The sequence below is a fragment of the Bacteroides sp. genome (assembly GCF_030151085.1).
Taxonomy (GTDB): Bacteria; Bacteroidota; Bacteroidia; order Bacteroidales; family Bacteroidaceae; genus Bacteroides.
Genome location: NZ_JASLER010000001.1, coordinates 1 through 57,671, shown reverse-complemented (window position 1 = coordinate 57,671; position 57,671 = coordinate 1). Strand labels below are relative to the sequence as shown.

The 57,671-nt window shown below is 42.7% G+C and carries 28 protein-coding genes and 1 pseudogene (1 of these 29 running past the window's edge); 9 read left to right on the top strand and 20 right to left on the bottom strand.

Annotated features, from left to right (window positions below; translation table 11 throughout):
* The 8 genes from Q1W14_RS00145 to Q1W14_RS00110 form a co-directional block, all read left to right on the top strand.
* Nucleotides 1-849, top strand: partial view of a GH92 family glycosyl hydrolase gene (locus Q1W14_RS00145; protein WP_300698081.1) — the 3' end only. It extends 1,296 nt beyond the left edge of the window; the window shows 849 of its 2,145 coding nt (coding positions 1,297-2,145); its start codon lies beyond the left edge, outside the window; it ends in the stop codon at nt 847-849.
* A 14-nt stretch (nt 850-863) separates the two neighbouring features.
* The gene (locus tag Q1W14_RS00140; RefSeq protein ID WP_300698079.1) at nt 864-4,247 is read left to right on the top strand and encodes a glycoside hydrolase family 38 C-terminal domain-containing protein; all 3,384 of its coding nucleotides are present in this window, start codon (nt 864-866) and stop codon (nt 4,245-4,247) included.
* Between the two features lie 56 nt (nt 4,248-4,303).
* Nucleotides 4,304-6,466 carry a glycoside hydrolase family 3 C-terminal domain-containing protein gene (locus Q1W14_RS00135; protein ID WP_300698078.1) on the top strand — a complete coding sequence of 721 codons (2,163 nt, stop codon included), beginning with the start codon at nt 4,304-4,306 and terminating at the stop codon, nt 6,464-6,466.
* A 259-nt stretch (nt 6,467-6,725) separates the two neighbouring features.
* Entirely contained in the window at nt 6,726-7,415 is a 690-nt protein-coding gene (locus tag Q1W14_RS00130; RefSeq protein WP_300698077.1) for an SGNH/GDSL hydrolase family protein, read from the top strand.
* A 23-nt stretch (nt 7,416-7,438) separates the two neighbouring features.
* Nucleotides 7,439-10,198, top strand: coding sequence for a GH92 family glycosyl hydrolase (locus Q1W14_RS00125; protein ID WP_300698075.1), 2,760 nt, complete (start codon nt 7,439-7,441; stop codon nt 10,196-10,198).
* Nucleotides 10,199-10,332: 134 nt separating this feature from the next.
* Nucleotides 10,333-11,175, top strand: coding sequence for an endonuclease/exonuclease/phosphatase family protein (locus Q1W14_RS00120; protein ID WP_300698073.1), 843 nt, complete (start codon nt 10,333-10,335; stop codon nt 11,173-11,175).
* A gap of 78 nt (nt 11,176-11,253) precedes the next feature.
* Nucleotides 11,254-13,278 carry a DUF6259 domain-containing protein gene (locus Q1W14_RS00115; protein WP_300698072.1) on the top strand — a complete coding sequence of 675 codons (2,025 nt, stop codon included), beginning with the start codon at nt 11,254-11,256 and terminating at the stop codon, nt 13,276-13,278.
* An 18-nt stretch (nt 13,279-13,296) separates the two neighbouring features.
* Entirely contained in the window at nt 13,297-15,387 is a 2,091-nt protein-coding gene (locus Q1W14_RS00110; RefSeq protein ID WP_300698070.1) for a DUF6259 domain-containing protein, read from the top strand.
* Between the two features lie 145 nt (nt 15,388-15,532).
* Here the strand turns inward: Q1W14_RS00110 and Q1W14_RS00105 are convergent, their stop codons facing one another.
* From Q1W14_RS00105 to Q1W14_RS00020, 18 genes are all read right to left on the bottom strand, one after another.
* Nucleotides 15,533-17,632: a S9 family peptidase gene (locus Q1W14_RS00105; RefSeq protein WP_300698068.1), complete on the bottom strand. Its 2,100-nt coding sequence runs from the start codon at nt 17,630-17,632 to the stop codon at nt 15,533-15,535.
* 37 nt (nt 17,633-17,669) lie between these two features.
* On the bottom strand, nt 17,670-21,692 hold the full coding sequence (locus tag Q1W14_RS00100) for a glycoside hydrolase family 2 TIM barrel-domain containing protein (protein ID WP_300698066.1): 4,023 nt from the start codon (nt 21,690-21,692) through the stop codon (nt 17,670-17,672).
* A 154-nt stretch (nt 21,693-21,846) separates the two neighbouring features.
* Complete coding sequence (locus Q1W14_RS00095) at nt 21,847-23,262, bottom strand: glycoside hydrolase family 30 protein (RefSeq protein ID WP_300698064.1); 1,416 nt, start codon at nt 23,260-23,262, stop codon at nt 21,847-21,849.
* An 8-nt stretch (nt 23,263-23,270) separates the two neighbouring features.
* Nucleotides 23,271-24,254, bottom strand: a complete 984-nt coding sequence (locus tag Q1W14_RS00090; protein WP_300698062.1) for a family 43 glycosylhydrolase — start codon at nt 24,252-24,254, stop codon at nt 23,271-23,273.
* Nucleotides 24,255-24,295: 41 nt separating this feature from the next.
* The gene (locus Q1W14_RS00085; RefSeq protein WP_300698060.1) at nt 24,296-26,860 is read right to left on the bottom strand and encodes a beta-glucosidase; all 2,565 of its coding nucleotides are present in this window, start codon (nt 26,858-26,860) and stop codon (nt 24,296-24,298) included.
* Between the two features lie 32 nt (nt 26,861-26,892).
* A complete protein-coding gene (locus tag Q1W14_RS00080) occupies nt 26,893-29,151 on the bottom strand; it encodes a GH92 family glycosyl hydrolase (protein ID WP_300698058.1) in 2,259 nt (752 codons plus the stop codon).
* A gap of 137 nt (nt 29,152-29,288) precedes the next feature.
* A complete protein-coding gene (locus tag Q1W14_RS00075; RefSeq protein WP_300698057.1) occupies nt 29,289-30,917 on the bottom strand; it encodes a family 43 glycosylhydrolase in 1,629 nt (542 codons plus the stop codon).
* A gap of 6 nt (nt 30,918-30,923) precedes the next feature.
* On the bottom strand, nt 30,924-31,880 hold the full coding sequence (locus tag Q1W14_RS00070) for a family 43 glycosylhydrolase (RefSeq protein ID WP_300698055.1): 957 nt from the start codon (nt 31,878-31,880) through the stop codon (nt 30,924-30,926).
* Between the two features lie 800 nt (nt 31,881-32,680).
* A complete protein-coding gene (locus Q1W14_RS00065; RefSeq protein ID WP_300698053.1) occupies nt 32,681-33,940 on the bottom strand; it encodes a glycoside hydrolase family 71/99-like protein in 1,260 nt (419 codons plus the stop codon).
* A gap of 36 nt (nt 33,941-33,976) precedes the next feature.
* Nucleotides 33,977-35,218 carry a hypothetical protein gene (locus Q1W14_RS00060; protein WP_300698051.1) on the bottom strand — a complete coding sequence of 414 codons (1,242 nt, stop codon included), beginning with the start codon at nt 35,216-35,218 and terminating at the stop codon, nt 33,977-33,979.
* A gap of 120 nt (nt 35,219-35,338) precedes the next feature.
* Nucleotides 35,339-36,859: a glycoside hydrolase family 71/99-like protein gene (locus tag Q1W14_RS00055; protein ID WP_300698049.1), complete on the bottom strand. Its 1,521-nt coding sequence runs from the start codon at nt 36,857-36,859 to the stop codon at nt 35,339-35,341.
* 93 nt (nt 36,860-36,952) lie between these two features.
* Entirely contained in the window at nt 36,953-37,678 is a 726-nt protein-coding gene (locus tag Q1W14_RS00050) for a DUF3823 domain-containing protein (RefSeq protein WP_300698047.1), read from the bottom strand.
* Nucleotides 37,679-37,707: 29 nt separating this feature from the next.
* On the bottom strand, nt 37,708-39,693 hold the full coding sequence (locus tag Q1W14_RS00045; protein WP_300698045.1) for a RagB/SusD family nutrient uptake outer membrane protein: 1,986 nt from the start codon (nt 39,691-39,693) through the stop codon (nt 37,708-37,710).
* A gap of 17 nt (nt 39,694-39,710) precedes the next feature.
* Nucleotides 39,711-42,842, bottom strand: coding sequence for a TonB-dependent receptor (locus tag Q1W14_RS00040; RefSeq protein WP_366945712.1), 3,132 nt, complete (start codon nt 42,840-42,842; stop codon nt 39,711-39,713).
* 157 nt (nt 42,843-42,999) lie between these two features.
* On the bottom strand, nt 43,000-44,781 hold the full coding sequence (locus tag Q1W14_RS00035) for a hypothetical protein (RefSeq protein ID WP_300698041.1): 1,782 nt from the start codon (nt 44,779-44,781) through the stop codon (nt 43,000-43,002).
* 426 nt (nt 44,782-45,207) lie between these two features.
* Nucleotides 45,208-46,917, bottom strand: a complete 1,710-nt coding sequence (locus tag Q1W14_RS00030; RefSeq protein ID WP_300698039.1) for a family 43 glycosylhydrolase — start codon at nt 46,915-46,917, stop codon at nt 45,208-45,210.
* A 23-nt stretch (nt 46,918-46,940) separates the two neighbouring features.
* A complete protein-coding gene (locus tag Q1W14_RS00025; RefSeq protein WP_300698142.1) occupies nt 46,941-49,805 on the bottom strand; it encodes a glycoside hydrolase family 3 C-terminal domain-containing protein in 2,865 nt (954 codons plus the stop codon).
* 204 nt (nt 49,806-50,009) lie between these two features.
* Nucleotides 50,010-52,217, bottom strand: a complete 2,208-nt coding sequence (locus Q1W14_RS00020; RefSeq protein ID WP_300698037.1) for a glycoside hydrolase family 3 C-terminal domain-containing protein — start codon at nt 52,215-52,217, stop codon at nt 50,010-50,012.
* 182 nt (nt 52,218-52,399) lie between these two features.
* Between Q1W14_RS00020 and Q1W14_RS00015 the strand changes: the two genes are divergently transcribed.
* Nucleotides 52,400-54,982, top strand: a complete 2,583-nt coding sequence (locus tag Q1W14_RS00015; RefSeq protein ID WP_300698035.1) for a hypothetical protein — start codon at nt 52,400-52,402, stop codon at nt 54,980-54,982.
* Here Q1W14_RS00015 and Q1W14_RS00010 read toward each other — a convergent pair.
* Nucleotides 54,976-57,180: a GH92 family glycosyl hydrolase gene (locus Q1W14_RS00010; protein WP_300698140.1), complete on the bottom strand. Its 2,205-nt coding sequence runs from the start codon at nt 57,178-57,180 to the stop codon at nt 54,976-54,978. The genes Q1W14_RS00015 and Q1W14_RS00010 overlap by 7 nt on opposite strands.
* Nucleotides 57,180-57,671, bottom strand: a pseudogene (locus Q1W14_RS00005) (xylosidase); the annotation flags it as partial. The gene Q1W14_RS00010 and the pseudogene Q1W14_RS00005, both read right to left, overlap by 1 nt.

Here is a 57,671-nt window from a genome sequence, read left to right as displayed (position 1 = left end):
ACCCATTCGCAAAATGTAGTAGTGAGACCTGGATTGGAAAACTATTTGTCGAAAGGAATAGAGAATGCATCTTTATGTCTGGAGTATACTTCTACCGACTATGCAATAGGTCAGTTTGCCCTTCAGGCCATCAAGAATGAAAAAGATGCCAGTTATTTTATCAATCGTGCAGGCAACTGGAAGAATTTATATGACCCTTCAACCAGATGGCTCAGGTCAAGACATAATCATGACATGAGTTGGAAAAACCCCGATGATGATTGGAGAGAAGCAACTAAAGAGAATTATTTTTGGATGGTTCCCTACGATTTAGAAACCCTCATTGACACTATCGGAGGAAAAAATGCAGCATCCAGAAGGTTAGATTCTTTGTTTGTGAAACTAGATGCCGGCTATGATGACCATTATTATGCAGCTGGCAATGAACCGGATTTCCAGGTACCCTGGATATATAATTGGACGAACAAACCATATAAAACATCCGAGGTAATTCATCGAATTTTCAATGAAATCTATTCCAGCAAACCTAATGGATTACCTGGAAATGATGATTGTGGAGCAATGGGAGCATGGTATGTCTTTGCTTCCATAGGATTATATCCAATGATTCCAGGAGTTGCCGGTTTTTCAATAAACGCTCCTCAGTTTGAGGAAATAACAATACAGCTACCCAAAGACAAACTGGTAATTAAAGGTGGAGATTCTAAGAAAACATATATAAAAGAATTAAAGATTAATGGGAATAAATACAGTTCCTCCTGGATTGACTGGAGTAAGTTGTCAAAAGGGGCAGAGCTGGAATATTGTGTAGATAGTAAACCCAATAAAAAATGGGGATGTGTAAAATGATAAACATATAAATTATGAAGAATATTATAACCGCACTAGCTTTTCTTATTATTTCAGTGTTTTCCTGCTATTTATCAGCTCAAAGTATACCAATTAAGAGAAACGATTTGGTTATTCAAGGTTATCTGAATAAAATCGCAGGAAATGATATTTCATTTCATTCTCATTTGCCCAATGTAAATGATGCCATTATAGTAAGAACGTTAAGTGGCAACCAAAGTATAGAATGGGAAAGTGAAAAGCTTCCGAATGTTATTAAGAATAATTTTATTAATATTATCTGGACTTCCGGAATTTCAGGATTAATGCATGGAAAAATAGCCGCACCTATAACACTGTATGCCAATGGCAAAAAAGTAGTAACATTTAATACGGGTGGAGCCAAATCCTGGGATCTGAAAGGAAGTAAAGGAAGCTCTCTTGCTTTTCGAGAACATTTGAAAGACGGAAGTGATGACCGGTTCGGTTACATGTACCTTCGTCTGCCGAAGGAGTTTGTAACTCCGGGAAAATCTATCAGATTAAAACTCGTTGCTGAAAACTATAATACAGATAGCTGGACCATGGTTTTCAAAAACCAAATGAAATCATCCGAGATATCTGTAACATGCCAGCCTGCGATTCAGAAAAAGGATGGAAAGCAGCTACTAAGCATTTCATATTATAACTTTGGAGCTCCGCAAACAGCTCTTATTAAATTCAACGGTAATAGTTATAAAAGGGAAGTTGAATTCGGTCAGAATAATATAGAGATTCCTATAGTACCGGTTTTAGCTAAAGAGACTTTACCTATGGAAATTGCATTAGCGGATGAAGTCTATAAGAAAGATGTAAAATTAATCCCGGCACGTAAATGGGAAGCTAATTTTATGCAGATTACGCATACAGATATAGGATATACCCGCCCACAGACGGATATATTAGCGGAGCATGTGCGTTTCCTCGATTATGTACTGGACTATTGTGATGCTACTGATAGTTATCCTGATGCAGCTAAATTTCGTTGGACTTGTGAAGGAGCCTGGGCTGTAAAGGAATTCTTACGTTCACGTCCCAAATCCCAAATTGACAGATTTATCAAACGTGTAAAAGAAGGTCGCATAGAATTGACAGCCATGTATTTCAACTTTGATGAGCTACCTGATGAACAGACTTTAGCAGCTTCACTAGATCCATTGAAGGAATTCAAGAAACTCGGTCTGGAAGATATACAGGTTGCCACCCAAAATGATGTGAATGGTATTGGCTGGTGCTTCAACGAATACTTCCCGGAAATTGGAGTTAAATACTTAACTATGGGAGTCAACTTGCATAAAGCCATAGCTCCCTTCGAAATGCCTACTTATTTCTGGTGGACTTCACCTTCTGGAAAAAAAATGTTAGCTTATTATGGAGAACACTATATGCATGGTAATGGGCTTGGAGTTAACGGTACTGATTTCGAAGCTTTTGAAAACAAGTTATTAGGCTATTTACGGGGATTGGAACAAAGAGATTTCAAATATGACATCATGGGATGCGAGTTCTTAGGAATTGGGGGAGATAATTCGGCACCTTCCAAAGCAGCCTGTGAAATTGTGAAGCAATGGAATGAGAAGTATGAATGGCCCAAAGTGAGACTCTCTCTATACAAAGACTACATGGGCAAGATTGAAGATAGATACGGAAAAGATATTCCTGCCATTAGAGGAGCGTGGCCCGACTGGTGGACTGATGGATTTGGCTCAGGAGCTTTTGAATCTGCTGCATCAAGAACCACTCAAAGTGAAATGATTGCAACCCAAAATGCGCTGTCGATAACAAAATTATTGGGGGCAAAGTTTCCCGAACGAGTTTATAGTGAGGTTGAGGAAGTAAATGATTGCCTAATGTTCTATGGTGAACATACTTACGGTTTCGATGCCAGCATTTGGAAGCCTTTCTGTCGCGAGACTATGGAACAACGTTTCCTAAAAGCATCCTATACTTGGGAAGGTTTTCGCCGGGGACGTTTATTGGGTGAAACAGCTTTAGGCTTCCTGAAAGAATCTATTTCGAAAGCAGAAAAACCTTCAATCATGGTCTTCAACCCACTTTCATGGTCACGTACCGGAATTGCCAAGACATACATAGACTTTTCAATTCTACCGTTAGATAAAGACTTTACTATTACGGACGAAAACGGAAAAGAAATTAAAGCACAAATGGTAACCAGAAAACATGACGGTGCTTATTGGAATCTTTGGGTAGAGAATATACCTTCGTTTGGATACAAACAATATTTCATTGAAACACATGACCGAAAAGATGTTTCAGCTAAAAATAATTTTAATGGCAATTTCAATAGTATTTCCAACGAATGGTATGAACTTAAGATCAATGAAAAGCGCGGAACTCTGGAGTCAATCTTTGATAAAGAATTAAGCAAAAATATTCTTGAAGAAAGCTCCGAATGGAAATTTGGTGACTTAATACATGAGAAGTTAGACAGTCGTTTTCTTGATAAAAAAGTAATGGAAGGGCATACACGTAAGGTTCCTGCCAATATGAAATTTACAGGATATTCTCACGGGGAATTATGGGATACATATTCATTTGCCGGACATTCGGAAGCCGGTATTGGCGACGGTGATAATATGAATGTAGAATTCAGGGTCTATAATTGTGCCAAAAGGATAGATGTACATTTTGGTTTGACTAAGAAATTAGATACAAACCCCGAAGCAGTATATGTAGCCTTTCCTTTCTCACTGCCTGATGCCAAGATCTATTTTGATGTTCCCGGAGGCGTAATTGAGGCTGGAGTAGACCAAATACAAGGAACTTCAAATGACTGGAGTACAATCCAAACATTTGCAGCTGTCAGAAATGAAGATTCTCAAATCATCATCGGTACTCCCGAGGTGCCTTTGATGCAACTGGGAAATATTAATACGGGGCGCTTTAAGAAAGAGGCTGTACCTGAATCCAATCAAATATTCTCATACGTTATGAATAACTATTGGACTACTAATTTCAATGCAGACCAGCATGGAGAATTTCAATGGAATTATTTCATTACTTCCATGCCTGGCAATTCATTGGAAAAGGCAACTAAATTTGCATGGGAAAACAGAGTTCCTTGTATTGCCAGAACATTACCAGCAGGCAAAAGCAATGGAAAAGCAAAGTTCAGTGATAGTTTTCTATCCATAAATCCGCAAAATGTACTGGTTGTGAACATGAAACCTCTACCTGACGAAAATGCCATATTGCTACACCTTAGAGAGGTAGATGGAAAAGAAGCACACATCAGTTTGCAATCTAAGATATTGAAAGATATTCGTCTGATACCCTCCAATGTATTAGGTGAAGAAGTAACAACCGGTACTTTGGATATAAAACCATGGGAAACCAAGTTCGTGAAACTATCCTGGTAATTATGCACTGTTACAATTACAAACAAAAAAACAGTAATAACTAATAGAAAAAACAAATGAAGCATTATGTAAGAAAAATAGTCCTACTTGCTGTAACTGCTATTCCTATGGCACTCTGGTCTCAAAATATACCCGTATACAGAGATGCATCAAAGCCCATTGAAGAGCGTATCAATGATGCTTTGTCTCGTATGACTTTAGAGGAAAAAGTAGGATTGATTCATGCTGACAGAAGTTACGGTTCGGCCGGAGTACCCAGATTGGGTATTCCGGAAAACAATCTGACAGACGGACCATCAGGATTGCGTCCGGAAATGGTATGGCAAACATGGATTCATGCTGGTATGTCCAGTGATTCGTGTACAGCATTTCCTGCCATTGTGTGTCTTGCCGCAACCTGGAATCCCGACATGGGACATTTATTTGGAAAAAGTCTCAGTGAAGAAGCCTTATACAGAGACAAGAACATGCTTCTCGGTCCTGCCGTGAATATCTTCCGGACTCCAATGAATGGCCGTAACTTCGAATACATGGGCGAAGACCCGTATCTGGCATCCAAGATGGGAGTCTCCTACATTAAAGGTGTACAAGGGAATCATGTATCAGCGTGTGTAAAACACTTTGCCGTTAATAATCAGGAAACTAAGCGTACTACAATCAATACAATTGTTGACGAACGTACTTTGCATGAGATTTATTTTCCTGCTTTCAAAGCTGCCGTACAAGAAGGTGGAGTGTGGGCTATCATGGGAGCTTACAATAAATTCGAAGGACAATATTGTTGCCACAACTCTTATCTTTTGAATGATGTACTGCGCAATAAGTGGGGATTTGACGGAGTGGTAGTTTCCGATTTCGGTGGTACTCACGATACTCAGGAAGCTATTGATAATGGCTTGGACATGGAGTTCGGTACAGATCTTGGTTCAATAGAAGCATATCAGAACTACCGTCTCGCCAAACCTTATCTGAAACTACTAAGGGAAAATAAAACAAGTGTAGAAGTTCTGAATGAAAAAGTCAGACGAGTATTGCGCATGATGTATCGAACCAATATGTCAGAAGGACGTCCTTGGGGAACTCTTGCTTCGGAAGAGCATGCAATGGCTTCACGTAGAATTGCCGAAGAAGGAATTGTTCTTTTGAAAAACAACAAGAATATTCTACCACTGAATATAGAATCTTTGAAGAATATACTTGTGGTTGGTGAGAACGCCACGAAAATGATGAGTCGTGATGGTGGTTCTTCGGAAGCCAAATCAAAATACGAAGTAGTCCCTCTTGAAGGTATTCGCAAGTATGTTGCCGGTCGGGCAAAGGTCGAATACCAACCTGGATACTCATCGGTTGCATCAGAGTCAGTAAACGATAGTTTACATGCCGAAGCAGTGAAAGCAGCCAAGAGTGCAGACATTATAGTATATGTAGGCGGTATGAACAAAAGCCTTTATCAAGATTGTGAAGGAGTGGACAGACAATCTTACAATATTCCGTATAATCAGGATGCCTTGATAGCTGCTCTATCATCAGAAAATCCGGCTTTCGTTGCAGTAATGATATGCGGTAATGCATATGCTATGCCTTGGGCTGAGAAGGTGCCTGCAATTGTTCAAGCATGGTATGGTGGTACAGAGGCTGGTAATGCGATAGCTTCCGTTTTGTTCGGAGAAACCAATCCGTCGGGTAAACTGCCATTCTCCTTTCCTGTGAAAATAGAAGATAATGCAGCACATACATTCGGTGCATATCCAGGTGACGGTGAAACAGTAGAGTATAAAGAAGGTATCTTTGTTGGATACAGATGGTTCGAAAAAAAGAAGATAAAACCTTTATTTGCTTTCGGACATGGTCTCAGCTATACATCCTTCAATTATGGAAAGATTACGCTTGATAAAAAAGCAATGAAAAGCGCCGATAACCTGACTGTTACAATTCCTATTACCAACATTGGGAAAAGAGAGGGAGCAGAAGTCGTGCAAATGTACATTATGGACAAGGAGTCGTCTCTGCCTCGTCCGGTCAAGGAACTTAAAGGCTTCAAGAAAATGAAGATTGCTCCGGGAGAAACGGTTAGTGTTGACTTTACCATCGGAAAAGACGCTTTGAGCTTTTATGATCCTGCACGCCACGAGTGGGTTGCAGAGCCTGGCAAGTTCCAAGTTCTTATTGGAGCGGCTTCTGACGACATAAAAGCGACAGCAACTTTCTCTTTGGAGTAACCGGGAACGCATATATGTATTGATTTTTCTTAAAAGGAACAAGTCATTATTATGATATTCCAAATCCCCGTCAGAATACCTTCACAGAGGGGTAATTATTTTTAGTAAATTTGTTCCGGAGATTTAGTAAATCGTCACCGAAGATTTAGTAAATCTCCGACCAATTTTTAGTAAAAAGCAATAGCACCTTTTAAGGAACCAAAGAAATAGGACTAAAATTGTATAGAATATTCATATAACTGAACCTATAAATTCACTAATGAAGGCAACTATTAAATATCTCGCTACAGCAATCTTTTTGTTGATGACGGTAATGACTACATCAGCTCAAGACAAAGTTATCAAGAGGCTTGCGAGCGGTGAGAATCAAAAAATCGTTGTATATGGCACAAGTCTTTCCGCATCCAAGGAAGGATGGGCGGCAATGTTGGAAGATAGTTTGAGCGCACTCTATCTCGGGAAAGCAGAAGTCATCAATAGTGCACAAGCTGCCATGTGGTCTTCCTGGGGAGTAGAGAACCTGCGCGAAAGAGTTCTGGAACAGAAGCCCGATATGGTAATTATCGAGTTTGCGATGAATGACGCTTATCTACCCTATTCCACTTCTGTAGAAGCGGCAAGATTAAATCTCGAATACATGGTGTTCAGGATTCGGGAGTTACATCCAAGCTGTTCCATCTATATCCAAGTAATGAACATGCCTATAGCGGAACACAAGACACAAAGACCGGACATCGAACTCTACTATAATTTATATCGGAAAGAAGCTAAAAAACTTAAGGTTAAACTGATAGACCATTATGAATACTGGGTACCATTACTAAAAAAGGGTGAAAAGGAATTTCGCAGACATGTGCCGGACGGTATTCATCCGAACATTACCGCACAAAGAGAACTTGTGCTACCACACATATTGAAAGCTCTCGGAGTTATAAACGTAAAACACTAAATAATAATAATCTAATTAACAACATGAAAAGACTTCTCATAGTATTACTATGCAGCACTTGGGTATCGTTTACCGCGTTTGCAGGCACAGGCAATATCGCCACCCTAGCAACAGCTTCTTCGTCAAGAGATGCAGCAAGCGGTGCCGAGAAAGCAATCGACGGACTTATACATCTTGATAATGCAGGAGAGTGGGCATCAGGGGCAATCATGCCCTACTGGCAACAGTTGCCTTTCCCGTGGCTACAACTCGACTGGAAAGAAGAGGTTACTATCTCGAAAATTATTCTGTATGATCGTCCTAACAAAGATGCTCATATGGCTGGTGGAGATTTATACTTCAGCGATGGCAGCAGAATCGGAGTAGTTGGAATTCCCAATGACGGCACTCCAAAAGTGGTAGAATTCGAACCCAAGAAAGTTCGTTGGGTGAAGTTCGCCGCCAACGATGCCATTGGTTCCTATATTGGTCTTTCGGAGATCGAGGTTTATCCGCCTGCCGAAGCATGCAAAGATTTCGTTTCCCAAGTAAATCCATTTATCGAGACAACCAAAGGACGATATTTCTTCTTCATTACAGGTAATCAGCCTTTTGGAATGATTGGAGCAGCTCCCATGACCCGTAACCGCAATCAGTTTGGTGGTGGCTATAATTACAACTCAACAGAAGTGCTCGGATTTCCTCAGATTCACTGTTGGGTACTTGCCGGACTTACGCTTATGCCTACTACAGGAAATGTAAACCCGACTCTCGGAGAGGAAAACTGGAAATCGACCTTCCTACACGAAGAAGAGATAGCACAACCCGGATATCACAGAATGTACCTGAAGGACTACGGCATCTGGGTGGAACAAACCGCCACAGACCGGACCGGCATGTACCAGCTTACCTATACAAAAGACTCTGATGCGGATATACTCGTGAACCTCGGTGGCTACATTGCTTCTACCACCATGCGTAATGCATCTGTAAAGAGAGTCTCCAACAACGAAATAGAAGGAAGTTTCGATACTTACGGCCGGCATTGGGGAGGCCCGGAGAATGTAAAAATCCACTTCGTAGTACGCTTCGACAAGGATTTCGAAAGACTGGACGGATGGCGTGATAAAGAACGTTTCCGTGGAATAGACACACTCAGAGGTTCATCGGCCATCACCAGACGATTCCCGACAGAAGAGCTCAGTTACCTGGACTCACCCACATCCGGCGTATCGGCACACTACAAAGTTAAAACCGGAGAGAAGATTCGCATCCGTACAGCCATATCTTTTGTCAGTGCAGCCAATGCACGAGAAAATCTGGAGAACGATGCCACCACATGGGATTTCGACCAAGTAAAAAAAACCTCTCAGAATGAGTGGAACGAATGGCTGGGACGCATTGAAGTCAAAGGGGGAACACAAGACCAGCGTACCAAGTTTTATACAGATTTATGGCACGTACTGCTTGGCAGACACAAAATAGACGACGTAAACGGAGAATATCCCGATTTGACTGAAGGAGAAAGATATTATTCTTTTACCCGTAACATCCATCCGAAAACACGCACGCTTCCACGCGGAGAAGACGGAAAGGTATTGCACCACATGTACAATTCCGATGCTTTTTGGCTTACCCAATGGAATCTTAATATATTGTGGGGTTTAGGATGGCCCGAAATGATGGACGAAATGTCTGCTTCGCTCATTCGTTATGCTGACAATGGCGGACTCATCCCACGCGGACCTTGTGCCGGAGGATATACTTATATCATGTCCGGATGTCCTGCCACTCCCTTAATTGTATCTACCTACAATAAAGGTCTGATGAAGAAATGCGACCCGATGCATGCCTTCAAAACAATGCAGCGCAACCACATGCCGGGCGGCATGATGGGTATTGGGGATTATTATCTTGATAATGGTTATCAGCCGGGGAATGCCGGTATGACTATAGAGTCTAATTTTCAGGATTGGGCTTTGTCTCAAATGGCAGTTCGCCTTGGACTTAGCAACGAAACCGAGTATTTCCGTTCTCGCTCCAACGGATGGGAGAAACTATATCATCCCACACAGCAATTAATCTTCCCTAAAAATGACAAGGGAGAATGGATTCACGAAGACCCACTGAAAGGAGATGGCTATATAGAAGCGAATGCATGGCAGGCCAGCTTTGGTATTTCACATGCTCTGCCCAAATTATCAGAAATGATGGGAGGTGAGAATGAATTCTGCAATAAGCTGAATCATGCTTTTGAGCAGGCTGCTCCACAGGATTTTGTATTCGGTTATGGTACGGGATATGTAAGTTATGCCAATCAGCCGGGATGTTCAAATGCTCATGCATTCAACTGGGGAGGCAAGCCGTGGCTCAGCCAGTATTGGGTACGCAGGGTCAATGAACAGGCATACGGTGCAACTACACCGGATAGAGGTTATGGTGGACATGATGAAGACCAAGGGCAGATGGGTGGTGTCAGTGCACTGATGTCTTTAGGTTTATTCAGTGTTCGAGGTACAGCTTCTGCTAAGCCTATATACGAAATAACGTCACCGGTTTTCGATGAAATCATCATCCACTTAGACAAACGTTATTATCCTGCCAGCCAGTCCGACAAATTTGTAATTCGGACTTATAATAACTCTGAACAGAATATGTATATAAACAAAGCAAGCCTCAACGGGAAAGCCCTTAATACATTCTGGTTCTCGCACGAAGCATTCGCCAATGGAGGAGAACTAAACTTATGGATGAGTCCGAAGCCTAATACTAAATGGGGAAATAAAGGCTTACCGACAGAGTAACTATACCTCTATAGTATATATTCACTAAATACATTCGAGAGTTAAAGAATCTATTTTATAGAGACTTTAACTTCCGAATTGTAAGTAGTTTCTTTGTTACGGAATTAGTAATATCAGGTAATACAAATCAATATATGAAAACAAAACTTTTTTTAATCAGTGCCATGTGCCTATTTGTATTGACAGCCTTGGCGCAAAAAAAGACTTTTCCAACAGTTGCAATGTCTTTCAATATCCGCTTCGACAATCCGGGAGACAGTGCCAATACTTGGAAGTTTAGGGCAGATAACGTAGCCCTACTAATAAATTATTATACTCCTGATTTGCTTGGATTACAAGAAGTAATGAAAAACCAGTTGAGTGATTTAAAGAAGCGTCTCCCACAATATTCCTCTGTTGGAGTAGCACGAGTTGACGGCAAAGAGAAGGGAGAATTCAATCCTATCTTCTTCAACACCAATCGATACAAGCTATTAAAACACGGGGATTTTGGGCTAAGCGAATCACCTGATAAATTTGGGATAAAAGGATGGGATTCCGCTTTCGAACGTATTGTTACATGGGCAATACTAAAAGACATGTCAAACGGAGAAAAAATAGCTGTTTTCAATACACATTTTGACCATGTAGGACAGGTATCTCGCCGAGAGAGTGCTAAACTATTACTCGCCAAAGTGAAAGAAATTGCAGATTCACTTCCTCTAGTCATTACAGGTGACTTCAATCTCACTCCCGACTCCGAGCCTTTCAGTATACTGACCGACGGTACATTAAAAGCTACTTGTCTGGATTCTCCTATCAAATATGGTCCTTCAGGATCATTCCATGGTTTTGGACGTGTTCCTGAAAAAGAACGTTCTCTAATAGACTTCATTTTCGTGAACGAACTTATTCAAGTAAAAAAATACAGAGTTATTGCCGATCAACCGGAAAACGGATATTATTCAGATCATAATCCTATCTTGGTAACATACTAACAGCAGTGCAGGCTTGACAATAAGATTGCTGTGCAAATTAAACCACCTTATTAGAAACTAATAAACAGAATTACTTTTATGAGAAAAAGAGCTCTATTAGCTTGTTCACTTCTATTTTGCCTATCCGCCTTTTCCGGTCAGAAAAACAAACACATAGTCCTGGAAAACAAACACATCGCGGTGGTCTTTGATGCGGAAAGTGGTGCACTGATGCGGATGACTGACAAGAATTCAGGATGGGAGATTATGAGGCGCGAAGTTCTGGGACAATCGTTTGAAGTGCTGATGCCGCTGGAAGGTCCCCAAATGACTGATGCCGACTGTAGGTTCAATGTGATAAAAGGTATTAAGCAAAGTAATCCCATTATTCAGCAGGACGATAACAGGATTACGTTTACCTGGCGCGGCATGAAATCCGAACATATGGATAAAGAGGCGGATATAACCTTCAAAGGGGTAGTCAGCCTGACAGGCAAGGGACTGGAATTTTCAGGCAGTCTGGTCAATAAAAGCGAATATCCTATAGAATACGTATCCTGGCCGTGTATTGGAGAAATTACCGTGCCCGACAAAACACAACCACTACATCATAGCACACGTAGCGATGTACGGGAACTATTCCCCCACTTCTTCAACCAGCATGGTTATTGGGGAGTAGATTATCCTACATCCACGTATGTTCTTCCCGAGAAATTCTTCTTGCAAGTCAATGACCGTGAAAGAGGCTTCATGGCTTATACACGCCAGTTGCCGAAGTATATGCTTATTACTTCTTTCGAACTGATTCCCGGATTTGAAGTCAGAGGCGAGAATCCTTATACCGACGAGATGGATGGTGAAATGGTGCGTATCCAGTTCAAGGCCAATCATGTGGTTTATAACAGACCGGGTGAATCTTCAATGCTCGATCCGCTGGAGTTTGTCACCTACAAGGGAGGCTGGACCAAAGGAGTGGATATCTATAAAAACGACCGCGTAAAACAGGCTAGCAAAGCGAAAAGGAAAACCCCGGAATGGCTCGCAAGTCCTTTGACCTGGAGAAAAGCAAGCATCAGCAGTGGTGTGGATTTACTTCGTTATGCAGAGGAGAGTGCCAAACTAGGCGTTGATGTACTTCTGGTGAATGGCTGGTTCAGAGGTGTGGACGGACATATTGTTGAAGTTCCCGGTTTGGAAGAAGCTATTGCCAAATGCCACAAACTGGGCTTACGTGTAGTGCTTGAAACCAATTGGACTAGCGTTGACAGACATGCGAAAGGCTACAACGAAAATCTGAGAAAGTACGTGATGACCGATCCGTTCAACATGCCATATAACTATAACAACATGTGTCCCAATGCTCCTGCCATCCAGGACTGGATAAAAAAGGAATGGCTCAAGCTTCCTGCCCTGCATGCCGCCGACGGTTATATGAACAATGACCATAACCACAACAACAAAACTTTCATGTGTTTCGACAGGAACCACAACCACCGCTTCGGTGAACCGACCATTAACGGCATGATGAAAATAGACAGCGAAATGACTGAAGCTCTTGCCGCTAATGGCGATAAGGTAGCTATGGGACGGGGTTTCATTGAATATCAGAACGACATTTATGACGGATGCCAGGTTAGTGTCAATGATGATTTCTATGCCCGTCATCGTTTTATGAACCCTGCTACTCCTATGGTGAGCCGCGTAGAAGTCAGAAATGCACGTAGAGAAATGAACAAGGCATTACTCAACCGAATGAATATTGTCTATGATTTGAATTTCTTCAGTAATCGGCTTTCAGACTATCCGCACATAACAGAGTATGGCAGACAGATAAAAGCATTACGCAACCGTTATTCCGACTATATCTGGACTGCTACATTCGATGAGTGCAACGGAGCGACTGTCAATGGCGCATATGTGGAATACGCTGTTTTTATTGCCCGCAACGGCAAGCGTGCAGTCATAGTGACAAATATAAGCAATGATTGGGATTCCAAAGTAAGCGTTGCCCTGGATAATAGTACCTCTTTGGTATATGCCACTCCTGAATCATTGAAAAGCCAAACTTTTAACGGAACAGTGGAACTGGCCCCCCTTTCCGTTGCAATTATAATGGAAAAATAGAATAATCGCTGAAAATAGATGAAGAGAATACCTATAATATTATCAATGCTGCTCCTCAGCATAGGACTGGGAGCACAGCAGAAGTATCTGCTGGAAAATGAGAATATGCAAGCCGAAGTAGATCTTAACCGGGGTGCTTTAACGGGTTTGCAAAGCAAGATGACCGGTTGGAATGTGATGGAAGACGAAAAGGCGTCTTGCTCCTTCGAAGCAAATATCAAGCTTGCCAACGGTACTTTCCGTATAATTAATGCCTCTTCCCAGGAGCCACCGGAGGTAACGATACAGGGAAATGAACTTACTTTTATCTGGAAGACCCTAAAAGTGGGCGGTGAACAACTCAACGTGAAGATCGTGGGAACAATCACTATGACACCGGACGGACTGGTTTATGGCGGACGGATTGATAACAATTCCAATGCCACCATCGAACAACTATCCTGGCCTTTCCTGGGTGAAGTAACCCTTCCTGCCGATACCGAAAGAATGCTCTTCCAATATATGAACTACACCAAGTTCAATACTGAAGAACTCTATCCCAGAGAAGCTGGAAAGGGATGGAGCAATATGCCAGAACACTCGTTTACCTTGATTCATAACATGAAACAAGGTTTGTACATATCGAGTATGGATCATAAGCTGGACGAGTATATCCGTTGTGAATACGAAACAGTTCCTACGCCGGAGTATGCTGCGTATATCGGTTCAGCTACATCAAAGAAAGGATATGGAGAACGTAAACTGATGAGAATCCGTCTCAGGGCAGCCAGAATGTTGTATCTGCCGGGATATTCGAACAAGGAACTTGTTCCTTTCATCATGACACCTTACGTAGGTACTTGGCACAATGGCGTTGACATCTACAAGAAATGGCGTAGTACCTGGTTTGTACCCCCTCACAGAGCGGAGTGGCTGAAGCATGTGAACTCATGGCAGCAGCTCCAGATTAATTCTTCAGAATCGAACACCAACTTCAAGATTAAAGATCTGGGCAAGTATGTGGACGAATGCAAACGGTACGGTGTGGATGCCATCCAACTTACGGGATGGACTATGGGCGGCCAGGACAGAGGACTTCCTGTACACAGTCTTGATCCCCGTTTAGGCACAGTCGAAGAGTTTAAGAAAGCGATTGTCGATGCTGGAAGAAAAGGAGTGAAGATTCTTCTTTTCACGAAATTCACCTGGGCTGACCTTACTACAGACTACCATGAACAATACTTGCCCAATCTGGCATGGAATGCAGAGCGTGATACCTGTATCCATCCGGGTTACAACTACAACACATACACCCAACTTGAAGGCATGAATACCCGTAGATTCGGTATCTTCTGCATGATGGACGAAAACCTCCGTAAGAAGTTGCATACGGAATTCCAGAAATGTCTTGACCTAGGTGCACCCGGTATGGTTTATGACGAGAATCAGCATCATGCCGGAGCAATGCTCTGCTTCAATCCCAATCATGGACATAAAGTCCCCGGATTCGTATATAAGGGTGCTGACCTTCTGGGGCGCGAGTTCTACGAAATGTGCCAAAAAACTAATCCTGACTTCCTGATGACTGGCGAAGGCCCGTATGACCTACAAACGCAGTACTACAGTACATATACTCGTGCCGATTACCACCATGAGCCGGTATTACGTTATATAGACTCCGAAGTGCCGGTTGCTTGCGCGGTCATTGACCACAATGACAAGAACCATGTAAATATGTGCGCAGCGATGAAGTACTCGATGAGTTACGAAGTGAGGAACTTCAAGGGAAGTTTAAGTGAGTTCCCCCGTGTGATGGAATACGGACAAAAGGTTGACAAGCTGAGAAAACGCTATTCCGACTTTTTGTGGGATGCCGAATACCAAGATGTGCTGGGTGCTAAAGTTAAAGGAGATAATATCCGGTATACCGTTTTCCGTAACAACAAGACTGGTAAGAAGGCGGTAGTGGCATACAATGTAGATAGTCGGAAGGCGAATACGGCAACTATATCTTTGGATAACTCCAACTCTCCATTAATTATGGTTTCGCCGGAAAGGCAATCGCCAGTCAAGTTTAAGGGACAAGTGGAAATCGGACCTCAGTCTATGGTTGTAATTATGGAGAAATAGCCTAAACTTAGAGACATACAATTAAAACATCACAGTCTCATTCCAATGCCATTCTAGTTTTTTGGTTCTTCGTCACTTACTCCTCTAAGTGACGAAGAACCAAAACTATAATTTTCTGAATATCTTAAAACGACTTCTTACAAACTTACCATTCCGGAGCTTTCTGCCCCAACAGACTCTCCACAAAGAAATCATGTATCTTATGCATCTCGAACGTCCCACCCAGACTGTGACCTTTACCGGGCAGATAGAGTTGGTCGAAGTTCTTATTAGCTTTCATCAGTTCACTCACTACCTGCAAAGTCGATGCAGGGTCAACATTATCGTCCAGCTCGCCATTTATCAGTAGTAGTTTGCCTTTCAGTCGCCAAGCATTGTCTACATTGGAAGAGGCGCTATAAGATTCATCTATCGGATAGCCCATCCATTGCTCGTTCCACCAAATCTTATCCATACGATTGTCGTGGCAACCACAGAGGGCTACAGCAGCTTTATAGAAATCGTTGTGAAAGAGCAGGGCTGCCATTGCATTTTGACCTCCGGCAGACCATCCGTAGATACCTACACGTTCAATATCCATATAGGAGTACTGCTTAGCGGCAGCTTTTATCCAAGCGATACGGTCGGGAAATCCGGCATCTTTCAGGTTCTTCCAGCAGACATCGTGAAAGGCTTTGGAACGGTTGGAAGTACCCATACCATCAATCTTGACAACGATAAAGCCTAATTCCACCAAACGGGAACAGAGATGGTCGGTAGCACGGAAGTATTTCTCCACATGGGAATCGTGAGGGCCTGCGTAGATCATCTCGATAACCGGATACGACTTGGATGTATCGAAATTAGAGGGACGAAGGATCTTTCCCCAAATATCGGTCTTGCCGTCACGACCTTTGGCATGGAAAACTTCAGGCATTTGCCAGCCCGAAGCTGTCAGTTCGCTGATATCGCTTTTTCCGAGTTGAGCAATAATGGAACCGTCTGTAGAACTGCGCAACACCGATGTATAGGGCATATCGGCACGAGAGTAGGCATCAACGAGATATTTATGATCTGAAGAAGCCGTTACCTGATGATTGGCGGGTTCGGGAGTGAGATCTTTGAAACCGGTACCGTCCATATTGATGCGACAATAATGCAAGTGATAAGGGTCTTCATCGGGGTTGAAACCGCAAGCGTTAAAATAAATCACGCGGTTGACCTCATCCACATAATCGACGTTGCGTACTACCCACTCGCCTTTGGTTATTTGACGTTTTACTTGTCCATCGTTACCCAAGAGATAGAGATGCCGCCAACCGTCGCGTTCGGATATCCAAAGCATCTCTTGTCCGTCGTTCAAGTCGTGGCGGTAACATTGGTAATAATGGATGAAGGTAGCAGCTTGTTCATCGGCCAGATGGGTGATCTTTCCATCAGTAGCATTGACTTCGCCCACGATGTAGCGCTGATGTCCCCGTTGGTTGAACTCGAAGGTGAACGCACGGCTATCTTTGCGCCATCCGGTGAGATAGAGATCGAACTGGTTTGCGTAGAGATCAGTATCAAGGGGAATTTGCTTACGGGTGGTCCAATCGAAGAGGACGGGCAAAGAGATAGGAATCACATCGCCCGGCTTGGCATAGTCACGCCATTGCAGCACAGGTTGTACCTGGGTGACGGGGTGTGATTCTAACAAGGGAATACGACGTTCCTGCGTATCGCGCACTTTCAAGGTAGCAAGTTTGCGAGAGTCGGGCGACCATATCAAACGATCGCTGTAGTGATAGCCTTGTGTACCGTCAGTGGTGAGAGCTACGGGTTTCCGAGGTTCTTTCCGTTCACGGACATAGACGTTGTTATCCTGTATATAAGCTTCCCAAAGGCTATCAGGCGATGCCACAGTACGAGGTTTTGTATTATCTTCGTTCCGCCATTCGTTAGTGTTCTGTTCATTCGTCAGTTCTTCGGCCAAGTGTTTATTCTTGCCTTTGAAGTAGCTGGAGAGATCTTTCTTGTCGGCGGCTTTTTCCTTGCGCCCGGTTTCAGCATTCACTAGATAATAGACATTACCGCCCGGTTCGCGGTTCTGATACCAGAAGTAGTGAGAATCCCGAAGCCAATTGGGACGCACCCCCGGAGAAAAGACACGATTTTCTAGTTTCAAAATGGTATCTGCCCGCTGATAATCAGCTTTCGTAAGCTGGGCTTCAAGATTAGTTGAAGAGACCAGTCCCAAAAGCAGGATAATAAGATTCTTTTTCATGTATAGTATGTAATTAGACATCAATGTTTAGCATTACTTATTCAGCCAGGATAGACATCTCTGCTCCAGAAGCATAGTCCTGTCCGCTCTGTTCGCTGAGAGCCGTGAAGCGGATATAGCGTGCTTTGACAGGTTTATCAAAGTTTACAATCTTCTCCTTGCGATTCATTTCAAAGCTGCCTTTTGCCACCGGATCGCTCCAAGTCTTTCCGTCCAAGCTTGTCTGGATACTGTAATTCTTGATATTACCGTTATCGCTATCCTGACGGGGCAGATAGGTGAATCCTTTGATGGCTCTCACTTCACCTGCATCCAAATCAATCCAATGCGGATATTTAGCCATTGTAACCGAATACATGGTATGCCAGATAGTACTTGGATCATCATCTACCAAATTGGTAGCTTCGCCGCCATCCGTTTCCTGGCTACTGGCATTCATTAATTCTACCTGTAATTTTTCTATCTTATTGAAAGCCTGTATAGATTTAATGTCCGGTGTGGACTTGAACCAAGCTGTAACAACACCTCCGTCGCGCATAGGTATAGGAGCGGTATATAGTTGAACCTTTTTGCTCTTTCCTACTGTATAACAGACCTCTGCGTCAGGACGGGTAGAGACAAAAGAAACATCCCCCATTTTATTGCGGACAATGCTCAACGGAATTTCTCCGTCACCACTTACTTGTGCAGCTGCTATTAGATTTTGACTAGCCGGACGAATAATAAATCCAAAAGAATGTTGCCCGGCAAATACACGGTCATCAATTAACGGACCTCCTTGTCCACAACTGTTTCCACCCAAACCGGTAACTGCCAGATCTAAATGCAAATAGGTATCATTAACCGCTGGAAGTTGATAGGGATGTCCTGCCAACACCATATCTACAGCCGAATATTGCAACGGAGCTACAGACATACGGTTAGTGGCAATAAACTGGGCACCGACGCCGTTACCCTTAGTAAGTGCACACCAACGCACATCTTCATGGTTAGAAATGTCCTGTGGTTTAGGGAAGTTGACGAACTCGTCAGCCACCTTATTATGGTAGATCTCAATGAACTGTCCAGTCTTGCGATCGGGATAATTCTCGATAGGACCACGACCGTAGTAAGTAAAGTTCTCATATTCTCCGGGAACTTTCATCAGATAACCTAAACGGGGCAATACTAAACCAGGACGATTGGATGTAATACCGGCTTGCAATTCAATAGAGCCGTCACGATAAACTGTCCATATCTGATTGGTAGTAAACTTAAAGTCATTCTCTCCGAATTTCTGTTCGGTCAGCTCTTCAATCTTATTCTTACCGCTGGATGTTCCGCCAAGAATACGGGCAGCATTCGGCGCTTGCGATTCTACAGTAAAGGCAAGAACTATCGTACCGTCAGCACGTTGCATCACTTTGCTTTGAGTGGCCCTATGCTTCAAGTTATGCAGCCCGCTTTCAAACCAAGCTGAATAAGCCCAGTTATCATTATTAGTGAAAGCACGAAGTGCATCGAGTTGCGGGCCGTTGCCATCAGCAATAATCGTTTCACCATTATACTTCAAACTATAAATTGTACCGGTCTGCATATCAAAACGAGCCTCAAAGCCATCGCCCTTGATAGTGGTGAATCGAGCATCCGCTTTGTCCAGGTTCAGATTAGCGGCTGAGGCTGTAGCCGTACCCATATCAGGCAAACCCGTTGCTTGCTTCAATGCTATTTGCTCTTCGGCCATCGTATAGCCTTTTTCTGCCCAAGGTTCTGTTTCTTTCAGTTGGAATTGGACTTTCACAAAGTATTCAGCTTCCGGCTTCAGAGTCTGATAGTCGTATGGAATCTGAACAGTAACACGGCTACGGGGAGCAACCTGGCCTACAGGAAGCAAATCGTTCTGCACTTCTTTTCCATTCTCATAAAGCGACCAGCGCACTTGATAGTCGGACAAGTCCTTAAAGTAGTATTTATTAAATATTTCGAAGCTACCTTTCTCTACATCCAGTGCTTTCACACTGATATGCTGGTACACCTTCTTCACTTCATAGTATTGGGGTTTGGGTTCAAGGTCACCGAAGACGATGCCGTTCATCACGAATTGTCCATCGTTGGGAGTATCACCAAAGTCACCACCGTATGCCAGATAACGTTTGCCATCGGCAGTATAGTTGTACATAGATTGATCTACCCAGTCCCAAATAGCACCGCCACAGAAGAAGTTAGTAGATTCGATGGCATCCCAATAGTCCACCAAATTACCACAGGCATTACCCATAGAGTGGGCATACTCTGAGATATGGAACGGATATTTGATGTCATATTTTCCTTTTACAGCTTCGCGCGTCCATGCAATAGAGGGGTATTGATTAGAGCCCATATCCACAATATCATTATTTCGTTCATACTGCACGGGACGTGAGAGGTCGAAGGCTTTCAGCGCATTATAAGCGGTTACAAAGTTCTTACCCGGACCGGCTTCATTTCCTAATGACCAGATAACAATAGAAGGATGATTAACAGTACTATGCGTCATCTCCATAACACGGGCTACATGTGCACTCTCCCACTCTACTGGATGTGACAAGGAAGCTTTTCCATAATAATATTCGTGTGATTCGAGATTTGCCTCATCTTCGAGATAGATGCCATATTTATCGCATAAGTAGTACCAGTAAGGATCATCGGGATAATGAGAATTACGAACATGATTAATATTCGCTTTTTTCATCAGCATCACTTCCTTCTCCATCATTTCGCGGGTGATAGCATGTCCTACACCCGGATTGGATTCGTGACGATTAACACCTTTCAGTTTGGCAGTTTTGCCATTGATATAATAGTAACGTCCAGCCAATCCGAATTCATCAGCAGAAGCAGGAGTATCCTTAATTTCAACTTTACGGAAACCTACATACGTGGAAATCACTTCTATAGTACGTCCCTTTTTATCTTTCAATTCTCCTACCAATGTATAACGGTAAGGCTTTTCAGCCGACCACAAACTAGGAGTTTTCTGCACTAGAATTGTCTGACACGACACGATTCCATCTTTATCTATCGGATTGATAGGGGTAGTTGCAGCACCGGAAGCTACCAATGTATTTTCATCCGAATACAATTTATTGGCATAAAGCGAATAAACCATACTATAGCCTTTAACTTCCTTCTTATCAAGATTACGGATGTCAGCTTTAATGGTCAAAGTACCTTCGTCGAGAGTTGCGTTCAAGTCGGGAGTCACTACCCAATCCCGAACATGTACTTTCGGAACAGAAGTCAATGCAACCGTGCGGAAGATACCCGGCAAGCGGAACATATCCTGCGCTTCGAGAAACGAACCGTCGGAACTACGATATACTTCGGCAGCAACCACGTTTTTACCTTTTACCAGATGAGGCGTTATGTTGAAACTTGCCAAGTTACGGGAGTTCTTAGAAAAACCTACATAATGTCCGTTAATCCAAAGATAAAAGAAAGAATCCACACCATCGAAGTTTATAAAAACTTCACGACCGTCCCAACTTGCGGGTACAGTGAAGTCGCGGCGATAAGAACCGACTTCGTTGCGATCTTTGAATGTGGTCCAGTTTGCGGGTGGTGTGCGCATCACTCCTCCACGCCAGTCGTCCACCGCTACTTTATGCTGGAAGATTACCGGTTGATTGACATAAATTGGTGTGCCATATTTCAGCGATCCGTCTTTCTGAACACCATAGATATTCCAACTGGAAGGTACAGGTATCTCATCCCAGCTGTTTACATCATAGTCCGTACGATAGAAGTCCTTCGGACGCTTGTCAGGGTCGGGCGCCCAATTGAATTTCCAATCACCATTAAGACTCATCCAATACGAACTGTTTTCAGGCAACACTTTACGAACAGTAGTTGCGTCAGCAAAAGAGTAAAAAATAGCATGAGGTTGTTCTTTGTTCAAAGCAAGTCGTTCGGGAGATTCCCATTCTTTGCCATCAGGTGCTTCAATAGTAGCATACTGATACCCTTTTAGCAAATTGCCACCTTCCGCCGCTACAGGCAAAACTAAAGCACTAAGAAGCAGTGCACTAAGAATTTTCTTCATAAGATAGATTAGTTATTAAGGTTATATATCTGCAAAAGTATTAGTTTTAAGGAGAGAATAAAAATAAGGCATGCTTTTTTTAGCATACCTTATATTATTACAGACATCTGTCTGAGAATGAAGATTATTTCTTAATCTAACTTTCTAATTCATGTTACGGTTGCTTCCAGCTTAAAGTATGGAAGGAGTGAGGAGGCAAGGCAAGCGTTACTTTTTCTTTTCCGACTTCAAAAGTTATTGTTTCATCAGCATTAGTTACATTGGCAATAATCGCACTGACTGTACTATCGGGATTTACAAAAGCCAGCATATTTTTATCAGACGGAGTTTCCAGCATATAGGCACCAGTCTGTACAAAATGTCCCAGATGTTTCATCAGATAGAATTCCGGATTATACGTCACAGCATGAGTTTTCTTATCGATAGATACCATTGAATTCTGGTTCCATCCCCAAGGGCTGATACCCGGCGAAGGAAGAATCATATTCCAATAATGATATGAATTGATGCCATTGCTGAAATAATGCTTCATCAGGTTCCAGGTATATTCTGCATAATCCCATGAATTTGCTCCGTTACCACATTCCGTTTCGGTTTGCATCAACTTCAGCTCAGGGTATTCACGATGAATAGTTGGAATAGCCTTTTTACCGTCCCACTGGAACCCCACACCCTTGATATATTTGGCAGCTTGTTCATCTTGCAAGGCAACACGCACATAATCCGGATTAGCCGTATTGATGGTTCCAAAATAGATATCAGTCTGGATGTTTTCTCTTTCGAAAGTTGGTCCAAGATAATGTCCCAGGAAAAAAGTCAAATCTTCAGTCCGCCATTTGCAACTAGGAAACACCTGATTGGAACAAGGTTCATTCTGAACATGAATGCACTCCAGTGGCAATCCTTCCGCCTCATAAGCTTTGATGAAACGCGCAAAATAATTGGCATAAGTTTTCAGATATCCTTCTTCCATTCGGAAACCGGTACTGAATTCTGCAATAGCCTCCGAAGGTGCAAGCCCATTCACATCTTTTTCGCCGGAAGGACGAATGGCAGATGCATAATGATTATTCGTCTTCATCCATGCCGGCGGACACCAAGGCGAAGCCCAGATACGCAAATCAGGATTAATCTGACGGGCAGCTTTGATGTAGGGAATCAGTATATACCGATCACGATCTATATTGAAATTCACCAAATTAAAGTCGCCTGCCACATCAGCCGAAGAATAAAAACTCATGGCAAAGTCATTCGCCCCCATCGAAAGACGACAGTAATCAAAACAAGCTCCGTCTTTTCCGAAGATGGCTTTGAGGACATTCTCTCTAGCTTCAGCAGATAAAGCATTCAGTGCATCCCAACCCATTTCATTGAAGCATCCACCTATACCTGTAATCAGCTGCAAGCGTTTAGAGGTATCAAGAACAATCTTATTTTCCGTATCGTTCCGCTCTGCTTTCACTTTCTGCTTAACCCAGGGAGCCGCCTGAGTGGTAGAATACCACTCTATTTTCTGTGCAGAAATATTTCCGCACAGAAATAGTATTACTATTAAACTAATAAACCGCATAGGCTATTTTATTTTCTTTGTTGCACCATCTGGATGCTTCCATCTTCATTGTAGAAAAGTTTGTCTGCACAAATAGAACGAAGCCAGTCATGATGCGATAAAGCGCTGTTATGATAGAAAGCAAACCACTGACCTTTGAATTCAACAATAGAACCATGATTGGTATAACTATCAGTAGGTTCCATATAGATACCCATGTGCTTCCACGGACCAAGCGGATTGTCACTAATAGCATAACGCATACGGTTGTCACCCGGCACACCGTCATTCCAGTTATCATCATGATTATCGGAATAAGAAAGGTAATATTTACCATTATATTTATGTATCCAAGTTGCTTCATGGAAGTCTTCCAGCCCTTCCATCTTCTGCATCGGACCGTCAAGTTCTATCATATTATCCTTCAACTTACCACCTTTGCAAGTGCCACCGCCACCATTATAAATGTAAGCCTGACCGTCGTCGTCAACAAATACACAAGGGTCAATCATCGGGTCCATTCCTTCGATATAACCTTGCACTGTAAAGTTTGCAGCAGGTTCCTTGCTGGTAGCTACACCGATTTTCCAACTATCATTCCACTTGGTATCACTGGGATGCGGGAAGTAGAAATAATAGGTGCCATCCTTGTAAGCACAATCGGGTGCCCACATGAATCCGCCTTCTTTACGTCCCCAAGACACTTGAGAAGAATTAAGGATCTCGCCATGATCTTTCCAAGTCACCATGTCATCGGTAGAAAACACATGATAGCGGTCCATCAAGTCGCAACCACGAGGAGGTGCAATATCATGTGAAGCATACACATACAGACGACCATCCTTCCATACATGGGCTGAAGGATCGGCTGTGTACATATGTGTAATAAAAGGATTAGGTGCCATACTATCGATAGCTGCCTCTTCTTTAGTAGAATGACTCTTTGTAGAATGACAGGACGCCATCATTCCGGCAAAGCAGAATAGCAATACAGGATAAAAGTACTTTTTCATAAACTAACGTGTTTTAATGTTGACAATAAATTATATTCATTCTATCTTTGACTGATAGCAACTTCCTTCTGTAAACGAATATCAGCAGAAGAAGCACCTACCATAATAGTATAATTGCCCGAAGGATATACAAACTTGCCTTGAGCTTCATCCCAGTAGCGAAGCAGATCCTTCCTTAGTTTGATTTGCACCTGCCGGTTCTCGCCATTCTTCAAAGAGACACGCTCAAATCCTTTCAGTTCCTTTATCGGCATAACTTCATCACGACCAGGAAGCTTCACGTAGACCTGTGCCACTTCATCACCGGTACGTTTACCTGTATTTTTCAGTCGGAAAGACAATGTGATTTCTTCTTCACCATCAGCAACCTGAAGATCAGAATACTTGAAAGAAGTATAACTTAAACCATAACCAAAAGGATACAATACATCTCCTTTAAAGTATTTGTATGTACGTCCTTTCGTTATATCATAATCATCGAATGCAGGAAGTTCGTCCAAACTCTTGTAATAAGTCAGTGGTAAACGTCCGCCCGGATTATAATCACCAAACAGAACTTCGGCAACAGCAGTACCGCCCTGTTCACCCGGATACCAGGCATTTACAATAGCAGGAATATGCTCGTTCATCCAATTTACAGCCAAAGAACTTCCTGCAACCAATACTACTACAATATTGGGATTCACCTTATAAATCTCCTGCAAGAACTCACGTTGGTCAGCCGGTAATTGAATATCAGACCGGTCTTGCCCTTCACGCTCAATGGACTTATTGATTCCTAGTACGGCAACCACCGTTTCGCATTCACGTACTGCTTTGCCGGCTTCACCATACAAATCCAAACGAGTCTTTTTCTCTACCTGTGGTACTCTCCATTGCAATTTGGCAATGGCATAATCACGGTTATCATAATACTCGGCTTTCAATTGATAATCTTTGCCGGCTTCCATATACATAGATACAGAATCTATCCTGACCGCATGCCCACCCCAAGAGTCAATCACTAATTTATCATCAATGCTCAGACGACAACCATCATCCGAAGTGAAATTGAAAGTATATTCTCCGGAGACTGTAGGACGAAGTTTTCCTGTCCAACGAATAGACAAGGGAGATTTGGGTAAGAACGGATCGGGAGCCTGATTAGCCGGTTCAAAATTAATCCAACTCTCTTTTCTTACTTTAGGAGTGCCCTGTAAACGGGTATCTTCATAATATTCTGCTTGCAGACCTTCCGGAAAGTTAGCGCCTTGTATCAGTTCCATTCCATCGGCTGCCGATTTCCAGGGAGCATAAACAACTTTCACGTCCTTACCTACCCGCGCCTTAATACCTTCGACAATAGAAACGGGCGCTATCACCGGCGAACCGCTATAATCACCAAACTCGCAACTACCGGCATTGATACCCACCACTGCTATAGATTTTATCCTTTTCTCATTAAGTGGCAGCATGTTCTTTTGATTCTTCAACAGAACGATGCACTGGCGAGCTGCATCCAACGAAATTTCTTGGTGTTCTTTAGAACCAATTACCGAGGGTGATATCCGAGTATAAGGATTTTGTTCCCCACTATCAAACAGACCTAATTTCATCCGTGCCGTTAGTACCCGGTAAGCTGCCGAATCAATATCAGCATCGGTCACCATACTCTGGCGATAGGCATTCTGCAAAGGAAGATCATAGACATCATCACCGCACTCCAAATCCAGACCGGCTTTAATGGATAAAGTAGCCGCCGCTTCTTTCGTCTTGACATATTTATGAGCGTTGACCAGTAAAGAAGGACCACCGCAATCGGACACCACATAGCCATTGAATCCCCAATCCTGACGAAGCACTTTAGTTAATAGCCAAGGATTAAGCGTACAAGGGACATCGTTAATCGCGTTATAGGCAGACATGATAGAAGCCGCTTTACCATCTTTTACACAAGCTTCAAATGCCGGAAGATAGTATTCACGCAATTGCTTCTCCGAAATCTGCGGATTACAAACAAAGCGGTTATGTTCCTCATTGTTTGCTGCAAAATGTTTGGGAGTGGAGACTATCTTCAGGTATCGGGTATCGTCTCCTTGCAAACCTTTTACAAAGGCAGTTCCCATAATGCCACTCAGGTATGGGTCTTCACCGTAGGTTTCGGGCGTACGTCCCCAACGTGGATCACGTGCCATATTAACGGTAGGCGACCAAAAAGTGAGCAAATCACTAAACTGGCTCTTTTGTTCCCTACCCTGATCCAATTCATTCCAACGGGCACGAGCCTCATCGGAAATAACCGTAGCTATGCGTTGCAACAAGGTAGGGTTCCAAGTAGCCGCAAAGCCGATGGCCTGCGGAAATACCGTAAAGCGTCCCGGACGGACTACTCCATGCAATGCTTCGTTTCCATGATAATACTTCGGGATGTCCAATCGGGATATTCCCGGAGAAGTAGCACGCAACAAACTTATTTTCTCCTCGACCGTCAAGCGTGATAATAAGTCCATTACACGCTCGTGAATCGTAGCTTTTTCATTTTTGAATAGCTCCTGGGCTTGTGCCGGATAGGCACAAGCCACCAGAGCCAGTAATCCTGACAATACAATCTTCTTAAATGTTCTCATGATTAAATCTAACTATTACCTATGCCTAAAAATTATTTTCCAGCAGAAGGGGGAACTACATCTACCGAGCTACCCCAAGCTTTATTCGCTTTATTACCCATTACCAAAACCAACTTACCTCCATCCTTTATATCATCGTGACTGAACCAAGGCTTATTCCACTCCTTGCCATTCAACGTGGCAGACTGTATATATTTATTTTCATCAGATGTACCTTTTGCTTCAACCTCAAAGACTTTTCCGTTACTCAGAGTTACTTTGGCATTCGTAAACAGCGGACTGCCTATGTTGTAAGCAGGGAATCCCGGAGTTACCGGATAGAATCCCAATGAAGAGAAGACAACAAACGCTGACATACCACCACCGTCTTCATCACCCGGCACACCCATCAAGTCGTTACGGAACCAAGTCTTCAACAACTGACGGATACGCTTTTGCGTTTTCCACGGCTGACCGGCATAATTATATAAATAAGGTATATGCAAACTGGGTTCATTAGCCATTGAGAACTGCCCTACATTACCTGTATGATCGGGTATCTGAGCATAGAAAGCATATTTGCCACGTCCTAACGGTTCACGGAAAGTCTGGTCCAAATTAGCGATGAACTTCTCATTACCTCCCATCAGATCAATCAAATCGGCTACATTGTGAGGAACATCCCAACGATATACCCAACCGTTGTTTTCACCATAATATTCACGAGCACCCATGCCACCGGAAAAGCGATAATCGAACGGTTCTATCCATTTGCCATTCTTGTCCTTCGGATGGAAGAAACCAGTCTCGGCATTATATACATTGCGATAATTGTGAGCACATTCCAAATAATGGGCGGCATCTTCTTTCTTACCCAAAGCATCGGCAATACGCGACAAGCACCATTGGTCGTAAGAAGTACCCAGCGTAACGGCAATGGGCTGACGTTTCTCAAACGGATGTACATTCGGGTCAGTTTCCTTCTCACCCTCTTGAAGCGCCGGAATATATCCGTTCTTCTTATAGAAATCGTCTATCCAACCGGCAGCGGCACCCGACCACGGAGCCAGTGTTTTTTCTTCTATCCCTTTACGGCAGGCTTCGTAAGCTTTCTCCAAGTCGAACTTCAATCCTTTGGTAGCAGCATCAGCTACCGTAGCCACGGCATGATTGGAATTCATACGGCGGGAATCTCCTGTAATCTCGGGGAAAGTAGGCATCCACATATCGCCCATCTGTTCCGCCATGCGAAGGTAGGAATCTATCACATTCTTTTCTGTTCCTTCATCAATCAAGAGACGCAAAGGGTGGGCAGCACGGTAAGTATCCCAAATCCAGTCGTCGGTAAAGAAAGGTTCGCCCTCGTCTTCATGCACTTTTCCGTCGAACGCACTGAAATAGCGACCATCTTCGCTGATACATACCGGACGTTCGAAGACACGATAGAGCGAAGTATATAATATTTGCTTGTCATCTTCCGAACCACCTTCTACGGTAATATCTCCCAATGCTTCATTCCATATCTGACGTCCCTTATCTGCAAGTGCTTGCAGATTGTAGTCAGGAAGTTCCCGTTGCATATTCTTCTTAGCCTGTTCCTCGCTGATGAAAGAGATACCATAACGAAGATTTACTGTCTTAGTACCGTCAGCAAAACGAAGTACGGCACAAGCATTATGCCCTTCAGCTTCTTTTCGGTTAGTATCAATCTTGCCGTCAGCCAGAATACCGGCTTCCTGTGGAGCTATGTCCGACTCCATATATAAATAGACGCGTGTGTTGTTTTCCAATTGTTGATAGCCGCTGACAAATCCATCGCCGACCTTAATGGTTCCGTTTCGGGAGTTGAGAATCATGTAAACCGGTTTGCCGTCCTGCTCATAGTCTATCTGATAAAGAGCCGACTGGTGGGAAGGAGCATACTTCACCTGAATCTGATCGTCATCCAGATAAGTTTCATAATAATAAGGTTTCAGAACCTCTGCATCGTAACTATAGTTTACTACCGGAGAGAACTCTGTTCCTTGATAAGGACTCAAGTTGAAGGCTGAACTTCCACGATGACTAGTAACAATCAAAGGAAGTCCCTTTAATTGGTCAGTAGTGAAATCCCCTCGTTCGGGATAAACACGAAGCATGCTGTTAGGCAGATGAATCGTCGGGAAAGTGGGTACCAATAAATGACTGATATTTCCCATATAAGGATTTACATAGTCAACCGGAGTTTCCACTTGTGCTTTACTTTGTACCGAATTACACGCACCCAACATAGTTGCTAAAGCTGCGGATGCCAATAGATGTGCTAATTTCATAATATACTAATTTTGATTATTTCCTGAGACAAAAATAGGATTATAAGGTTTATATATCACTTAAAATCGGATTAATAGCGAATTAAATATGTGAATTAATAGTGAATTACATCTTTTTTAACATCATTGTCTGTGCATTACTTAGTCTGCTTTACAACTTGTATACTTCCATCAGAGTTATAATATAGTTTATCTACGCAAACCGAACGAAGATTACCCTCTCCCGAGAAATCAGAAGAATGATAGAAGGCATACCATTGGCCTTTGTATTCAACAATCGAACCATGACTGGTATCGCAACTGGTGGGTTGCAAATAAATACCTTGATACGTCCACGGTCCCAAAGGAGTATTGCCGGTAGCATAATTCAAACGATTGGCTCCCGGATTATTATCGGCATACGACAAATAGTAGATGCCATTTCTTTTATGTACCCAAGCCGCTTCGTGGAAATCTTTCAAACCGGTCATTGGCTTTACCGCTCCTTCCAGTTTCGTCCAATCATCTTTTTGCAGCTTACCGCCATAGCATTTGCCTCCACCTCCATTATATATATAAGGTTGACCATCATCGTCTACAAAGACACATGGATCTATTTCGGATGGCATGCCTTCAACATAGCCCACTACGCGGAATTCCTTACCGGGATATTTACTGGTAGCCACACCTACCCGCCACGTACTATTCCAATTGGCAGTGCTGGTGGGGTGCGGGAAATAGAAGTAGTAAGTCTTATTCACTGGATTGTATACACAATCAGGAGCCCACATAAAACCTTCACAACCCCAATCGGCATGCTTGCGTACGGTTGCAGCATTCATGATTTCACCATGATCAGTCCAGTTCACCATATCTTCGGTAGAGAAAACATGGTAACGATCCATACGGTCGCAACCTTTAGCGGGTTCCATATCATGGGAGGCATATACGTAGAGCACCTCTTTTCCGTCGATGTTCCATACGTGCCCCGAAGCATCGGCTGTATAAAGAGGGCCTTTTATCCAACTGTTATACATGGGTGAATCAAAACCGACAAACAGAGGATTGCTCATTGCTTTAGTAACAGGATATACAAAAGAATTGGAGAGTTCTTCTAGTTTACCGGTACGGGTTAATACAAATTTGTCTATATTTCCGGGGGTACTGGCATAGTATTTCAGTACATGCTTGCCTTTGGTTAGCTGAATATTCCCGACAGTTGCTTTATGGGTAAAGTCCGTCCAACCACCAAGGGGCATGTCTATACCACGGCTCGCTCCACGTCCATCGACTTCAAAATAGAAGCTGCCTTTAGATCCGTCTCCTTTTATAATATAGGTATCAATGGAATAAGCACCGTCTTCACCCACATCAATCGTATAACACATCCATTCGCCGGGTTGCACATCTCCGATATAGTACTTTCCGGAAGCATTGCCATCTGCCCGAACATCAACGGCATGTTCACCCCGATAGCCGGCGTCGGCAGGTTTCGTGTCACTTTCATAATATGCCACGTTCTGCCCGCCTTCATCAAAGTCTTCAGCTTCCAAAGTGCCGGGTATGTAATGAGGCCCTTTGTAGGGTGTTCCTTTATAATTCTTCAGGAACTCTTCCGAGTTATAGTCCAAATCGTTATCATACTCATAAGGACCTTCATCAGGAGGGTTTACTTCCGGAGGTGTCACCTCCGGAATATCCTCAGCCGCATCATTGCCACTACAAGCCGCTAGGGTAAGCGTAATGATACAAAAAACAATCTGAAACCAATTGCCTGATAACCGCATACTTGTTTACTTTGTTTGTTTCACCACCTGTATGGTTCCGTCAGGATTATAATAGAGCTTATCTACACATACAGAACGGAGATTCCCTTGTCCGGAGATAGAGCTGTTATGATAGAGAGCATACCACTCACCTTTATACTCAACAATAGATCCGTGACTGGTATCACATCCTGTAGGTTCGAGGTAAATGCCCTGATATTTCCACGGTCCCATGGGTGAATCACTGGTCGCATAGTTCAAACGATTAGCACCTTTTCTGTTTTCAGAATGATTATCGGCATAAGAAAGGTAATAAATGCCATTTCTTTTATGCACCCAAGCAGCTTCATGGAAATCTTTCAAACCTTCCATGAATTGGAGTGGCTCAGCTATTTCTACCATATTGTCTTTCAACTTTGCGGCTGCACAACGTCCACCGCCACCGTAATAGAAATAAGCCTGACCGTCGTCATCTACAAAGACACACGGATCAATCATGGCAAAGGCATCGCCCAATCCTTCGATATAGCCTTGTACTTTAAAGTCTTTGGCAGGATGTTTGCTAGTGGCTACACCCACTTTCCATGTTTTATTCCAGTCGTCTCCACTCGGATGTGGGAAATAGAAATAATAGATACCGTTCTTGTAGGCACAGTCGGGCGCCCACATAAAACCGCCGTCTTTACGTCCCCAAGGTACTTGTGAAGAGTTCAGAATTTCTCCGTGATCTTTCCAGTGCACCATATCATTGGTAGAGAATACATGATAACGGTCCATCAAGTCACAACCACGTGGCGGGTCTATATCATGGGACGAATACACATACAAACGACCATCTTTCCACACATGCCCCGACGGGTCGGCAGTGTACATGTGTGTGATAAATGGATTCGGACCAAGAGTTACTGTTTTAGTTTGTTTTTGACTGCTACAACTCATCAATGTAAATGATAAGATAGCCATGGTAATTAGAACATTTTTCATACGTAAATTATAGTTTTGTATTTAATGCGAGCAAATTTAAGGTTGCATGGTTAAAAATACTCTTAATTTAGACTTAATACTTTGTCCTTTTTTCACTTACTGACATCTTATTCATATCCTAAGAATCTAAATCAGGCAATACTCCGCATGAAACGCCATTGTTTATCACCCGGGATATCTGTACAAAATCTGCAGGATATACATCAAAAATGCGTAAATGCTTTATTGATTTTATGCCAATGCTATATCCTTTTCTTCGTCACACGACTGAGGGCTGTTCGGCACACATACCAGGGCTCTACGGTTTACGTACCTGGGCTCTACAGCCCTCAGCCGTGTGACGAAGAAAAGGATGAAGCTTTAAGACATTATGCATTCTTGTTCTACACATTATGTATTAATACTGAGAGGAAAAAGTACATGCATCCAAGAGGTTCGAACCATACATTTTGTTTCATAACATCAGGCATTAAGACTGTATTGTGCAATAAGCCGGTCGCAAAAGCAGCTACTTTTGAATGATTAGGCATCAAAACTCCCCTATTTACGAGCAAATAAAGCCATTTTAGCATAAGTAATAATAGAGAACATAAAAGCAGATGAAACACAGACACACAAAACATTACCCGTAATAATTAGCAACTTTTCCAAAAAAAAGCGTGTTGGCAAGCAGTTTGCCGTCACTTGCCAACACAGTTGCCACCACTAGATAATCACCTAATCCAAAGGAAATTAAGCATAATAGTGTTGGGTGTTGGCAAAAATCGATATAAACCCCATGTGAATAATAGTCCCTCGACTTATCTCTTATCCCGTCGTGGCATTTCAAAGTTCAGAGGCTTTTCATGACGAAGCATCTTAGCAGCCTCACCCGTCAACCACAAATAATGATCGGACGGCATGCCATCCATACCTACAAACTTGATTTCTTTTCCTACCGGCGGATTGTCCGTACACTTGAAGATGGCTGTGCCTTCGTTTACTTCATCGAACATAGCTACATAAAGCATTTTGGCACCTGCAACGATTGCTGTTGAAATCTGTTGCCAGTAGAAACGTCCACCTTGACGGGGAATGGAGCCGGATGGTTTCACATCATCTTTGAACTCATGCCGGCTCAAATTATGCCAGCTAAAACCGGGAGTTACACAGGGGACATAGCCAACGTTATTCTTTTTGCACCACTCCATATCACTTAGAATCACATCACGGTAACGATCCATATCGTTGTGCAACAACGGAGTGAAACGCTGTACCATCCATGGCAGAACGATATCTGCCTGACGTATAAGTTCATGTAAGTATGGGTCGTGCGTACAGTCGGCATTCAGTTCACGCCAAAAAGTAGGTACGCCCAGCATTACACTACAACCACCGTATTCAGGGTCGTTCTTCAGGAAGTCAATGAAGCGTTCCATACCTATATTGCGGATGTCATACGGACGGTCGGGAAAACCGATCCCCCAGATAGTGACTAATGGTTTACCGTTATAGAAGACATACGTTTGTTCGCCCTCCTGATTGGTTACCCGTAATGAATCAACCAGATACTTCCAGTCGTCAATCAACACAGAACAATCCTCACCTTTAGCTGCCAGACCGGATAAATCGTACATGACGCCGATAGCACGTCCATATTTCGAAGCAGCTTTCATGGCATGTTTCAACACTTCACTACGTTTTCGTGCTTCCGGTCGGGCAGCTCCAACGAAACGCTGCATGAATACGCCGTCCAATCCATACTCCTGCATCCATTTAAAATGCAAATCTACTGTACTCTCATCTCTGGATGAAAAGAAACGGGCAGTAGAGCCATCGGCAAGTTTAAGTCCCGTAGGATAGGTCTTCTCATACTCACTGACGTCCGGCCACATATCGATGCGGGTACTTTGTTCATCAGGATACATCATTCCTTTCCGTGGCTGGCTAAACCATCCTTGATAACCCGCCATAACGAGACCATTGTAGGATGGATATTTGGTGTTTTTAGAATGTTTGGGTGCTGCATCCAGATTTCCAAACAAGAATAAAGCGAATAAAAAGAGAAAGTATCTTTTCATGGTTTCTATCATTTAAGTGTTTTGTTAATTAGATTATTATTGTTCGTTCCAAAGTCTTTTAATTATTTCCTCCTGAGAATAGCCCGAGGGGCAGGCTTCACTCTTCATATTAGCCCGATAATTGCCCTCAGTATGGTTAGGACAGGCTATCATCCGGTGACCGGGCATTTCAATATGACCATTCGGATCGGTATTACGTATCCAATGATGTGCGTATGTTAGCCAATCGTTTCGATAGTCTTCCGGTTGCAAGGACAACCAGGATATCTCATCCCATCCCCATACGAAGTGCGAAGTCAAATCCGCAACGTTTGGTTCTTTTCCACGACCATAATTATCAAATTCTACAAGATAGGGTAAATGCTTGCATTTCCATCCACTAGGCGATACACAGCCTTTACTCTTTTGGTAAAGAGCATCCAAATGATTCACCGCTAATTCAGCCTTATAAGGTTGTTCAGGGATTTCCTTAATGCGTAGTGGAAATGAGTTAAAGTCAAGCAGACTTACTCCATCTTTAACCATACCTTCATAAGGAGTATGAGCATCCAATAGCACCCAGTGCCGGCGGGCGTGAGTTTGTGCATACTCGCGTATCTTAGCGATAACGCGAGCCCAAGAATCACGATGCGGGTCGTTCATGCCAATCAGTTCAATCTGTCCGAGATGAAATGCTTCGCATCCTACTCCGATATAAGAACAGGCTAAATAATAGAACCAAAGTTGGGTTTCCATCCGACTTATATCGGGTACACTACTGCCTTTACGCCAATGGTTAACCAAACGTCCTTCCCGATTCAACATATCAACATAAGAGAAATTACGTGACTCAACAGGTAGTCCATAACCCGCGAATACCCAATCCGGAATCTTTATCTGATTTACTTCTTCGGTCACAATCTCGAATAAACAGCCTTGGAGAATGATGTCGGAATCGTAAGCATGCAACTCGTCAGCAAACAACTTCGCTTTACTCCAGAACTCTGCTTTATTGAGCAGGCTTTCACCTCCCCATCGATAGATGGAGCGTCCAATGAATTTGGCACCGATATTTTTAACCATACGCATATCATCTGCATGATAAGAGTAAACCCTGCTTCCTTCAGGCTTGTCGGGCATCAACAGATAAACCATCGTAATGGAGCGGTCCAGATAATTCTCTAAAACTGAACGGGATATGCCTTTCTCATCAAACCGATAATCTCTTTCTTGCCCTTGCAAGGAATGAGGAAGGAAGAAGAATATAATAATTATGTAACATACAAATTTCTTCATCATCACACTATTTTGTTTTTCATTTAAGCTTCAGACTCTTTCTATTTACTTCATTCCACCTTTTAAACAGCTCCGTCTGTATGGTATAATAACTTATCCATACAGACGGAGCTTAACAATCAGCTATCGTGCCGGCCAAGCATTCTTCAAAGGCACTTCGCCGCGAAGCATCTTACGTGCCTGTCCGGTAAGCCAAAGGTAATGATCAGTAGGCAGATCATCCTCGACACCCTGAAAGACGATATTGAGTTCACTTGCCTTCTTACACCAGCCTCCATCAAGCGTGCTTTCATCCACAGCAGTGGCTCCACGACCATAGCCGCCGGTCTTCTTGTTATACCACACATAGTAATCCTTTTCAGGCACATTACTTGGAACGTCCTTCTTGTTCAGGCATTTATAGATAGCAGTACCTTCGTCCATTTCATCGAACATTGCGACGTAAACCATCTCAGCCCCCAACTTAATGCCGCCATAAATCTGTTCCCAGAAGAATCTTCCCCCTAAACGATCTACCACACCATTGTTCGGGTGCATATTCAAGTCAGCTCCACCGGGGAAACAGTGGGGAGCATAGTGTACACCGTTCTCTTTACACCACTTAATGTCCGCATCAATCTTTGGTTTGCGGTCATTGTTATAGTCGGCTATCGAGTTATATCGGCCTACGAACCAGGGGAAAATGACGTTGGCGCTCTTTACCACTTCTGTGTACTTGGCACGTGGCCATTTGGTGGAGGTATGTGTACGCCAATCGTCGTTCACACCCAACATTATACTCCATCCCTGAGCTTTCAACGCTGTTATCAGGCTGGAAATGTTGTCTGCATTGAAAGGCTTCTCATCGAAACCCACCCCCCAAAGGGCAAGCAGTGGTTTACCGCCCTCATAGAGGTAGAACTTCTGCTGGTTACGATCTTTCAGATTATACAAATCCATAATTGATTGCGCATCTGCCAGCACCGCACTCTCATCACGGTTGCCTTCCATAAAACCGCCCAAGTCGTACATCACACTGATAGCACGTTGGTATTGGTTACTTCCTTTCATAGCATGCTTCAACACCATGTCGAAGTGATCTTTGCCATCGGGATTATTGATTACCTCGCCCACAAAACGTTGCATAAAGACACCATCGACACCATATTGCTGCATCCACTTGAAGTGGAGCAATACACTCGATTCATCGTAAGCGCTATACACTTGTGCCGTCTCTCCATTGGGTAAGGTGAACTTGGCAGAACGACCAGCAGGACCATCTACACCCGGTGTGTATTTCTTTGTATATTCAGACATATCGGGCCACATATCGATGGAGTTCTGTAAGACACCTGGTTTGAACACTTCACTTTCCCGGTAATGATACCACGCTGTGTTTTCCGCATTGCTATGGCTACATCCATCACCCGGCGCTCCGAACCAGCCTTGATAACCTGCCATCACTAATCCACGATAGGTATCAAATGGTTTGCCGTCTTCATGGAGGGTAAATTCAGGCTTGTTATACTCGTCTTCGGTGACTGGTTTGTCTGGTTTATCCGGTTCTATAGCTGGAGGAATAACGTCATCATTGCCACTCCCACAAGAAACTGTACATGCCCAAAGGGCACACAACAGTAAGTAATATATATTCTTTTGCTTCATTTTTCTATTTCAATGATTAAAAAAAGGCCGGAAGAATAAACATACGTCTCCCCTTCCGGCACATTTATTACAATCTTACTACCTTCATTAAAACTATTCGTTAGGAACTTCTATCTTTACAATTTCAGTATAATTATACTTTTCAAATTTATCCTTCACTCTAGCTCCCATACGAGCAAAGTAAATATATCCCGGCTTCACAGGTAGATCAACCGAATAAGTTATGCTTTTACCGTCTTCTTCCTTTTTTATCTTATCCCAAGTCTGCATGATGTTGATTTTAAATGTATTCGAGTTGTAATAACCAATGCAGTTGGAAGCACCACAGAAGCTGTTCAGACTGAGGAACGGACGGATTTCCGTAATTTGAGGAAGTCCTTCTGTCACTGGAGCGTCCAAACGACAAGACATGGTAAGTGTAGTTCCCACAAGTTTTGTTTGAAAATTAAATAACTTTAGATAAGGAGTTACCTCAAAATTTTGAGTAGTTTTCTTACCAAGTCCTACACGGATAGTATCTGCCGGCCACCAAGAGCCTTCCGGCACCATATCATACGTACCGGAAAAGAGCTTGGTATTATTAAACGTACCATCTTCCTTTATGGTAAGATCCTGACTTCCGGGATTAACTTTATAGCTCATTTCCCATATACGAATGTGACAATCACCTCGGTCGGAAACAATACCTTCTCCTGTAGTAGAATCTATAACTTTTCCATAGAAATGGCAATCGGGAGCATCGAAATTATCCACCTCCATGCATGATGCCATTAGCAATGCCGAAGTACCAAATAATAAACTATATATAAACTTTTTCATATCAATACTTTTATTAAACAATATTCCATTTAATAACCATCATTACGAATCAGTAATGGGTTCTTATTAATTTCACCACCCGGAATCTGTTCATAATAATGACGTTTGTCAAATGTTACTTTACGACCTTCACGTTCTACTTCGTTCAAGAATATCCATTTATTCTCATCGAGAACCAGATATGGAAGTAATGTATGAGTATATACACCATTCTGGAACATCATGTCGGCTACTCTCCAACGACGAATATCGAACAAGCGATGATTTTCGAAACAAAGTTCACGGGCACGCTCGTCACGGATGTATTGTAGGTTCTCATCAATCATGAAACCATAGATTTCGGAGCCTACATCTGCCGGATTAGCAACCATATTATGCCGGCTGGCACCTGCACGATCCCGGATTTCATTGATATGATCGAAAGCTTCTGCTTTCAAATCTTCACTGCCAGTAATCAAGCCCAATTCATAAGCTGCTTCTGCCCAGTTCAATAGAATCTCACCATAACGGAATACTTTCCAAGGTTGATAGTTAGTAAAGAATACACGGGCATTGCTTCCCTCTGCCTGCACATACTTACGGATGCAAGCACCCATACGTGAATAACCTTCATCACCTGTACCTTCGGCCAAACCATGCAAGCCACTAACCTTCACATTCACACCATTGATATCCTTGTATTCACCCGGTTTAGATGCTCTTATGCGATATTGGTTAGTATAGTCGCTCACACTTCCCTGTGTCTCAGAAGTACCGTCAGCAGCAGTGCCCGGATAGCTTGTATATACACCACCTTGAAAGTCAAATGTCGTACCAGACATAGATTCAGTCATTCCAGTGAAATAGAAATTAGCACGACATCTTGGCTCCATTTTATTTGTATCCCAAAGGTCGGTCACCTTATTAAAGCGTATCGGCTTACCGGTTTCTTCATCAGTAATAGCGGGCATATCATAAAGTCCCATAATTTCCCAAGCAGGTTGAAGCGCAACACCAATGTCACCAGAAAGTCCTTCACCTTTCGGCAATATCATACAATCCCAACAGTGGAACAAGCTAGTGTTGGTAGGAGTACTGGTGTTAGGTCCATATTGCTTGACCATGATATCCTCTTCTGTATTCGGGCTCAAGAATATCTCTGTATAGGCTTTTTCTTTATCAGCGCCAGTATGAAGTTTAAATCCGGCTTCTTGCAAGAACTTACACGCATCATAAGAGTATTGGAAAAATTCCTGTGCCTTGTCTACAGGCATACCCATCAAACCTGCTGAAACAGCCGGACCAGTAACAGCCGTGTACTGATTGTATTTGGCAATGGAGCCTGCATATAACATAGCACGAGACATCAATGCCGCTGCTGCATAACGGTTTGCACGTCCAACTTCTGACTTTGAATCAGTAGCATTTTCCATAGCAAACTTCAAATCCTCATAAATGAACTTCCAGCAGTCATATTCGGTGTTACGGGGTTGTTGCAACTCCTCCGCCGGAGCTTTAGGGTCGAGCACCTTGTCTACAATGGGTATACCACCATAGCGTTTCACGATTCCGAAATAGTAGAATGCACGTAAGAAACGAGCCTCACCTAGATACGTATTATAATCTACTTCCTTATAAGAGTTGCGATAATTCGGCAACTGTTCCAACATATTATTAATGTCACGGATACGATCATAAGGCCAATAGCCCCAACCATCACCATAAGAAGTTCCGCGACCGGCTGCCTCGGCGGCACAAGATGCCGGACTACCTTTTTGAGCCTGCCATCTGTTTCCACCATGCCAGCCACTCTGATTTACTGTCGCATACCCCTTGTCATCACCATTCTGGCAATAATTAAAATCTTCTATAGGAAGATCCTGGTACATCAAAGCAAGATATTTCTTGATACCATTATCCGATTGAAACAGCACATTTTCATAGATAAGTCCTTTCGGTTTCAAATCCAAATCATAGCAGGAAGTTACCGTAAGTCCCAATGCAGCTGCCGCAAATATATATTTCAATGTTTTCATATTCTATCTATTTATTTTTAGAATTTGATTGTTGCACCAATGTTAAGTGTACGGTTCACAGGGTAATTGTAGAACAAGACACTATCCTTGTTAGGATCTTCGTTTACACCACCTCTGGCACCGGGACGTTCAGGGTCAATGTTATCCAGACCTGTAAAAGTCAAAAGATTGTATGCATTGAAATAAACACGAAGATCCTTTATACCAGACTTAGCCAACCAAGTTTTAGGCAGTGTATAACCAACTTCCAAAGTTTTCAGACGCAGATAAGAGGTGTTCTTGATACCGGTCCCGGCATTGCTGAAACTATGTCCTGTAGCCGGATAAAGACCTGACACCCATTGAGTATTCGGATTCCAGGGGTCATCACTTGGATTAGCTGTGTGCCAGCGATCCAGGTAAATATCCAACACTGCGCCACCATTAAATGGGCCTACTTCTGTAAATACTTCTGTATAAGAATTGTATACGCCAGCTGCACCTTGCCAGTTCAGAGAGAGATCAATACCCTTCCATTCGGCTCCCATCACAATACCATAATTGAAAACCGGTAAATTATAAGTCGCCATCGGATGGTTATCATCATCATTTATTACACCGTCACCATTCCAGTCTTCATAATAATAGTCGCCTGGCAAAGTACCCTGACCATATCCGCCACCAGTAACATTATGATAACGGATTTGATCATAGCTAGTGAAACGTCCGCCTTCTTCATAAGAGAACCAAATGTCTTTATTACGTCCCGACACATCCCGACGACGCCATGCATCCATAGAGTTGCTAGCCTGACTGTCCTGACGATAATCCCAACGATTCTTCGTGGCAGAAATCTGTCCACCTAACCAGTAATTCACTCCTGCCACTCTATTACGATGGTTCAAACTGATTTCCCAACCAAAAGTCTGGTCACTATTCAGATTCTCTTTCGGCAAAGAAGCTCCTACCGTACCTGGAATAATACTTGAGGAGGTATCAAGCAAACCGCTACGCTTACGTTTAAACACTTCAAACGTACCACTTAACTTTTGATTCCAAAGGTCGAAATCTAAACCGAGGTTATAGGTTTCAGCAGTGTACCATGTCAAATCAGGATTAGGAATAGAAGTTGCAGCAACACCGGCCATTAATGCACCATTGTAAAACCAGCCGATCTTATCTTTTTCAATATTATAAGCTACCACATTTTGAGGATAAGTATTCGCACCACCATCATCACCCATTTTACCATAAGATCCGCGAATCTTCAAGTTACTAAGAAAAGGTATCAATTCTTTCATAAAGGCTTCTTCACTCACACGCCAGCCTGCAGATACAGAAGGGAAGAATCCCCAACGCGAACCTTTCGGGAAACTGGAAGAGCCATCCTGACGAAAAGAGAAATCCACCATGTATCGCCCTTTATAATCATAGTTTACTCTACCCACAATAGCTTGGCGGGTTTTATCACCGGCACCACCCATTGAACCTATCTGGTCTTTTTCTTCACCATAAATTAAATATTCGCCATCCAACAGCATGACACGTTGTGCATAAAAATTGTCCCAATTGTTATACTGCTCTTCAAATAGTACCATAGCGCCTATGTTGTGGTCGCCAAACTTACGTGCATAGTTCAAAGAGAGTTGCATCACTGTCCCATAACTAGGGTCAGTATTACGTCTTAAATTACTGTCGGCATTGCGGTCGAAGCTTTCCATTGTACCGTCTTCACGCATATTATACAATTTGTAAGCGCGCTTATAACTCGTATTATTGGTTGTGTAATAGTCGTAGCTATAAAAAGCCTTTGCATTCAATCCTTTCACACCAGGAATATCATAGGTTAATGTCAAAGCACCATTAAAGTTGACACGTTTCTCACGACGATAACCGGTCAGATCACTGTTGATGGCAGCTACGGGATTTTCAGGTTCACCCATCTCACTGTCCCAAGCCGGGTAGTTATGATCGCCACCTACATAAGCCTCTGAAGTGGGTCTATATGTCCAAGCTTTTTTATACACAGACCACATATCAGTAAATGGCTGATTCTTTTCATCCATATAACCACTGATCTGTACAGTAGCTTTCAAACCTTTGGTTATCTTGGCATCAACGTTACTACGGAAATTCCAACGATCATAGTTCAAAGAGCCACTTTTGTAGGAACCTTCTTGTTTCTGATAACCTAGGTTAAAAAAGTAATTAATCTTCTCGGAGCCACCATTCACGCTAACATTATATAGTTGTTGTGGAACGTTGTCATTGAACAATTCTTTGGTCCAATTCGTACCTTTTTTCCTTCCGGTACTATATTCCATCATGTCCTGCCAAGTATATTTAGCAGGAGTGCGGTTGGGATAAGTGTTATCACCGAAACTATTATAGAATTTTTCGTTGATTAGCAACATGTGATCTGCCGCACTTGCTGTTTGCGGTATATAAAGGAATTGTTGCCAACCGTAATTAGCAGAGAATGTAATGTCGAACTTGCCATTTGATTCATCACCATGCTTGGTTGTAACCAAAATTACACCATTAGCAGCACGCACACCGTAAATAGCAGCAGAAGCATCTTTCAATACAGATACATTATCGATTTCATTGGCATCCATACGAGAGAAGTAAGCCTTATCACGAGGGATTCCATCGACCACAATCAACGGTTCACCCATACCACGAATATCAATCGAATTGTCAAACTCACCAGGCTGTGAACTCTTTTGCGAAATACATACACCAGGCACTTTACCCGAAAGCATATTCACCACATTTTCGTTCTTAGTTACGGCTATTTCTTTGTTGTTGATAGCAGAAACCGCACCAGTCAGTGTTGCTTTCTTTTGCGTACCATAACCTACAACAACAACTTCATCCAATGTTTGATTATCTTCTTTAAGTGTGATTTTCATATTGGTTTTATCTGCCGTAACGACTGCGTCAAGATAACCGATAAAAGAGATTGTCAGTTTTTCTTTTGCATCGGCAGCTATCTCAAATTCACCATTGATATCGGTAATGACACCACGAGTGGTACCATTCACCCGAATATTGGCTCCAATGACAGTTTCACCCATTTGGTCAACTACAGTACCGCGAACTATGCGGTTCTGTGCCGATGCAGGTAACGCTATCAGGAGGCACAGAAGTGCTAGCATCATCATCATCTTGAATGGTGATGCAGAGTCACTTCTCCTTTTTTTATTATTTTGAATATACTGTTTCATAAATTAGACTTTTCTGTTCTACAAAAATCTTGATTAGTCCAAGGATTCGGTAAGGAGAACAGGTATAGTGCCCTCTTTACCGAAAGTTTCTCCCTGATTATTTCTTAGCAGCAGGCATCTTTGCACCTTCAGCTGCCGCACGGCGGTTAATAAAAAGCATACCAAACTTGTCATCACCATTAGCACAGAGATTCTTCACTCCATAAGCGTATTCAAAACCTGCCGCAAAAGCAATACGAATACCATAACCCTCATAGTCTTTCGAAGTAGTCAATACACCTGTCTTCTCATTCATCTTCCAACCGAAAGAAGCAACAGTTCTAAATTCATCATTCGGACGGAAATCATAGTAGTTAGGATTATTCAGGTAGTCAACTGGATTACCTGAACCCCATGTATCGTAGTCGCAGTATTTTTCACCTGCATTATATGTGCCGGTTTCATCAGTGTATTTACCATCGGTTGCCAGTGTTTCGGGGACAACGAGCTCAAAGCCACGATAGTACCAGAATACTCCACGAGCACCTCCCAAATACTTCTTGGCAAAATCACCCAGTACCAATTTACCACTGCCATCGTTGTAAACTAATGCACCCTCATCGGTAGAAACATTATAGCTAGCATAAGTTGTGAAGAAATCATCACCATTATGGCGGAGAGGAATTTCAGTCTCATAAGCAGCAAACGTAGCCGGAACATTCAGTTCGTTTGTACCCAGCGCAAAGAAACGGCCATCACGTCCATAAAGCTCAGCTTCGAAGCTACCTTTTACACCGCAGAGTGCCGGGAAGTCGATATTAGCCAGCGGGTCAATTACCTTGATACGCACTTTAGCACGTGTTACATCATCCGCATCCTTAGCCAAAATCAAGATACCTTCTTCACCACCTGCTGTACCCGGACGCTTCACACAATTCCATGTACCATCAGCAGAGAGGTTGGCAGAAAGGTTACTATAGTTGTTGCGTACAGATTCGTTCTGCTGGTCAGCCGGAGCCAATGCATAAGACAATTTGTCGGCACCAGGAACAGTTATCATCTCCTGGAATTTAACAGTACCCAAGAAAGCAGGAACTTCACCTGTTCCATCGGGCAAAGTAGCGGTCCAAGAACCGTCTGCATTCGCGACAGCACCATCAAGTCCCGTTAATTTGGGAGATACAGAAAGATCTTCGGTAATAACCTCTACATCAGCACCCACCGCCACATAGAAGTAGTTGGAGCTAACGGTAGCACCAGGCACTGATAAATGAACAGCTACGGTGTAGGTCTTACCCGGAGCGGCATCCCATACTTTCATCGTTGCCTGAATGAGGTCGCCGTCAGCCTTCAAGTCTTTCAACTTAAAGAAGCTAGTGTTGGCACGCGTCTGTACTTCGCGGGCATCGGCAACGGTAATCTTGGCTTTGCTAAGAGCATCAGCACTAAGAGCAGGTGTTGCAAGGAAACGCAGCGTTACGCCGTCTTTGTTGGCTGCTTGGTCTATATTAACAATAGGATTGGTTGATTCCGGACAGTAAACCAATGAATTAATGGCAGTAGCCAACGGTAAAGCGTATTCTACTCCACCAATTGAAATAATAATCACGCCTTCTCCCACAGTAATGTTAGAAGCCTCGCCACCACTGTCGAGTGCGCCAAGGTCAATCTTCGTTCCGTCGCTCAACGTAATAATACGGTCTTCGGCATTCCAGTTGGTAACTGATGCACCCACTTTAATGGCTTTATTAAGTTCAGACTTGATGTCGTCTATCGCTACTTCAATTACCGATACTCTGGTTTTCAGATCATCGACATCGTCATTATTACAAGAAGTAAATGTTCCTGTTGAAAGAACCACTGCTCCGAACAGGAGCACCTTTAAAAATCGTTTGTTCATAATAATTAAATTAAGAGTTTATAAATAGATAAATTCAGTCGCTTCAAAATTTTATTTTCTCATATTCAGAAGAAAGAATATGCTGGTGGAGGCTTTACGTATACTTGTATATTTTTCATATTTATTAAATTCATCTTTTAAAATTCTATAGGAGCAAAAGTATATGTCTGCCGTTAAAATAATCCTTAAAAAGACATTAATAAATTAGTTTTTTTGTCGAAAAATAGGGGTCTCGGAGCATTTTAACTCTTTCACCTTAAAAAATGGTATATAAAAGAATTAATTGAAGAGAAAATAAATTTTAAGGAAGGATAATCGCTAGATTATATGCAATAATTGGATATCTCATAAAAACAAAATTAGTAGTTTTATAACCCATTTGGGTTGTAAAACTACTAATTTTGTTTTTATGATTTATTTATTCAGTTATTTGCCAACACCATTTTCATTAAAAGCACTAATTGAGAAATAATATTCCGAATCTCTATTAAAATAACGGGCTTCATACTGATTATCATATACTATCATGGAGTGAGTCAATTTCTCTTTCTGCGTTCCCCAACGTAATATGTAGCCAGTCACATTTTCTTGCGGATTCCAGCTAAAGCGATAGATGCGTTTGTCATTTTCATCACGTGAAGCCTGGAAACCTGAAACTGCGGCAGGAACTTTACCATCACCTTGTCCCAAAACACGTAAGTCGAACAAAGAAAAACAACCTTCTAGATCTTTCGTATTGCATACTCTCAAGTATTGCATCTTTGCAGGATTATCAAAAGTATGTAATTTATGGGGAGCATCTTTCTCGTTTTTCTCTTCATCAGCTAAGCGAGTCCAGTTCTTGCTATCAACTGATCCTTCTATATAATACTGATAGACAACCGGACCATGAGGAGCATGAACTTTAAAGTTATGATCGGCAAAATTGATTTGTAAAGCATTAACCAGCATAGGCTTGCCCAAGTCTATTTGCAACCATTCCCCTTTCTTGCCAGTACTTGCGGCCCACCAAGTTTCTACTTGTTCATCGTTTGCCTTCTCCGGTTCATAGCCTTCTAAAGAAGAAGATGCAGTTACCTTTTTCTTATATGAAAGTAAGTTCCAACCCATATTGATATCTTCTTTCTCGAAATCAACTTTCCGGTCGGGAATACAGAAAGGATAATCAGCAAAAGTGGTTAATGCGTACATACCATATTTATCAGAAACGACCACCGGGAACAAGCCCAAACGACGTTCAAACCAATGACGTACGGAAATAGTCATAGATGCCACATGCCAATAATTTCCATATTTATCCTTAAAAGTATGACCATGTCCGGCCCCACCGATAAAACCACCGGGTTTAAAGGAGAAAGGGCTGTCTTCTACGTACTCAAACGAGCCTAACGGGTTATCACCTATATAATTACCATCACCATAAATACGATATTGAGTTCCGGGAGCAGCGTATTGCAAGTAATAACGTCCGTTATGTTTCAGCACGCACGGACCTTCGTTCCAACCTTGGCGTGGTTCCTCATTATTCTTTCCGGGAACTTCCCAACCATATTTATCACCATTATGTACTATCAAAGATTTAGGTTCGCCGATAGCACGAAAACCATCTTTGGGATCTACCTCTACTCCCATAATAGGATCGACATCCGAACATCCCCAATAAAAATAGACTCTTCCATCATCATCTTTAAAAAATGCCGGATCGTGTTGAGGATATTCAAACTTTGTATCCACTTCTTCCCAAGTATCGGTTTCCGGATGGGCATTCTTGAATATGCGAGTATTACCACTGGATGCAGTAAAATATAGCGTATCACCATAAGCGAGAATAGTGGGAGCATAGTCTTCCATAGTCGGAATTGTTTTACAGGGGATGTATTCCCATGTTGCCAAATCTTCGGAACGCCAATAACCACCGGATTTGGAAGCAAACATATAATAATAGCCTTTGAAATACTCCAATACCGGGTCAGCAGCTTCACGTCGTGAAACTTCATCCGGTTGAAAACGATAATTCAGATTGATAGGGTTGGTTACAATCCTATCATTGCAGGCAGTGGTTTGTTCTGATGATGCACAGCTTGCAAATAGTCCTGAGACCAAAGCTATGCCCATTAATTTAGTAATGTTTTTCATGGTAAGTTTATCGTTTATAAAACTTAAAGAGATAATACCTTATATTTAGTGGTGAACACGACAGGAGCATTACTGTTTTTATCCACGCTGAAAGGTATAAGTTTTTCTTCTCCCGGAGCCAATTCATAATGCACGTTGTCTCCTGATTTCTGACCCCCAATGTACATTTCAATCTTGCCGATATCCATTAAAGTACCATTATTCTTAACAGATACCCAAATTGTTTTCTGATCTTCCACCAGATTTTCCTCTACTTTGGATACTGACAAACCAAAATCCGCTGCAAACTCATGGGTATAATCGAGCATACCGGTTACTCCTAAGTTCTTGCCACTATAGCCTACACTATCCTTTATGCGATCATTCGCCCGATATTCAGGACTCACTCCGCCCACTAATATTTTAAATTCACCTTTTTCTACCACACGGTCCATTTGATCGTTTAATAGAGAAATCTGATAAGGAGTCAGTTCAAACTGTACAGTCTGTGACTGCCCCGGTTCGAGATGGATACGGGTAAAATCCTTCAATTCGGTAATACGGGTTTTCACAGAAGCGTACATATCTGTAATATAGAGCTGGGCTACTTCGTCACCCGCACGTTGTCCTACATTCTTTACGGTAGCTTGAACAGTGATATTTCCATTTGCTTGCTCCTGAACTTTCAGGTCTGAGTATTCAAAAGAGGTATAGCTAAGTCCGAATCCGAAGCGATATAGAGGATAGTATTCCATATCGGAATATTCGTAACGGCGACCGGAAGTCTTGAAGTTATAGTACAAAGGCAACTGACCGACGTGGCGCGGGAATGTCATTGGCAAGCGTCCGGCTGGATTATAGTCCCCAAAAAGAACATCTGCTGTAGCCGGACCACCTTCTTGACCGGGCAACCAGTTAACAAGAATACCCTTACACAATTCCGAAGCTTTAGACAGATTGTAAGGACGACCGGATTGAAGTACCAGTATCACCGGCTTCCCTACTGCACAAACTGCTTCCAATAATTCTTGTTGTTTTCCGGGTAAGATCAAAGTAGCCAAGTCATGATTTTCACCACATGTTTTTTCTACATCTCCGGTGGACTCGCTGGTAGAACAATCGCCCAATACCATCACTACAACGTCTGACTGAGAAGCTGCTTTTACAGCTTTGGGTATGTTTACTCCATCCGGCGTGGTAAAGTCACATCCTTGTTCATACAGAACTTTGGTTTGTTTTCCCACAGCATTCTTAATACCAGTCAGTACAGACTTCAACTGTCCCGGCTGCAATTTGGGAGTATAGTCACCCGGTTGCAAGTCATCCGCTCCGGGACCCAGTACGGCAATGGTACGAAGATTCTTTGAGATGGGAAGAAAGTTATCTTTATTCTCTAACAAGACGATGGATTGACGGGCAGCTTCGCGTGCCATTTCTTTATGGGCATCCGAATTCCATCCCGGATAGATTTTATTCCAATCCAATGGTTTGCAGGGATTGTTCTCGAACAGTTCGTTGCGGAACATCACACGAAGCATGGTACGGCAAACTTCATCCAGATTCTTCATATCGATACGTCCGTCTTTGGCAGCGGCAATCACTTCTTTGTCATTATATGTATCTCCACAGTTGGTAGCGATGCCTGCGGCTAACGATTGATTGGCAGCTTCTATTTTATCCTTCGCCGTATAATGTTTACGAGCTGTCAAATTACCGATAGCCCCACAATCGCTGACGATAAATCCATTGAAGCCCCATTCCTGACGAAGAATCTGCTGCAAAAGTTCTTTGCTCTTAGCTACCGGTACTCCCATATAATCGGAATAGGCCATCATTAAAGACTGACAATCGTAGTTACGAATGACATGGCGGAAAGGAACAAGATGCACTTCACGCATTTCCCGTTCGGACAAGCCGATATCATGCGAGTCGCGACCACCCAAGGGAGCGCCGTGACCGCCAAAATGCTTCGGGGTAGTGAACAGACCTTTGGATTGATATCCCTTTATCCAAGCACCGCCTATGAGAGACACCAACACAGGGTCTTCGCCGAAAGTCTCTTCGCAACGTCCCCAACGGGCATCCTGAGCCACATCCAATACGGGTGACCATGCCTGTTTGGTGTGTGCCGCTACGGTTTCATCACCGATAGCCATTGCTATTTCCTCCGTCAACTGCTTGTTGAAGGTAGCTCCCATAGACAAAGCTTGTGGGAAGATAGTAGCGCCGCTACCGTATGAAAAGCCATGCACGGCCTCCACCTTTGAAATAGGCGGGACATAAAGATGCGGAATTCCCGGAATCCCCCAGCCTTCACGAATCAACTCCATTTTGTCTTCGGGAGTCATGGCGGCGAGTAAATCCTCGACACGTTCTTCTACCGGAAGTGTAGGGTCCATGTATCGGCGGTTGGTCATTTCTCCCTTACGGTCTTTCAAGTCTTTCTTGGCAAGAACAACTGCAACTTCTTTCAAACTGAAAGGCTTAGCCAGCTTGCCTGCTTTAAAGGCGAGTTTGACATGAGCACCATATTTAGGGGTCAATTTCAGTTTCATCTCCTTATTAGTACCCTCTACTATATAATCTACGGGGTTACCTAAATTCATAGGGTCGTAAGTGACAAAAATGTCAAGTGCAGCCTTCAGCTCGTCTTTTGATACTCCCTGCAATTGCAAGATAAGCTCCGCAACATCACCAGGTTGCTGAATGGTACACATCATCCACTGTTCCGCTTTCAATATCTGAGGAGAAAGCGTCCACATCGTTTTAATGTCTTTATCAAATGCCAATGAAGCTTCTTGTGCATTGGCAGAGGTTGACACAGACAAGACATCACTCTGTTGCTGCGCCATTGATAATGAAGAAGATAATAAACCTGCAAGTAACAGGCAGTTTAATTTTAGTTTCAATTTCATATTTTATAGGTAAGTTTTCTTTATAAGCAATTCATTCTCAGGATTAGGTCTTATACTGAACCCATTTCAGTCGTATAGTGAACCCTATTCAGTCGTATACTGATTATAGCTCATTTTAATCCTACTGATTACCAGCACATTACAACTAGCGCATACTACATCCATAAAATTAAACAAATCTATAGTATATCAGATCGTTTATTTCTTTTGTGGTAATACGCATTTCAGCGTACCTTCTGCTCCCTTCAAAGGAGTGGCTAAAGCAGCCACCGGTGCTGCGCCGCCCATATAGATACGGATGTCTCCGGGGAGCATCATCAGATTTCCATTCTCATCGACACAAGACAGGTCTTTAGCCGTCAGCAGGAAAGAGAGTTTCTTCGATTCACCGGCTTTGAGATTCACCCGTTGGAATCCTTTCAGGGAAGTAAGTGGGGTAAGCACTTTCTGACCGGGATGAGAGACATAAAGTTGCACTACCTCTTCGCCCGCCAGATTACCTTTATTCTTCACCGTAACCTCTACTTTTATCTCCTTATCGGTTTGGTTACAGCTTTTCGGCATTTGTAGAGACGAATAGGCAAAGTCTGTATAACTCAACCCATAGCCGAAAGGATAAAGCGCTTTTCCCTGAAAATAGCGGTAAGTACGCCCAGTCATGTCATACGAGTTGAAATCAGGTAAATCACTATCTTGTGCATAGAAAGTAACCGGCAGTTTGCCCGAAGGATTATAATCTCCAAATAGAACATCGGCAATGGCTTCTCCGCCATATTGTCCTCCATACCAAGCATTCAGTATAGCCGGTACGTGGTTTGCTTCCCAAGGAATTGCCAGCGCACTACCGGTCATCATCACAAATACAGTCGGTATTTTCTCCGCAGCCAAAGCCTTCATCATCTCTGTTTGAACAGCGGGCAAAGTAATCGTTGTACGATCACCTCCACTAAATCCATCTTTACTGACAGGCATCTCCTCACCTTCCAGCTGTGGGCTGATTCCTCCAATGAAGATAACCATATCCGCACCTTTAGCTTGTGCCACCCACTTTTGAAACATATCAGCCGTTGCAGTGTCCACATGATCGGGACCTTCTACAAACAGGACTTCAGCCTTGTTTCCTACCCGCTCACGGATAGCTTGCAGAGGCGTCAACATGTGTGTAGGGAATCCATTATAATTGCCCAATAAGGCATCCTTATTATCAGCATTAGGCCCCATTACAACAATCTTCTTCAGTTTTTCCTTGCTCAAAGGCAGCAGATTCTGCTCATTCTTTAACAGCACAATCGACTCCTGCGCGATACGTTTCGCCAGTTCCTTGTGTTGAGCACATTCCAGTACAGAAATAGGAATATTTGAATAAGGAACTTTTTCAAGCGGATCGAATAATCCCAAACGGAAACGAATCGTGAACAAACGTTTCAAAGAAACATCCACTTGCTTCTCTGTAATAATTCCCTCTTTTACAGCTTTAATCAAAGCCATATAAGCTTCTTGCCCGCAATCCAGATCAGTTCCATGGAATACGGCATCCGCAGCAGCCGATGCAGCATCGGGATGAGTTTTATGATGACGGTAAAAGTCGTCAATAGCTCCGCAATCCGAAGTAACATATCCTTTAAACTGCCACTTATCCCTTAAAATGGATTGCATCAGCAGATCATTTCCACAACAAGGTTGTCCTTGAAAAGCATTATAGGCACACATTACACCCGAAACTTCGGCATCGACTACCAAGTCACGGAATGCCGGCAGATAAGTATCCCATAAATCATACGTGGTTACGTCTGTATTAAAACTATGGCGTGAGCTCTCCGGTCCGCTATGAATAGCATAATGCTTGGCACAGGCAGAAGCTTTCAGGTAGCGCGGATTATCGCCTTGCAGGCCCAGCACGAATGCCTTGCCCATCTTGCCGGTCAAGAAAGGATCTTCACCGTATGTTTCTTGTCCTCTGCCCCAACGAGGGTCACGGAAAATATTGATATTGGGAGTCCAGTATGTTAAAGCATGATACTGGCTATAATCATTTTTGCGTTGTGTGTCGTTATAAATAGCTCTGCCTTCATCGGCAATAGAAGAAGCAACTTCTTTTAGTAGTACATCGTTCCACGATGCCGCCATTCCGATGGCTTGCGGGAAAACAGTCACCTTATAATTAGAGCGTCCCACTCCATGTAAACATTCATTCCACCAATTATACGCCGGAATACCCAACCGCTCAATCGACGGTGTATTATTCAACATTTGCTTTACTTTCTCCTCCAATGTCAGGCGAGATACTAAATCCTCTACCCGTTGATCTATCGGAAGCTCCGGATTTCTAAAAAGATATTGTTGCTGTGCAGTCACATTACATGTCACGAACAGTGCAACTATCCCAAAGTGCTTTTTCCAATTCATACTATTAGACATTATTTTAATTTGTAATGCAAAGTAAGCGCCAAGTGGTTAACAAAACCTTTAATCCAAAATTAATAGGCGCTTAAAATTCGCTTAATCGTAATATTTGTGTTACTATTTCTATATCTTCTCATAAGAAAACACTATTTTTGTCGACACTTAAGACTTAAACGACATACATAATGAAAAAGACATCTTTCTTATTTTTCCTCCTATTTATATGTCAGCATATATCAGCCCAGTATCCCGAATACGGCTTGCATATTCAATCATATCCCCTTCAAGCACCCGACTTTACCAGCATGGTGCTCGAAGATGGAAAACCTATTCCTACTTTAGGAGAAAAGATTGTTCTGAAGTTTAATATATGGGTCAGAAACGATAATGTATTCGGTACAGTATTCCGTATTATCACAAATACGAATAAGAATATTGATCTAATGTTCAGTGTTGGAGAGAATGACAAACGCTTCCCCATATTAGTAACAGGAGATGCTGTTAATCCCATTCCCAAAGAAGTCAGACGTGAAACCTGGCTACCCATCGAGCTAACGTTGCAACCCAAAGACGGACAAATCACCCTCGAATATGATAGTGTACAAGTTAAAACGAGCTACAAAGATTTGATAGATGTGCAAAACCTGCGCATTGCCTTCGGATATTGTCCTTTTGATAAGTTTACATTGGGCGACGTCGCCTCTATCAATCTAAAAGATATCAGACTGAACCGGAACAATAAAGACATCAGATTCTGGAAAATGGCACGCCATAACAACAATGTGTGTTATGATGAAATTTCGCAAGCACCGGCTACCGGCAAAAATGCCCGTTGGATTATCGACCAGTATATATCTTGGAAACCAATTTACCATAAAGAATTCAAATCTTCACCATCCATAGCATTCGATCCGACTATTGGAACCTTCTACATGGCTACTGATAAGAATAAGCTATATGTCTTCCATAGTGAAGAATATATTACCGATACCATCACAATAAAAGGCGGAGAGTTTGTAGCCAATTACCCCAACCAGTTGATATATATCCCCGAACGCCAGCAGTTGCTCTCATATAATCTGAATGAGAATATTTACTCTGCGTTCAATCCTACTACACAGACGTGGGAAGGCAATCAGAAAGTATCCAAGGATCATGATTACTGGAACAATACAATCGTATACAATCCCTCCAACGAATCATTAGTCAGCTTTGGAGGATATGGGCATTACCATTACAACAACGAATTATTAATCAGCTTTCCGTGGAGCGAGAATAAGCCACAAACTAAAATCAATCTAACCGATATCCATCCCCGCTATACTATGGCAAGTACCATAGTTGGTAATACTCTCTACATATTCGGTGGAAGAGGATGTCCGTCAGGAAGGCAGGAGTTATCTCCACGCAATTACTACGATTTATATGCCGTAAATCTGCTGACCCAGCAGGTGAACAAACTTTGGGAATACACCACAACACCGGAGAACGGAGATTTCCAACCCGGAGAGAATATGGTTTATGATGACGAAAAGAAGTGTTTCTATTTCTTCTGTTCCCAACAAGGAGGTATGCTGATGAAAGCTGGATTGGATAAGCCCGGGTTTGAACCAATGTCATTGCCTATCAATCTAAAGATGGAATCGCAGTACATTTATAGTAATCTATTCTACTCCCCGCAACAAAAGAAGCTGTATGCTGTAGTGCACCAGGCAGAAGTTAGCGGTGAAGCTGCTCTCAATATTTATGAAATCAATTTTCCACCTATCTCTGTGCAAGCATTTAAGCAGAATCTTAATGAGATGGAAGAGAGACAAAACGGCGGATACACAATATGGTTCATAGCAGGTGGTGTACTTCTTCTTATTGGTATCGGCATCTTATTCTTCTACCTAAGAAAGAAGAAGAGACAAGAAGAGATGACGTTTGCTCAGAAAGAATCGGAAAATGTACCTCAAGAACTACCTGCCAGTGCAGTAAGAATACCGGAGATAAACGATATTCCTATTTCAATAGCTACACCTGAATTTAACAATTATGATTTATCGAAGAGTTGTGTATGCTTCTTTGGCGGTTTCAAAGTAATAGATAAAGAAGGTGTGGACATCACTTACTTGTTTACTCCTACGCTGAAGGCTTTACTTATCCTGCTCATTCTTTATACAGGCAAAGATTCGAAAGGAATTATCGGTCATAAACTTATCCAATTACTTTGGTATGATAAAACCGAAGAATCCGCCAAAAATAACCGCAATGTATATATGAGTAAATTGCGTGGATTATTGGAAAAAGTAGGAGATATCAAAATATTGAACCAGAATAGTTTCTGGAGTATTCAATTTGAAGATGGAACCATCTCTGATTATCTGGAAGCCCTCCGGCTATATCGTGAAAACAATAGCCAGAATTTAGAAAGACTTCTTGAACTATTATTGAGTGGCGTGATGCTTCCCAATATGGAAATAGACTGGATAGATACCTTTAAGAACGAATTCTCCAATAACACCATTGACTTACTATACCGTCTGCTGAAACGCGAAGATCTATCAGAAACTCTAAGATTGAAGATAGCCGATATCATGTTCCAACATGACTATATCAACGAAGAAGCTCTTTGCGTAAAATGCCGGATACTGTGCCAGCAAGGAAAGAAAGGACTTGCTAAAACAGTATACGACACTTTCTGCAAAGAATACAATTCCTCGATGGGAACGGAGTACAAGTATTCACTAATGGAAATTATTGAAGGGAAAACACTGGATCAATAATAAATATCCAGTGTTCCGCCTTCCTGAAGCTTTTTAAAAGGTAACTGCCATTGCTGGAAAGCTTCTCCATTCAAGCGCATAGAGCGAATATATACCCCTTCTCCATGTGTACAAATAGCAAACTTCTTCCCATCAGGCAGATTAAGATCTATCTTACGGAATAAAGGTGAGGTCAATTCCATTACAGGCTCCCCCGGACAAAGAGGATGAATACCAATGGAAGCTAATACAAACCAAGCTGACATCTGCCCGACATCTTCGTTTCCTACCAAGCCGGCTACTCCGTCATGGTAAGCATGCGTACAAATAAAACGTGTCCAATACTGTGTCAGGTCCGGACGTCCTAACCGGTTAAACAGAAAAGGAACATGGTGCACCGGTTCATTAGCATGATTATAGTAAGGATTCCACAAAAGATGTTCGGGTGTTTTACGAAACATATCTTCCAAATGTGTAACGACTGTATCACGTCCTCCCATCAATTGCACCATTCCTTCTACGTCATGCGGCACAAACCATCCTTGTTGCAGGGGGTTAGATTCTATGCATCCGTATCCTTCATGTAAGATTCCTTCTTTCGGCCAAGGCAGAAACTCTCCCTGTGCATTGCGTGGACGGAAGCTCTGTTTTTCTTCATCCCAAATATTGCGGTAAGAGTAAGATCGTTTGCGGTATTTTGTTTCATCCTGCTTCTTTCCCAGATCTCGTGCAAGTTCAGCTATACACCATTCATTATAAGCATATTCAAGAGTCTCTGAAATACCGGTATTCCCCGGTGCATATCCCCGTTCTCCATTACCGGAACGTTCTACAGTATTCCTTGCATACGTATATGCTTTCTCAATATCATAGCCACGGATTCCTTTCCTGTAAGCATCAGCCAGCACAGATACTGCCGGATTACCCAACATACAACCACTATAAGCATTCAAGAACTCCCAACGAGGATAGTAATGCCTGCCTGATTCTTCCGCCAGCCCGTTCATGGAGCAAATCAAGTCATTGACTACATCCGGACGAACCAAAGTCAATAAGGGCATCTCACTTCTGAATACGTCCCAACCGCTAAAAATAGTCCGCCGGACATATCCGTCAGCTGTATGCATCTCTTTATCTCCTCCGATATAACTACCATCTACATCCGAAAAAGTGCGTGGGTCGATAAAAGCATGATACAATGCTGTATAAAAAATCGTTTTCTGCACTTCATCTTCGCTATCTACTGTTATACATGACAATGCCTTATTCCACTCCGATTCACAATGTTGATAAGCTTGGTCGAAGTTCCAGTCTATCAGTTCTGCATTCAGGTTTTTCCGTGCTCCTTCCTGACTTGTAAAAGAGATACCTGCTTTCATTAAAACACTTTCCCCTTGGCGGGTAGCAAAGTTTGTAAAGAAACCGATATGCTTTCCGGCATACTTCTTCATTCCTTTTATAACCTTTGCTTCTTTTGCATACTGTTTATAGGCAGGAGTAGTTATGTCTTCCAGTTTACGGGATTGCCCCTCAGGAATATCCGCATTCCAAACACCATAATCAGTCAATGGCTTTGAAAATTGAGCATAGAAATAGACTGTATAGTCAGCATGACCTCCGCCATTTCCCCATCCTCCTCCTTCAGGGGTACAACGCATCATGCCGGAAATAGTATAATTATCTACTACCTCTACCTCTTGCCAAACGGAAGTTCCTCCAACCCGTCGTGCTAAGTCTATCTGAATACGTGATTGTTCATTTTCCGGGAAAGTGAAACGTAACATTCCACTATGAGGCGCTACAGTAGCCTCTGCTTTTATCTGATAATCATCTAAAACAACAGAATAGTAACCGGCTTTTGCCACTTCCGTATCTTTGCAGAAACGGGAGCGGTAACCTTCATCAGGATTTGCCAAAGTACCCGCAGAAGTTTTAAGTTCTCCGGTAGTAGGCATTACCAAGAAATTACCCAAATCTCCATACCACCCTACTCCGCTCATTTGAGTGAATGCAAATCCTTCCAGCGATGTATGTTCATAACTATATCCCGAACCATTGTCCCCTCCGGTAATTGTATTGGGTGACAATTGCACCATCCCAAAAGGAAACATGGCCCCGGGAGATGTTTTCCCAAGGCCATGATATACCCCTGCTGCTTCCACACTGGTGCTGGCACCAATGAAAGGGTTCACATACGCTGCCGGAGCAAGCGCACTGATTACTTTACTGCTTTTTTTTTACGAATCGGCTGATTCATTTCAAGTGGTTTCTCTTTACGAAGCATCTTGCCGGCTTCACCTGCCAACCAAAGATAGTGGTCACTTTCAAGACCTTCTTCAATGGGAACAAAAGTACTTGCACCTACGGGCACTTTCTTAGCACATTTAAAAATAGCCGTTCCTTCGTCTATTTCATCGAACATAGCTATGTATATCATTTGTGCACCCATATCTATGGCATTCGATAGCTGTTTCCACAAAAATGAGCCTTTGTTACGCTCTATGGTAGAAGGGTTCTCTTTCATATTTCCCCAAGAGAAACCAGGGAATGCCAAAGGTGCATAATCTACTTTGTTTTGCTTTGCCCACTGGATGTCTTGCTTTATCAAACTCTGATAACGAGAATACGAGCTTTCGTTATAGCGACCAACAAACCAAGGCATAACAACATCACACTTCTTAATCAAATCGTGCAGACGAGGATCTGATTC

Coding starts and splice junctions, on each gene's coding strand:
- Q1W14_RS00075 (WP_300698057.1), bottom strand. CDS start 30,917: ATGCGGTTATCAGGCAATTGGTTTCAGATTGTTTTTTGTATCATTACG.
- Q1W14_RS00120 (WP_300698073.1), top strand. CDS start 10,333: ATGAAAACAAAACTTTTTTTAATCAGTGCCATGTGCCTATTTGTATTG.
- Q1W14_RS00085 (WP_300698060.1), bottom strand. CDS start 26,860: ATGAGAACATTTAAGAAGATTGTATTGTCAGGATTACTGGCTCTGGTG.
- Q1W14_RS00080 (WP_300698058.1), bottom strand. CDS start 29,151: ATGAAATTAGCACATCTATTGGCATCCGCAGCTTTAGCAACTATGTTG.
- Q1W14_RS00020 (WP_300698037.1), bottom strand. CDS start 52,217: ATGAATTGGAAAAAGCACTTTGGGATAGTTGCACTGTTCGTGACATGT.
- Q1W14_RS00110 (WP_300698070.1), top strand. CDS start 13,297: ATGAAGAGAATACCTATAATATTATCAATGCTGCTCCTCAGCATAGGA.
- Q1W14_RS00100 (WP_300698066.1), bottom strand. CDS start 21,692: ATGAAGAAAATTCTTAGTGCACTGCTTCTTAGTGCTTTAGTTTTGCCT.
- Q1W14_RS00130 (WP_300698077.1), top strand. CDS start 6,726: ATGAAGGCAACTATTAAATATCTCGCTACAGCAATCTTTTTGTTGATG.
- Q1W14_RS00035 (WP_300698041.1), bottom strand. CDS start 44,781: ATGAACAAACGATTTTTAAAGGTGCTCCTGTTCGGAGCAGTGGTTCTT.
- Q1W14_RS00055 (WP_300698049.1), bottom strand. CDS start 36,859: ATGAAGCAAAAGAATATATATTACTTACTGTTGTGTGCCCTTTGGGCA.
- Q1W14_RS00070 (WP_300698055.1), bottom strand. CDS start 31,880: ATGAAAAATGTTCTAATTACCATGGCTATCTTATCATTTACATTGATG.
- Q1W14_RS00125 (WP_300698075.1), top strand. CDS start 7,439: ATGAAAAGACTTCTCATAGTATTACTATGCAGCACTTGGGTATCGTTT.
- Q1W14_RS00045 (WP_300698045.1), bottom strand. CDS start 39,693: ATGAAAACATTGAAATATATATTTGCGGCAGCTGCATTGGGACTTACG.
- Q1W14_RS00090 (WP_300698062.1), bottom strand. CDS start 24,254: ATGAAAAAGTACTTTTATCCTGTATTGCTATTCTGCTTTGCCGGAATG.
- Q1W14_RS00135 (WP_300698078.1), top strand. CDS start 4,304: ATGAAGCATTATGTAAGAAAAATAGTCCTACTTGCTGTAACTGCTATT.
- Q1W14_RS00015 (WP_300698035.1), top strand. CDS start 52,400: ATGAAAAAGACATCTTTCTTATTTTTCCTCCTATTTATATGTCAGCAT.
- Q1W14_RS00105 (WP_300698068.1), bottom strand. CDS start 17,632: ATGAAAAAGAATCTTATTATCCTGCTTTTGGGACTGGTCTCTTCAACT.
- Q1W14_RS00060 (WP_300698051.1), bottom strand. CDS start 35,218: ATGATGAAGAAATTTGTATGTTACATAATTATTATATTCTTCTTCCTT.
- Q1W14_RS00065 (WP_300698053.1), bottom strand. CDS start 33,940: ATGAAAAGATACTTTCTCTTTTTATTCGCTTTATTCTTGTTTGGAAAT.
- Q1W14_RS00115 (WP_300698072.1), top strand. CDS start 11,254: ATGAGAAAAAGAGCTCTATTAGCTTGTTCACTTCTATTTTGCCTATCC.
- Q1W14_RS00095 (WP_300698064.1), bottom strand. CDS start 23,262: ATGCGGTTTATTAGTTTAATAGTAATACTATTTCTGTGCGGAAATATT.
- Q1W14_RS00030 (WP_300698039.1), bottom strand. CDS start 46,917: ATGAAAAACATTACTAAATTAATGGGCATAGCTTTGGTCTCAGGACTA.
- Q1W14_RS00050 (WP_300698047.1), bottom strand. CDS start 37,678: ATGAAAAAGTTTATATATAGTTTATTATTTGGTACTTCGGCATTGCTA.
- Q1W14_RS00040 (WP_366945712.1), bottom strand. CDS start 42,842: ATGATGATGATGCTAGCACTTCTGTGCCTCCTGATAGCGTTACCTGCA.
- Q1W14_RS00140 (WP_300698079.1), top strand. CDS start 864: ATGAAGAATATTATAACCGCACTAGCTTTTCTTATTATTTCAGTGTTT.